The following is a 56,870-nucleotide window of genomic DNA, read 5'->3' on the forward strand; positions in this document are numbered from 1 at the left end:
TCCTATGAGGACGGAGAAAAATTATATACGATAAAATAGGTGATGAGTATGAATGAACGAGTAAAGGGAAAGAAAGTTTTAATTACAGGAGCGTCAAGCGGTATTGGTGAATTTCTTGCTATTCACGTAGCAAGAGAAGGAGGGACACCAATTCTCGTGGCCCGTACCGCCCACAAGCTGGAAATCATCGCAGAAAAAATTGAAGAGGCATTTGGAATTCAAAGTTCATGGTATAAAGCAGATTTGGCTAATGATGCAGAATGGAAAGATACGATCGACCGTATCTGTTATGAACATGGTTCCATAGATGGGTTAATTAACAATGCGGGGATTGCCGTCTTTGCCAATGTGGCGGAATCCAACTGGCAGGATATAGAGCGAATGCTGTCCATTAATGTAAAATCTCTGTTCCGAACCACCCACCAATTGCTTCCGCACCTAGTGAAGCGCGGTGAAGGTCATATTATTAATATCGCCTCCCAGGCAGGGAAGATTGCCACCCCAAAATCAGCGGTATATTCAGCAACGAAGCACGCAGTTATCGGTTTTACGAATGCATTAAGAATGGAAGTGGAGCCTCAGGGGATATTTGTTACATCTGTTAATCTCGGCCCCGTGAGGACGAAGTTCTTCCAGCAAGCTGACCCAACCGGTAATTATGAGAAGACGGTAGATAAAATCATGCTGGACCCAAACCGGGTGGCCCGAACAGTGGTGGCTCATCTATTTACAAAGCAGCGGGAAATAAATATACCTTCATGGATGGATTCTGGAAGCAAAGTTTATTCCCTTGCCCCTGTGGCGATGGAAAAGATCATGCAAAAACAATTCAACAAGAAATAAGCCAAACCTCTTTCCATTTGTTGGGAAGAGGTTTTTTCGTGCTGATTATGGAAAAAAATGTATGAACTGGTCAGTTAATAATTTCCAATCCCTTGAAAGGGTATGAATGTGACATGTGATCCCGGAAATGGATGGGTTCCAATTGTTTGAATATCCGCCTCCGGAGTAAAGTTCCGCTTCTTATCATTAGTGCAAAGCAAGAAGACGAATCCAAGATAAAGGGTCTGGATATAGGTGCTGATGATTACCTAATTAAGCCTTTTAGTCCGCTGGCAGATACCTTTGAGTGACGGAACGCATTCATTCCGAAACCGGTCCCTTTTTCTATTGGCCTTTCTTTGTTGGGAATATTTGTATGACCTGGTCTAACAAAAATTAGCAGTAATTGGTACTTGCGGTTACGAACATATATTCGCATAATGAGGATATACTTATAAAGGAGGTGGAGGCGATATGGAGAATCCGAAGATTGATTACACCCGGTATGTGGACCGGGGTATTCTTTGTGTAGACATGAAAAGCTTTTATGCCAGTTGTGCTGCAATCGATCGTGGACTTGATCCGCTCACCGTCCCTCTTGCAGTCGTTGCGGACACAAACCGTAAAGGAAGTGTCGTACTTGCAGCAACTCCAGTGATGAAAAAGAAATACGGGATCCGTACGGGAAGCCGTTTATTTGAAATTCCTTCTGCACCGGAAATCGTCATCGTCTCCGCACAAATGAAGAAATATTTGGAAGTGTCCACACAAGTAACGAATCTTTTTCATAAATTCGTGCCCAAAGAAAAAATCCACACCTATAGTGTTGATGAAAGTTTTTTAGAGGTTGGCGACAACAAGGGTAAATTCGGTAATCCTGAAGAAACAGCGCAGATGATTATGGATGAAATGAAAGAGACGTTTCATCTGGATGCAGCTATTGGAATCGGTCCCAATATGCTGCTATCGAAACTGTGTCTCGATGTCGAGGCAAAAAAGAGAGGAATCGCCCGCTGGACCTATGAAAATTTCCCTGGGAAATTATGGCCGGTTGCTCCATTGTCCGAAATGTGGGGCATTGGCCCGCGTCTAGAGCATCGGCTGAACCGGATGGGCATCTGGTCGGTAGGTCAACTGGCTAACTTTCCGCTCGATCGTCTTGAGAAAACGTTTGGGGTCATGGGCAATCAGCTTTATTACCATGCCAATGGGATCGACTTGTCTGACCCTGGCGCCCCCATCATCCATGGGCAGGTCAGCTATGGAAAAAGCCAGATTCTCCTTCGTGATTATCAAGACCCGGAAGAAGTGAAGCACGTGATCTTGGAAATGTGTGAAGAGGTTGCCCGCCGAGCACGAAAAAAAGGCCATGCCGGGAGGACTATCTCTCTTGGCATCGGCTACAGTAAAAGTGAAGGTGCCGGAGGCTTCCATCGGTCGTTATCGATTGAGCACCCGACCAGCATCACGATGGATATTTATCACTCCTGTCTTACATTGTTCCAACGTTTTTACAACGGCGGTGTTGTCCGACGAATTTCCATTACTCTTGGCAACATTACAGAAGATGCAAACGTCCAACTCGATTTGTTTGATGAAGGGCGAGATAAAAAAAGGGATCTCGGTTATGTTATGGATGAGATCCGTGAACGTTACGGACAGGATATACTGCTCCGAGCAGTTTCGTGGACAAACGCAGGAACCGCCCGTTACCGGAGCCGCCTTGTAGGGGGACATTATGCAGAATAAAAAACAGAACCGTTGCCTCTGTGGGAAGGATTTTTTACAATAGAAGAAACAGGAGGGAATGGATAATGGAACTACGCATCACCGCTGAAGCGAAACAACAACTGGAACAAATTCAGGATCCTGGGCGCCCGCTTATTCGGCTCTTTTATGACACAGAAGGATGTGGCTGTGGTGTTAACGGATTGCCGACTATTCGTTTGGATAAAGAAGAACTTTCTACTGATCGAAGAGTGGAGAACGACGTTTACCATGTCATTATCGACAGCCAACAAGCCATTTTTTTTAAGAAAGATATGAAGCTTGATTTTGTGAAAGGCACGTTTCGTCTTTCAAGTCCGGACGGGATCCTGAATCCAATTATCCCTATTAAAGATGTGAAAGAAGGGGCGGTTCTATGAGTAGGAAAAAAACACAACCTGGCTCTCTGGGGGATCAACTGAATGCGGATATGCTTTTAAAGCTGAAGTCAAAAAAGACAGAATTGAAACAGCAGGCTGAGAAGCGTGAGGAGCAGGAAAAAAAACATCGGATTGAAGAACGAAAGCGTCGCGAAGCAAACAAAAGCTTTGAAGAACTGCTGAACGAAAGTGATCTTGATTGGAAGTCTTTCAAAAAATAAGCACCGAAGGTGCTTATTTTTTTCTAGATTTTTAGAAAAAATGAAACATTTTACCTGGTCCATCCGTATGTGTGGTAGAGGCACATGAGATATAAAGAGGGTGTAGTTTGAGCTGTCATTGGACTATTTTAGAGAGACAAGAAAATGATAGGGAGGCGACAGAGTGAAGTGTAAGACTTGCGGGCGCAGCTGGACTTTTGCCCAAGCAGTAAGGCGTTCATTAAAAATTACTGGGAAAAAAGAGTGTCCCTACTGCGGGAGTGAACACTATTCGACGAAACAATCCCATTACCGTTTTGGGATTTTAGCTTTTTCTGCTCTTTTTGTCTTTATGCTTTTAGTGGAGCTCTTCCAAATGCGATTAACATCGGCACTCTTCTTCGCTTTTTTTATTCTACTAATGGTAACAATCGTTCATCCGCTAATGATTCATTTAACGGATGCTGACTGAATATAGAAGGAGTGAATGTCAACTCTCAAGCTTGAAGCTGGGAGGCTTTGAATTTTTAACATATTTTACAAGTTTAGGGGGCGAAAAAGGCATTGGAGTTTTTTGATGCCTCCTTTCTCGAGACTTTTCATGGTTATGGTCTTTCTTATTCTTTGGCAGACAATCCTTTTCCCTTCGTTGGTCGAAGAGGGTTTGATATCCGTATGGGATAATGGATGCAACCACCAAAGGTTCTGTACAGTTTTTAGTAAAGTGGAACAATTATGATCCCCAGATTCATCTGAGAGGGGAATGGAAATGATCTTTAAGATACTTTTACTACTCTTATTATTGTTTGCCGTTTACACGCTGGTCAAAAAGGAAAGAAAATGGCTCAAATGGGGGGCTCTCGCTTACTTTATCATCGTTTCGATTGTATTTATAACGGGGAGTTTCTACATAATAACAGAGTATCAGTTGTACAACCGTCCCATTGACGGAGGTTTCAACAAACATATGCGCTGGGTCAGCATGTTCAGCTATCTTTATATCCTGCCCGTACTATTATTGACTTCCTACAAAGTATTCACATGGAAGGACTGGAATTTTCGTGGGATCCTGATTCGTGTTCTATCTTATGGATTCATCGGTTTAGGGCTTGTTTGTGGAGCGTATTTATTCTTTGCTGCATTCATACTCATTTTCTACGGGTTTGCCCCGTAAACGAAGAGAGGAAGTAGAGCATGAGTCAAACGATTAAACATAACAGGAAGGCATGGGACAAGAAGGTAGAAAATGGCGCGCGTTATACTAAAAGTGTGAATCATGAAACGATTGTAGAAGCACGTAAGGGAATGTGGTCTATAGGGGTGACAGCTGACCGTCAAGTGCCCAGAAACTGGTTTCCGAAAAAGTTGAATGGTTTAAAGGTTCTATGTCTTGCCTCAGGTGGAGGGCAGCAAGGTCCGGTTCTTGCTGCCGCAGGTGCCGACGTTACCGTTTTTGATTTGTCAGAGAAACAACTGCAGCAAGACCAGCGGGTGGTAATTAAAGAAAACCTCGACATTAAAGTAGTGAGAGGGGATATGACTGATCTTTCCATGTTTGAAGATGAATCTTTTGATATGATTGTTCACCCTGTAGCCAATGTATTTATCGAAAATATCCGCCCGGTTTGGATGGAATCAGCTCGCGTCTTGAAGCAGAAAGGGACATTGATTTCCGGGTTTATGAATCCGGTGCTTTATCTTTTTGATTCAGAAAAGGAGGAGCAGGGAAGACTGGTAGTGGCACATACGATTCCTTATTCTGCCCTTGCAGAAGAAAATGTTATCGAGGGAGAAACTTTGGAATTTGGTCACACATTGGAAGATCAAATTCAAGGTCAGACCGATGCAGGCTTTGTCATAGCGGATATGTACGAGGATGATTTCGGTGGAGGAAGAACGATTGATAGCCATATTAAAACAATGTTGGCTACACGAGCTGTGAAACTCCGCCTATAAAAATGAATGCAGGATGACGGAACAGAGCAGTGTGATTTTAAATACATGCTCTGTTTTTTTTATCTTTAAATCCCGGAAAGAAGGAAATAGGCTCACCTGATGGAATAGTAATAATGAAAGGAGGAAGTAGGAAAATGAATACATCATTCATACGAGTCGGCACTCTCTATTTGCCAGTTCACCATGTGGAGAGGGCAGCAAATTGGTATGAAGGAAAATTAGACGCTGCGGTTAATTACCTCGATGATAAGAAAGCCATCATAGATCTAGCAGGCCTCAGCCTATTTTTAGTGAAAGGGATGGGAGGGGAAACAGCAAACTTTCAGGATGCAGAAGGAGATGTACGATTCTCTATTACTTTTGAAGTGGACGGAGCAGATGAGCTTGAGTGTCTCCATAAAAAACTGCAGGACAAAGGGGTCCATGTTGGAAGAATAGAAGAACGGGGGCATCCAGGAAAGAACTTTGTCTTTCACGATATGGATGGGAACATGTTCGATGTGTGGAGTGAACTCAGTCCAACATATCGTAAAACGAAAAATTGAGTTGTTTGTATATGGTTCTATGTTTATTTGTCTAGGTATAGAGTGGCCCTCTTCGTTATTCCAAATAAAGGGAGGGCCTCTAACTATACGATTAGAATCTGGTTTTTAGCACTATTCCCTTAGGGGTTGCACTCGATGGTCCCTTATTTGTTGTGAAAGAGTGTGTTTTTTGCTTGTGAAGCTAATTCGATTTCTTCTAATGTGCGACAGTAAATAGGTTCTATATCTCCTCTGAATTCCTTCATACCCGCTTTCATTAAATGAAGAACGTGAACATTACTAAACCAATCCCCTTCTTCTGCGTCTCTGTGGGGCCAGTCTTCCCAAGCGTTTTCAAGTCGAGGGCTATAAATTTTAGGTCCCTTTTGTTGACGACTGCAAGGATTGACAGCCATTTCGTGTATCTGTCCTGGTCGTGTTTCGTTGACATTATTGAATAACTGAGGCCAAAAATCTTTACGTGATCCAGTATGGGCATGGGAGGAACACCAATTTATAATTTGATTAAGCCGGCTTCGTACTCCGTAAAGTAACCCATATAAGGAACGCCCTAGATAGATGCGTTCATCTACAGCGGAGAAGTGGTGGACCGTCCCGCCAACGATTTTTGTTTTCTGTTGAATGGAAGTCACATAGGGAAAGAGGATATGGTTCATTGCTAGTACATCTTGAAGTTTGAACATCACTTTATCCATCATCGTTTCCATATATGCGGGGTTCTTGACAACACGCTCTTCTATATAGTGTTGTTCATTAATAATTAATGCTTTTGTCAATTCTTCACTGTGGCCATTTTTCCAGAATCGTTCCCAGAATGGCCGCATAAACCGGGAGACATTCAGCTCGTCAAGCAGGTGAAAGAGAGAGCGGCCACTTTTAAGGCTGGCATCATACAGGAGTAATTGTGGAAAAGCATCTTGGAAAATAAGCCAATTCCCACGTTCTAGAAATAAAAAGAAATCCTCAGCTTCTTTTTCGGTCAAAAGCTTCGGAAAATATTCACCCTTCAGGTCGGTCATGTTCCAACCTGCATTTCTTGATACGAGATGGGCGAGCAGTGCCCAATGGACCTCAGGGTGTTTTTCAAAATAATTTAAGTATGCCATCGTGCGAGTAATATTGTTTCGATTCTCCTGTTGAGTGAGTCGTCGAATTTCATAGACAAGCATCCGTTCATCGTTTGACAAATCTTCAGTTTCTGCCTTAAGCGATGCTTTTAATTCTTTTTTCAAATATCGCCACTTGGATGAGAACATTTTCTTTTCACCTCCCATTAAATTAAAAATGAATGCAAAAGGATTATTTTAGTATTTGTAGCTCTTCAACCTCTATGTGAAAAAAGGAAGGATTTTCAAGGTGGGTAGCGAATTTTAATAAAGGAGGATCCAGATGAACTTCGCTTCTTGGGAAAAGACTTACGAAACTAGAATCAAATCGAATTATTGTCATATTAATAGAAAATTAGGCAGATTCATGTGGTGAGGGTCGGTAAAGATATCGCCTATCCTGGGAACTTCAAAAGACATGTGACTTTCCTGGCAAATCAAATGTTTTGTGAGTTGTTCAGTAAGCCCTTAGTTAAAACATAGACAGCTTGCTATGAAAGGAGGGTACGAATGCTCACCTTTCGACCGATTGATTTAAATAAAGATAGACAGCAAATCATCAAGTTTCGCATGGATTCATTTAAGATTAGTTTTGGGCATGTGGAAGATTTTAATGAAGAAAATTATTTGACCTATGTGGAAGAACGTATGGAACAGTTTCCAGAAGGATATGTAATGGTAGAGAAAGACGATAGGACTGTCGGCCAACTCGAGCTATCAGTAAGATTGTATGGGGATAAGCGAATAGGGTATGTTCATCTTTTTTATTTAGTTCCTGAGGAACGGGGAACCGGAATAAGCAGAGAGCTTGTGACTTATGCCCACAATTTTTTCAAAATGCATCATATTCAGGAGTACCACCTTCGTGTGGCTTCCTTGAACAACAGAGCAAGAAAGTTTTATGAAAAGAATAACATGGTGGAAGTAGGACCAGAACTAGATGGAAAAGTAATCCGTATGAAAGGATTTATCACTTAGTTCAAATAGGAGGGAAATCGTATGGAGCAACGAGTTATATGGGGGCATGGGGATTCGGCTGGGGCGGAACATTTGACTTTAAAGAAGTTAAGCGGCCATATGGAAGTTAGAGGGACGGTTTTGCTCGTTGAACAGGGTGTCCCGCATCATTTAACCTATGATATGAAGCTGGGGCTGGATTGGAAAACAAAAAAGATCAAAATTTATCAAGAGGGGGTTCCTGAACCATTTATCGTTCAGGCCGAAAAACAGGATAAGTGGTGGGTGAATGGAAGTTATAATGAAAATTTGGATGGAGCGACTAATATCGATTTAACCATCACACCGTTTACGAACACACTGCCCATCAACCGTGTTTCCTGGAAGACTGGAGAGAGTCGAACGTTTAAGATGGTTTATATTGATGTTTTGCGAAGAGAAGTTCTTCCTTTACTACAAGTGTACACATACTTAGGGGACAATGAGGGTCAGAGGATCTTTCAATACCGTTGCAGAGAATTTGAGACGGCTCTTGTGGTCAATGAACAGGGATGGGTAGTTGAATACCCAGGTGTTTTTAATCTCCATGCCTTATATACTACAAAAGGTCATGACCTCAAGGACCATACTTCCTCCTTAAGTGCGCATGCATCAGCAATGGATCGTTCGTACTTTTAAAACATCTAGATACTCACAGAATAAAGCTCCCCATGAGTGCTGAAACACGTGATGAGGATGGTTAGTCCGTCCGCACGTGTTTTTTAGAGAAAACCTTTACTACTTCTACCTGAAAATTTAGCTTATAAGGATCAATCATGGAATTTCAAGGGGGGAAGGGGACAAGGTTTTGCACACAAGTCCGCCTAATTTTCATAGGATAAGGTAATGAATCTTAGAGGAGGTAAGTCATTGTATCGAAATCAATACGGATATACGTATAATCCATATGGTTATGATGGCTTTTTCCGTGTGCAAAGCGACCAATCTTTAATCACCGATATCGAAGAAGCAATTAATGGTGAATACAGTGCTATCACGTGTTACAAGCAATTGGCCGATCTTGCCCCGACCCAGGAGGAGAGACAGCAAATCTATGAAATTCGACAGGATGAAATTAGGCACTATGAAGTTTTTAGTAATATATACAAACAATTGACAGGGAAACAACCGGCACCGCAAATTAAGGATTTATGCGTTAATCCATATAAAAAAGGGGTCGAATCATCCTTTCTTGATGAACAAAAGACCACAGATTTTTACTATGAAATTGAACGAAAAGCTCAAGATTTATCTATTAAAGAGACTTTTCGTCAGGCTGCCGCTGATGAGCAAAATCATGCCATATGGTTTCTTTATTTTTTGCATGCAAGAGGCTGATCATAATTTAAGATTTCCAGACCGAATCTTAAAACCGTTATCACTAGTCATTACCTATCTAACCGTGCAGGAACTGTATGTTACGAAAAAAGCTGTCCTAATATAGCAGGAATGAACGTGAGCAAAAGGGATGTGATCGACATGGTACGTGCTTTGAAGTTCCTGGGTGCTGAGTCTATTCCAATCCATTTTTACATGTCATTGACGTAATGTTCTTGGAAGGTATAGGTGAATTCCCCCCCCTCTTCCTTGCTTGGAAGATCTTGTGTTTGTTCCGCTGTATAAATGAATGAAATTCGAGCATCCGCGGGCTGAAGTAAATTTATCTAGTCTTCATCCAGCAAACTCATATCTTTATTGGGGATTACTTAACGACAGATAGGTAAAAAGGGTCGGATGACTACAAAAAATGATTGAGGACTTGGTTTTGAAATCGATCGGATAAATGAAGATAAGGTAATGTTGTAAGGGCACGCCCATCCTGTTGGCAGACAGGGTGGTTTTTTTGTATTGATATAGAACAGGATAGCTATTAGAATAATATGTAAGCGCTTAATAAGGGGCGAATTTATGTTAAAGGAGAGGTAGCCGTTGCATGTACCACTAATTTTGACAGAGTTTTTAGACAGGGCAGTTCAGCTGTATGGAGATAAACCTGCCGTCATTGATGACCATCACACATTGACTTATGGTGAGTTGAATGAAAGGGTCAATCAGTTATCGAGAGGGTTACGATCTTTAGGAGTCGAGAAAGGTGATAAAGTGGCCTATCTTGCTCCCAATTCCACGGAGATGTTGGAAGGGTTTTATGGTGCTTTTCAGGTTGGTGCCGTAATGACTCCATTAAACACGCGGCTAAAACCAGAGGATTACCGTTTTATATTGGAACATAGTGAAAGTAAAGTCCTATTTGTTGATTATACATTGCTGCCTTTAGTGGAAGAAGTTGTAGACGAAGTCAAAAATATTAATCATGTCATCGTGCACGGGGATGCCTCATCAAATGGCTATGAGGCATGGCTGCGAAAGTTTTCACCTCATGCTTTCGCCCGTGAGTCTCTGGAAGAAACCGATATCGCCTCCTTGTTATATACAAGTGGAACCACTGGAAATCCAAAGGGAGTATTATTAAGTCATCGTTCCAATTATTTACATGCATTATCATCTATGCATCATTTGAAAGTTTCCGACCAGGACACGCTGCTTCACGTCTTGCCTATGTTTCATGTAAATGGCTGGGGCTCTCCATTTTATTATACAGCCAATGGTGCAACACAGGTGATGCTTAGAAAAACAGATCCTTCATTCATCTTGGAAAAAGTGGAGAAACACCAGGTATCTGTGTTACATATGGCCCCAACAGTATTAAATATGGTGATAGAATCCTATGAAGCCAAGAAACCCTCCATCGAACAGGACGTCAGAGTCGTCATCGCAGGATCTGCACCGCCTCCAGCTTTTGTCCGAAAAGTAGAAGAGGGTTTAAATTGGAAATTCATTCAAGTATATGGCATGACAGAAATATCTCCATTGATTACTACATCGGAACTGCGTTCAATGGATAGAGAACGCCCCGCTGAAGAGCAATATAAGTTGAAAGCCAAAGCGGGTTACAGCATGATTGGCAGTCAAGTGAAGGTGGTGGACGATCTGGGGGATGAAGTTCCTCACGATGGCAAAGCGGTGGGGGAAATTGTAACACGATCAAATAATGTAATGGAAGGGTACTTTAAAAATGAAGAAGCGACAAATGAAGCCATTAGAGAGGGCTGGCTTCATACGGGTGACATGGCGATAGTTGATGAAGGGGGAAATATTGAGATTGTCGATCGAAAAAAAGACGTTATCATCAGTGGCGGGGAGAATATTTCGTCTATTGAAGTGGAAGCAGTCTTATATGAACACCCCTCCGTTCTTGAAGCCGCTGTTGTAGCGATCCCTCATGAAAAATGGGGAGAAGTACCCCACGCTGTAGTGGTACTCAGGGAGGAAGAGAGTCTTATGGAAGAAGAGGTCATACGCTTCTGTCGTGAAAAGCTCGCTCATTTTAAAGCTCCGAAAAGTGTTTCGTTCATTGAGGAATTACCGAAAACAGCATCAGGTAAAATACAGAAGGTTGTCCTTCGTAAAGAGTTTTGGAAGGAACATAATCGGATGGTTAATTGAATATTGAACTTTTTCAAAGGCAAAAGAAAGCTTAGATATCTGAGCTTTCTTTTTTGATTTTATATCTATCCATGTTAATATTTTTTCTTAGAGATCTGCTTATTGCAAAGCTTAGTTGTTGGGAAATGTTCGATTAATAAACGATAAATATAATTTTTGTTGTCTCATATAGTTGAGCGGGTACAAAATGTGTGAGGCACGAAAGAAAAGGAGGGTCATCATGTCACTGGCTTTTGTTTTATTAGCGGCGGCAGCTCTATTTTTTGTTCTATATCGTTATGTACCCGTTGCCCGTGTAAAGAAGATGGACACGTCTGAACTTGTGCAAAAAGATCAGGGCATGGTGGTCACCGTAGATACAAGAGATTATCAAACTTCATCACAAGACCAGGTTGGCAATGCTGTCTGCCTTCCGTTAGCATATCTAGGGAGACATCATCAAGATATTCCTGAGCGGTCAATCGTCCTTGTTTGTTCCGACGAAGTGGAAAAGAATTTAGCTGCACGGTCTTTAAGGAGAAAAGGCTATGAAGTAATCGGTTATAACATCCCGACTCAAAGGAAAGATTGTCGGGTGATGCCGTGTATGATAGAAAAATGAAGGCCACACAAAAAGCGACCAGATTTTCTGGTCTTTTTTTGTCTGGTTTCATCATCATATGAACATAAAGAAAGTGATGAAGGAAACCATACATTCACCGTAAGGAAAAAATGCACCTGGGTGGTATTCTGTTGAAAATTCGAATGATTCAGCATAATTTTTCGATGCCTTCCTGCTCTGTGGGTTATTTTACCGTGACGCTTCTAGCATAAGGTCTGAGTTTTTCCTGCAAACTAAGGAAAAAGCGAAAGGGTGCTTCCATTGAAGAACCTTACTGCCTGTGTCCTGTTAATAGTGATCTTTGCACTGCTCCTTACCGTAAGCGCTTACGGTGCTGATCACCCGCGACATTATTATGAAGAACAAGGGACAGCCATTTGGGATGTACCTATACCATCAAAATATATAGCCCTTACCTTTGATGATGGCCCTAGTACAGAGTATACACCTGAAATATTAAATATATTAGAGGAACATGAAGCAAAAGCTACATTCTTCGTGGTCGGCTCGAGGGCTCAAGAGAATCCTTCTATTATTAAATCCATGGTAGACAACGGACATGAACTAGCCAACCATAGTTTTCATCACCCGGATTTTACCGGAATTTCAAAAGAAGAATTAATTCATGAAATGGACAACACTTCAGAAGTGCTTGAAAATTTAACAGGTGCTCCACCGAGATTATTTCGGCCTCCTGGCGGCGTGTACAATGATATTATTGTGAATACGGCTAATGAAGAGGGGTATATGGTCGTGATGTGGTCCTGGCATCAGGATACAAGAGATTGGAAAAGTCCTGGTGTCCAAAATATTGTAAAAACTGTATTAAACAATGCCCGTAATGGAGATATTTTTCTATTCCATGATTTTGGAGGGGATCGGTCTCAGACTGTAAAAGCTCTTCAACAGATTTTGCCTAAGTTAAGAAAAGAAGGATATGAATTCGTCACAGTCTCCGAGCTCCTGCAAAAACACACGAAATATAACCTTTTCCATGGGGGCAACGGCGTGGAATAAACTTCAAGAGAGATAGAGATCGTCGTAGATTGTCTTTCCGAAAGAGATGATATAGAAATGGACAAATCCTGAGGCAATCACCTCAGGATTTTGATGTTTATGAATTAGCTCCAGGCCCTTGTTTTGGCCGGTTTCTGTTTGTCCGGTGGCCGATTTCTTCTTCAATTGGCAAACTTTCTTTCGGTGTTTTGTTATTATTTCTCGCCGCATTCATTTGTGATGTTCGTTTACCCATCATTATCACCCTCCTTTTATGGAGATAGTGTGTTTATAATAGCCGAGAGATAGCCGAGGGAATTTTTACATGTTTTGAGATAGATGTTGAATCAATAAAATATGGAGGTCTTTTTAGGGGGATTGGGTGGGGAAGTTAAATAGGAGTAGTAAAAATTATGTGCCCATTCTAACGCCCCTCCCCGGGAGGTCTCAAGTCGATCCTCTTTATAGTAAAAAGTCACCTTGAGGTTCAACTTGAGTTTTTCAGGGAATTGGGGACTTGTTTATTCTTCATTCATAATTTCAGAAACAATTTCATAAGAGTGCAAACGGGCATTATGATCATAAATTTGTGAGATGACCATCATTTCATCCGCCAATGTCTCCTTTTGGAAGTTCTCAAGTTTGTTTTTTACTGTTTCTTTACTTCCGATGATCGAAGCACCGAGTTGTTGCATCAGGGCTGCTTTTTCTTGAGAGGTCCATACTTCATCCATATTATCAACAGGTGGTTGAAGCAAGTGATTCGTATTACGCACAAGGTTTAGGAACTGTTGTTGCAAAGATGTTGCGAGTCGCTCAGCTTCTTCATCTGTATCTGCAGCAATGACGTTTACTCCGACCATGACATAAGGTTCTTTCAGTGTTTCAGACGGCTGGAAGCTAGACCGGTACAAATTCAATGCCCCATGTGTATGATTCGGAGAAAAATGGCTTGCAAAAGAAAATGGTAGTCCAAGTTGCCCGGCAAGTTGAGCGCTGAAGCCACTGGAGCCAAGCAGCCAGATGGGGATATTCAATCCTTCCCCTGGAATGGCATGAATAGGATGCTCCCCGGCAAAATAGCCGCGTAATTCATCCAGCATATTAGGAAATTCATTCGGATCTGAATCCAGATTCCTTCTAAGAGCTCGGGCTGTCATTCCATCGGTTCCCGGGGCTCGTCCAAGCCCGAGATCGATCCGTCCGGGAAAGAGGGTTTCAAGGGTGCCGAATTGTTCAGCAACGACAAGTGGTGCGTGATTGGGCAGCATGACACCGCCAGAGCCGACACGAATAGATTCCGTATGGTGCAGAACATGACTAATAGCGACAGATGTTGCTGAACTTGCAATGAAAGGCATGTTATGATGTTCAGCCATCCAGTATCTTGTATACCCCCATTGTTCTACTTTTTGAGCCAGATCAACTGTATTGCGGAAGGAGTCCGCAGGTGTACCACCTTCGATGACTGGAGCGAGGTCCAGTACCGAAAATTTTGTGTTTTCTAATCCAGGTGCTGCCATAGTAAAACCTCATTTCTTTTAACATTACAACTATACAGGGGAGAAGGTGGTTCTCAGTTTCCTTTAAAGTAAAGGTACTTCTTGATCCCCTTAAAATATAACTTTATCTTAACAATTTTATTTCGAGCCTCAAAATAATTTGTCTTAAAAATTTTCCCTTTTTGTAACGTAACTTTTGAAAGGGGAAGAAACGGAAATCTGCTGGTGTTCCTTAGTATGTGTCATGATTTTCTGTTTACGACGATATAATAGTTACAGTAATTTTATTAACCGTTACATCTATATACAAGCTCCTCACCTTTTTGAAGGAGGTTTTAGATGGATAATATTAAAGACACGGTGTTGGAAGTCATCCTTTCCATTCTCCCCATCACGATAGTCATCACCATTCTTCAATTTACATTGATTTGGCTTCCTTTGGATATGTTTATTCAATTTCTTATTGGTGTACTCCTTGTCGGATCCGGTCTGATTCTTTTTCTACTTGGAGTGAATATTGGGCTCCTGCCGGTAGGAGAAATGATAGGTTCTTCATTATCTAAGACAAAAAGAGTTTGGGTGATCATTTTTTTTGGATTCCTGCTTGGACTTGTTGTGACAGTTGCAGAACCGGACGTTCGTGTTCTCTCCTCTCAAATTAATCAGGTGTCAGGAGGGCGTATACCAAAGGATATCCTTATTTTGTCTGTAGCTTTAGGGGTGGGAGGGTTCGTGGCTCTGGCTATGTTTCGGATCATTTTCAGTATTAATATCGTATATCTTCTTGCAGGGGGATATGCACTAGTCTTTATTCTTGCTGCTTTCACCCCATCTGTATTCGTGCCGATTTCTTTTGACTCCGGTGGGGTCACAACTGGTCCCCTAACCGTGCCTTTTATTCTGTCCTTAGGCGTAGGGGCAGCTTCGGTAATGCGCGGAAAATCATCATCAAGTGATGGCTTCGGACTTGTGGCTTTAGCATCGATCGGCCCCATATTAGCTGTTCTCCTTCTGGGTGTGATTTACGGGTGAATATTAAAATATTTGAAGGTTTCTGGGGGGTTTTGTTGGATGTGGCTATGGCTCTTATTCCACTTTTTTTCTTATTCCTCATTTTCCAATTTATCTTTCTTAAACTCCCGTGGGCGAAGTTACAAGATATTTTAATCGGTTTTACTCTCACCTATTTTGGACTGGCCCTTTTTTTACAAGGTGTTCATATCGGTTTTTTACCAGCAGGGGCACTGATGGGGGAGGAGCTCGGAAGCCTTCATCATCTTTGGTTGTTGATTCCAATCGGTTTTGTGCTCGGATTTGTAGCTGTATATGCAGAACCCGCGGTGAGTGTTCTTACTCATCAGGTGGAAAGGGTATCTGGTGGTTATATTCCTAATAAAGTCCTGCTCTATACCTTATCTGTAGGGGTCGGACTTTCTATTGCTATTTCTATGATACGAATCCTCCTCGGCATCCCCCTTTGGTACTTTATTGTTCCTGGCTATATCTTCGTTTTAATCATCGTTAGATTTTCAACAAAAACTTTTACATCGATCGCTTTTGATTCAGGTGGTGTGGCCACAGGTCCAATGACGGCCACCTTTATCTTAGCTCTCTTTGTGGGGATCTCATCTGTTATAGAGGGACGGGATCCATTAGTAGATGGTTTTGGTATGGTAGCCCTTGTAGCGTTAGCCCCGATTTTATCCGTACTTACCCTCGGCATTATATATAGAAGAAAGGAGCAGGAGCAATATGATAAAGACCAAACCCGGACAAAAGCTCATCATAACCATCGTTAAAAAAGAAAAAGCAAAAAGAGTCATTCATGCTTCCACATTAGCGGGAGCACAGGGGGGGACAACTTTTTTTGGAAAAGGGTTTCGAATGGATGAAAAAAAACGGTTCCTGGGAATTCCGGTAGAAAGAGAGCGGGAAGTCATATTGACGCTTGTTTCCGATTCCATATATGCACGAGTAATGAATGCAATCACAAAGGCAGTAAAATTGAATAGACCGAGACACGGCATCGGTTTTGTTATTGATACGAAGAATGTAAGCGGCATCAACCATTTGATTGGTTTAGGGTTGGAGTCTATGCAAAATGAGAGTAAGGAAGGGATGCCATTGAAAAAGCAATCACTGTCTTATGATTTAATCGTGACAATTGTGAATAAAGGAGATGCAGAAAAAGTCGTCGATGCCTCTAGAGAGGCTGGTGCAGAAGGAGGGACAATCATAACGGGTCGGGGGACCGGGATACATGAAAAAGCAAAACTCTTTAATATTTTGATCGAACCAGAAAAAGAAGCGGTCTTGACACTAATCGTGAAGAAGAAGTGTAATCAAGTACTAAAGGCGATCGAGCAAGGAGCTAGATTGGATGAGCCGGGCCGGGGGATTGCCTTTGTTTTGAATGTAGAAGAGACGGTTGGCATTAATCATATACTAAATAATCAAATGAAAGATGATATGAAGGAGTAGTCGCCTTCAACAGGTTTACTTTAAGAATAGGAGCCCCTTTTTGATGTTCCAAGGGAAGTTTCTGGAATTGAAGAAGGGGCACCATTACTGGAGTCGTCGCTTTTATACCGCTTTTTCATAAAAGTTATTTATTCAAGCTGAATACTCAAAAGGGATGTTGGGATGGAAATGTAGGAAGCGGAATATCTCCAAAGAGAAAGGGGACTGCAGATGAGACGCTTGTTTATTCTAATTATAAGTGTGTTGGCCATTCTCCCTGGATGTTCTTCGAATAAAGATAAACTGATTAATGAGTTGAAATCAGAAAGAGAAGACAGATACAGTGTCCTTGCATTTAAAAGTGAAGAGGTTTCGGAAGAAAAATTTCAAGCGGAAATCAATCAAACCTTTAACGATCCGGAAATATGGGAGAACAAACTGTACGCTTTTGAAGTCTTTGTTACGATTCCAACAGAACCCTATAATTATAAGAAACTATTGGAAATCGAAGAACTCCCTCAATATATAGTGCTTGATACAGAAGAAATCGTCTTTCGATCTAATGATATAGAAGAATTAGAAAGTTTCTTGCTTGGTGATGAGTATTCAGCTCATGACCATCATTAAAAAAGCGGAAGATATGAACTTCCGCCCTGTTTCAATTCACATGTTAAATATTATGAAAAAGGTCTTCTTCGTGAACATGATTCGAGATTTTGAATAAATCTAAGGGAATAATGGTAGGTTCCCGGAGTTTAAACCGGTAAAATAAAAGGATTCCTGTGCTGATCATTCAAGATAGGAAGCATTAAGAGATTTTAATAGAACTCATCACTTAAAAAGATTTTGTGTGTTTAGGGTCGTGCGATTTTTTTCCTGCTCCTTCAGAACGGTATATTTCTTCGAAAGTCTCTTTACTTTCATTTGCCATATTGACATGGGGCTGGCTTTTTCTTTTCCGATCAAAGTAAATGGAAAGAGCAATTAACCCAGCAGGAATAAGCAGCAATAGCCATAACATGGGAAGTACCTCCTTATGGTTTTGGCTTATATATATCCTATTCCCGTTTTTATTTTATTTATTCCGATAAAAATAAACGGATCAATACAACCGCTAGATTATACTATTATCTAAAGCAGATTCGATGACACGCTCCCTGTTTTACTTTAGTCCAGCTTACGGCTGCCCTAACAAGCCAGAATATTCAACGAAAGGATTCCTTTTTTTAGTATCTGCTGCATAGGATGCTTGTACATAAACTTATAGGTGGAGGTCAGCGGAATGAAAAAAATTTATTCAGTCTTGGTCCTTTTCGCTATCTTTGTTGTTATTGGGTACATGGATTCACCGAATCAAAAACCAGAGGACTCTATTCACTATCCTTTAAGTACGGATGAAAAAGAAAAGGAAACGGTAGCCGTGGAAGGAAATTCTGCATTTACGACAATGGAGTTGGAGCTCGTTCAAGAAGGGACAAAAATGGTGGATGGGGCTAAGGTGGAGGCCTATCGCGAATATGAAATATATAAAAATTCTGATGGGAAAGTGATTAAGAAAGTGCCGACCGATCACTATCAATATTTAAAGTACAAAGACTGAAAAAGGACACTACTGTAATCTGTAGTGTCCTTTTTCGTTATAACGATTTCTGGAAGGCCATAACGGTGATTCCGTCATTGGCAGGTTCAAAGTCGTGCTGCGGGATCCTAACGAACCCGAAGTTTTTATACAGGGCAATCGCTCCCTTCATGAATTCCCCTGTATGAAGGCCGATGGCAGGATAACCTTTTGCTTTAGCCCTATGAATACATTCTTCCATTAATGCTGACGCGACTCCAATCCCCCGTGCTTGAGGTATAACAGAAAGAACGCGGATTTCGGGATAATCAAGCGCCGCAACCAATCCTTCATAAGCATCTGTTTTAGCTGGGAATAGGGCTACGCTGCCTAACATGTCCCCATTTATTTCAGCAATCAGGAGTTCTACACCTGGTTGTTGATCTGCATTAGATGAGATGGTTGTCTTTAAAGCTTGCCAATGTTCTTCTGGGATGGCCCCTCGATGATCCTCATAGGCGGACACCCGCTGCATACGGATTTCAGGTAGTTCTTCTTTTAATGCTTCTCTAACTAAAATCTTCATGATGTTCTCCTTTAATAACAAAGCTTTGCGTGCCAGTAAGGCATTTAAGTGGAATATATTAGTTGAATCCATTTCTACATAGAATCCAATATATTAGGTTACATGAAAATAACTCAAATTTGTACCATTTTACGAGAAAAATGTGGCTTATGGCAATAATTGAAAAAAGACATGAAGTTCTAACAAATAAAGAATAGGGGTAAAATGGGCCCCTAAGTGATGAGTCTAAGGAAATCTAGTTATAGATTAAATCTGTAAGAAAGATAAAGCAGCCTTCAACGCCCTATCATCGATATAGAAAATGGAACGGCTCCGGAAAGGACTGATCAAATTCCACCCTTGAACCGATCTCTTATGGCTATGAATCTACCCTATAATCCTGTACATTGGAGATAGAGGAGATTGGAGAAATGGAGGAGAATTATGAGAATATTGATTAGTGAAGTGATATGGCAAGAAGGAATTGACGTCTTGGAAGAACAAGGGTTTGAAGTCGTATATGATGACAAACTTTGGGAAGACCGTGCACGTTTACGGGAGGAAGTAACGAAGGTGGATGCATGGATTGTCCGCAATCAAACAAAGGTGGATAGCGAATTATTGGAAAGGGGGACAAACCTCAAAGTGATTGGTCGTCTTGGTGTTGGCCTTGATAATATTGATATAAAAGCGTGTGAAGAGAAAGAGATCAAAGTGGTATACGCAAAGAATGCGAACGCGACATCGGTAGCAGAATACGTGATGAGCGCTGTTCTCTCTTCTAACCGGTCATTATTTGAAGCAAATAAAGATGTAGAAAAAGGAACCTGGGACCGTAAAGTACATACAGGCTTTGAAATTTCAAGGAGAACCATTGGACTCGTTGGACTTGGAGAAATTGCTCATCGAGTGGCTAAGAGGGCGCAAGCGTTTGGTATGAAAGTTATTGGATACGATCCTTTTATTACAGAATATGACAATATTGTCTCGGAAACAGGAGTAGTGGTGAAAAATTCCATAGAGGAACTTCTAGCTGCCTGTGATTTTGTTTCTATCCATGTACCCTTGAACGCATCCACAGAAAATCTCATCAACTCAAACACACTACGGCTTATGAAACCGAATGCTTACCTAATTAATACTTCAAGAGGTGGAATCGTTGACGAGAGGGCACTCGCTAAAGCATTGAGAGAACATCACTTGGCTGGTGCCTACTTGGATGTATTAGCAAAAGAACCAGTGGATCCGAATCATCCATTACTTCCTTTACCCAACGCTTTTATTACGCCTCACATCGCTGGGCTGACGGAAGAGTCACAGGTGAGAACGTCCGTGTTAGTGGCGAAAGAAGTAACGAAAATTCTCAAAGGAGATCCTTCACTCTGCATTGTATAATCTTATGAAACATTTTGAGTACAGAAAAGAATCTTACTATGAAGAGGTGAAAGGTATGGATCCACTGAAAGAACGATTGCATTTTAGAAAGGAAGAAAAAACTGGGACGACCTCTGGATTATGTGAAAAATATATTCAAACCAATCTCGTGACACTGCCAAAGACATATGCTTTTGATTTTCTCTTGTTTTGCATAAGGAATCCTAAGCCATGTCCATTAATAGAAGTAATGGAACCAGGGCAAACGATTCCCAAGGCGGCAGATGCGGATATTCGGACAGACTTACCACGTTACCGAATTTATCGTGAGGGGCAACTCTCTGAGGAAGTATTGAATATAGAGGGTGTTTGGCAGGATGATTTCGTAACTTTTCTCATAGGGTGCAGCTTTACATTTGAAAAAGCTTTACTTGATGGTGGTATCCCGTTGTTTCATCAGCAACAGAAAAAAGTGGTGCCCATGTATGATACAACCATCCCGCTGGAGGAATCAGGAATTTTTAAGGGGAGGATGGTTGTTAGTATGAGGGCTGTTCCCAACCATTTCGTAGACCGGGCTCTCGAAATCTCCCATCGATTTGAAGATTCTCATGGAAGTCCTGTTCATATTGGAACTCCTGAAGAAATTGGAATTAAAGATCTTTCAAATCCAGATTATGGAGAGGCAGTGGATTTTGACCCTGCTACATCCACACCTTTATTTTGGGCGTGTGGAGTGACGCCGCAAAACGCAGCTTTGCAAGCAAAACCATCCATCATGATTACACATGCTCCAGGACATATGTTTATAACCGATCAATTGGATCAGAATTATTCATGGGCTTTAGATAATAAATAACCGTTTTCTATGACCTCAATATACCGACATATCCAATTTATGGGCAGATAGGGATGTCGGTAACACCTCTATACCTAGAAAAGGGTGAAAAACTTGCATTGCTGGTTTGCAAATGATAAGTTTTTCTTTGATAACTTCTTTTTAATACAGGAGAGATACATATGGACACGCAATCAGAAATGAAGCTCTTTACGTTGAATTCCAACGAACCTCTGGCCCAGGAAATTTCTGAAATTCTGGAGGTACCTTTAGGAAAAAGTTCGGTCGTCCGATTTAGTGATGGTGAAATGCAAGTCAATATTGAAGAAAGTGTTCGAGGAGACGATATTTATCTCGTTCAATCGACATCCCAACCCGTGAATGAACACGTGATGGAATTATTGATTATGGTAGACGCTTTGAAGCGCGCATCGGCTAAAACCATTAATGTCGTCATTCCTTATTACGGATATGCCAGGCAGGACCGCAAAGCACGGCCCCGGGAACCAATCACAGCGAAATTATTGGCAAATTTATTAGAGAAAGCTGGAGTATCAAGGGTGATCACCTTGGACCTGCATGCTCCTCAAATCCAAGGGTTCTTTAATATCCCTGTTGACCAACTTCTTGGTATCCCAATTTTAGGGGAACATTTCAAATCCAAGGAGATTGATGACCTTGTTGTCGTTGCTCCAAATACGAATGGTCTCAACCGTGTTAGGAAAATGGCCAATATCCTGGATGCGCCCCTTGCGTTTATCGATAAGCGTCAGCCTGAGCCAAATATGCCAGAAGTAAGAAATGTCGTCGGAGCAGTAGAAGGGAAAAACGTTATTATTGTTGATGATATGATGGACACTGCTGATACCGTTACCGTAGCTGCTGAGATTCTTTACGAAAATGGAGTTCATGACATTTATGCATGTGGGACGCATGCGGTTTTCTCTGATCCAGCCGTTATTAAAGTGGAACAGTCGCCAATTAAGGAGTTAGTGATTACTAACTCAATCTTCCAGCCCGAAGAAAAACGATTGGAAAAGATTACGACTCTTTCTGTTGCACCATTGTTAGCGGATGCGTTATTACGAGTTCAACATGAGCATTCTGTGAGTGTGTTGTTTGATTAAAATAGAGAAAAGCATTTACTAAGCACCTCATTTAGAAGGGGTGCTTTTTTTATGGTGAATTTCATATCGAACCATGGTGTATATCATATACTATGGGTTTTGACCTTAGCTAGAAACGTAACATGGTTTATCGCTATCCATGACTACGGTTTTGGATCCTTAGTGATGGTCAATTCTTTCATATTAAGTTCATTACCTATATATTAGACCTATTCAAGCTTAATTGGGAACCCGTATCCTTTTGGGGTACCATTAGGACTTTTAAAAAAATTACGATATCGAGTATCAGTGATGGCTTTATAAAAAACAAACGAGGTCTATCTAATTTAAGCACGAATATTGAATTCGATCTGTTGCATGAATAGTAACTATGTCTCTGAAACAGCTCATGTCCTAACATGAGCTGTTTTGTCATATTCACATAATAAGAAATAGCAAAAGTATTGATGAATGGCTGGGATGTTATAGAATTATAACTCACAGTTAATGAGACTGCTTTAATCATCATTTGCTTCAACATCCTATGAATCCTTGTCAAACTTTGACTTTGACGTGTTGTACGAACATCTATATAATTAATCACTATGTGTAAAAAGTCGCAGAACAAGAGGGGTCTTCATTTTCTGAACGTTTAAAGAACAAAACAATTTTATATTCGTCATAGATTTACAAATAATCTTAACTATCACAGGTTAAAAAACCTAGGAGGAAAATAATGATCAAAAAAACGAATAGGAGAACGAGAATTGACTGGATCACATTCAGCATCAGTGGAGGCTTTCTCGTATTATTTTTAGTGATGTCTCTATTGAATAAAGAACTGATGGGAGAATGGATCTCAAGCTCGTTCGACTTTTCTGTTACATTCTTTGGAGCCTTTTGGCAAGTGCTACTGCTCGCTACATTCGTAGTCGGAGTCTGGTTAGCATTATCGACATATGGAAAAGTGAAATTAGGGAAAATGGATCGACCAGAAAATGGCTGGTTCCGCTGGGTCTCGATGATTCTTTGTACATTGCTGGCAAGTGGCGGTGTTTTCTGGGCTGCCGGGGAACCTATTTATCATTTCTTAACAACGCCTCCACTTTTTGATGAGGAGATGACAAGTGCCCAGGCAGTCGTACCTGGTTTAGCCCAAAGTTTTTTCCATTGGGGATTTACCGCGTGGGCTTGTTTAGGTACGGTAGCTACCATTGTACTTATGTATGCTCACTACCATAAAGGGTATCCTCTAAAACCACGGGCGATTTTGTATCCGATGGTAGGGAAGAAGATTTTCAATAAGAAAAGTTTCATCGGAGCTACGGCCGATATTGTTTCTGTAATTGCAGTAGCGGCAGGTACCATTGGACCCATCGGCTTTCTAGGCTTACAAGTCGGTTATGCTCTTAATTATTTATTCAATATCCCCGATACTATTTTCACCCAGTCACTGGTGATTATTTTTCTTATAACGATTGCTGCCATTTCTGCGGCTTCAGGAGTGGATAAAGGTATTCAACTTCTCAGTCGTCTAAACGTCGGATTTGCAGTAGCACTTATGATCGGGATGCTGATCCTAGGACCAACCTTGTTCATCATTGATTCATTTATCGGTGCGGAAGCCTTTCAAATTCAGAACTTCCTTCGTATGAGTCTTTATCGCCAAGATAGTAGCTGGCTTGGTTATTGGACCGTGTTCTTCTGGGGATGGTTCCTTGGTTTCGGACCGGCTATGGCGATGTTCATTAGTCGTATCTCTAGAGGACGTACAATTCGGGAGTTGATTCTAGCAGTAGCGATCATTGCTCCGATTGTTAGTAATTTCTGGTTTGCGGTTGTAGGAGGATCTGGTTTGTTTTATGAACTTGAATCACCTGGAGCTGTCTCAACTGCCTTGAATGAAACAGGAATGCCCGCCGCCGTCATGGCGATTATGGAACAAGTGCCGTTCGGCATGGTAATGGCAGCAGGTTTTTTAATTGTTACGGTCATTTTCGTCGCCACCACAGCCGACTCGATGTCGTATTCTGTTGCTGTCATGATTACAGGCGATACTCATCCGCCTCGTGTCCTTCGTGTGTTTTGGGCACTGCTGTTTGGAGGAATCGCTGCAACCCTTCTCGGTATTGGTGAAAGCAGTATTCAAACTCTCCAAAACTTCATCGTTGTTACTGCCGTTCCGGTTTCGTTGTTATTATTACCACCAGTATGGTTAGCACCGAAAGTCGCTAAACGGATGGCGAGGGAACAAGGACTTATTACTGAGAAAAGCGTTCCAGTATCAGATAAAGAAAAGGAATATAAAATATCATAAATGATGGAAAGCCGCTTTCTTTAGAATAGAAAAGCGGCTTTTTAGGGTAACACCTTAAGTTAAACGGTATCTATCGCGCCGAACACTTGGCACACAAATTTGAATGTGAGACCAGCCAGTATGAAAAAGGAAGTTATATTTGGTAGGCTTAAATTTCAGGTCATTAAAAATGGCTGTTAGTTGGAGATCATCTCTATTTTTATATAAAACTTCTCATAGATTCATGTTTCTATCATCTCCTATAAGGGAAGGTGTTTTCATATCACCGGTTACTTAGGAGGAAGCATGATGACTAACGAATCTATAGAAACATTTCACATCGCAGACTTCAACGATTTTACCCGTGTCTGCGTGGAAAACGATGGTCTGGCTTTTCCGGAGCTTAAAAAGATAATGGAGGATTATATCTTAAGTCAGGATACCATGGAGTTTAAAGAGTGTTGGATCAGGGATGAGCAGGTGGAACAAGGAGAGGTAAGAACTGTTCTGGTCAATTTCTTGGATACGAATCCAAATTATTTCATACGCCTGCGGGGTTCTAAAAATAAAGATAATGATCAAGTGTTGACTATGAAAGTGGATGCCGTTGACTTGAATACAGAAGAAGTCGTTTATGAACGGCAATTAGCGTAAAGAAAGAAGGCACCAGCTTGTGAGCTGGTGCCTTCTTTCTTTATATTTATGAATTTACGGTTGTCCCTTTTACCTGCTTGATGAACTCTTTCATAATCGATGGCAGGTCCGGCCAGGCGTGACCAGAAACAAGATTGTTATCCACATAATTCATCTCATCTATATATTCCGCACCGATACTCTCTACTTCTGGGCGGCAAGCGTGGTAGGCAGTCAATTTACGGCCTTTTACAATGTCTGCAATCGTAGTTAAAACAAGGCTTCCGTGACACATGACTGCTATCGGCTTCTCTGCAATGAAGAAATGGCTGATGAGTCCGGGAAGGTCACCGTGCATGCGAATGTGCTCGGGAGCACGGCCGCCTGGGATGATCAGAGCGTCGTAATCATTCGGATCGACATCTTCAAATCTTTTGTCGGCCTCGATCATGTAGCCTCTTTTCTCGGTGTACGTCTCCCAATCTTCGAAATCATGAATAACCGTATTCAGCTTTTTCTGGTGAGGAGCAGCGATATCGACTTCAAATCCTTCCTCCAAACAACGAAAATAGGGGTAATACACTTCCAAAGCTTCGACAGCATCTCCAGTTACAATCAATACTTTTTTTACAGACATCTTATTCCCTCCTAAGTAGAATCACATCTACTATATTTCCCTAATAGGATCCAATATTAACCTCTTTATAAAATCTATGATAAAAATGGAGGTTGATCAATTACAAATTAATTCTCCCTATAAGGCCGTTTTCTGGAAGACTTGATTCCGATATATTAATAAGAGTTGGGGCTACGGGAAACGGCTCGCCTTCCGTAAGGCTAACTAGAGGAGGCAATCCATTAAGTTTTACACGTTCCGAAATGATAAAAAGGATTTTGGACTACAGGGACGAATTTAATAAAATATGATCGTTATATTGGGATAAGGTGGGGTGTTTTTTGGAAGAGATGAAAGTTGGGATATCACAAGGTTGGCTAAGATTGCCTACCATTAAGATTAATAGGTGCCCTTCTCAGGTTACGGTCCTTTGCCTAAACGGAAGAGGGGATCGGGTTATTTACAAATCAGAATGAAAGTTCTCGATATCGGCTACGATTTTAAAGGAGGTTAAACAATGAAAAGTCCCATTCAAAGGAAGGCGGGAGCCATCTTCATTCCAGTTAAGAACATTGAAAAAGCAAGGGATTGGTATTGTGATCTTTTGGGGATATCACCAAACCTTGACATTCAATTCGGGCACTTATACATCCTGCCGGTGGAAAATGTGGGGGTTATTTTGGATAGCAAAATATACGAAGAAGGAAAAACGTTTGCGACACCCGCGTTTCATTTCAATACAAAGGACATCCATGCTTCCTATGAATATATGAACTCTAAAGGTGTGGAGGTTGTTACCCCCATTCAACATGACCACTTTTTTACTTTTAAGGATCCTGATGGAAACCTATTGATGGTCTGTGAGTGTTAATACCTTATATTTAGGTTTATGGCTACGAGGGACCATTCCTCGTATACTTGTGGTTTTAAAGCCAACACAGTCTTCCTACCATCATGAACCTCTCATTCCCTCGAAGCTAAGGAGTCAGAGAATAAGGGAGCTTACATAAAGCTTAACCGATTCTTATAATTGTAAAAGTAAAGGTGGGAGAGATCTTTCATGTACCGAATAGCCGTAATAACAGACATCCATGGAAATATTTATGCGCTGAGATCGGCACTGGAGGATATTCGAAGAAAGAAAGTGGATGCCATCTACTGCCTGGGGGATATGATCGGAATGGGCCCCTTTTCAAATCAGGTTTGTGAAACCCTCTTCTCCCACGAAAACGTACAGTTGGTCACCGGAAATCATGATGAAGCAGTAATGGCCCTTATTAAAGGATCTGTATATCCTAAGAGCAGAGAAAAGGTGAAGGCCCATCATCAGTGGATTGCTGATCGCTTGACATCTGAATATAAAAAAGCCATCTCTAGACTTTCGCGTTTTCTTACGACAAATGTGGCTGGATGGATATTTTATTTCGCTCTAACTTAGATGGATATATGCCGAGTTCTGTGGTCTGCTTTGGTCATGACCATGATGTGCACCATTTTTCAATAAATGACAGGACTTTTTTTGATCCAGGATCCCTCGGGTGTTACCCCAAACCATATGCCCGATATGGAATAATCGATGTATACACAGAAGGGTACAAGATCTATAAACAGCAGTGTCCCTATCCCTTACATACATATTTACAGGAAATGGACCGGTTTACGTTTCCAAGAAAAGAAGTAATGATGAAGATATTTAAAAAGAGCAGGAGGGAAAATGATGAACCCGCCGAAACACATCCTTTCAGCAGCCACTATTATTTTGAATGAAGAAAATAAAATTCTCTTAATCAAAGGACCGAAACGGGGATGGGAAATGCCCGGAGGACAAGTAGAGGAAAATGAATCATTGAAAGAAGCGGCTATTAGGGAAACAAAAGAAGAGTGTGGATTAGAAATCGAGATTGTTAGGTTTTGTGGTATTTTTCAAAATGTCGAGCGATCCATTTGTAATACGTTATTTTTAGGGAAAGTAACAGGAGGAACATTGGAAACAACGGAAGAAGCCTTGGAAGTGGGATTTTTCCCTTTAAAAGAGGCCTGTGAAATGGTGACATGGGGAAATTTTTGGAAGAGAATTGAACATTGTCTAGATGAAAGGAAGCAGCCATTTTTTGTCGATTTCTAGGTTGTCTATTTTAAACAGAAAGTGGGGGACTTCCAAAAGAAGTCCCCTCGCCTATTCTTTAGACCCATTTCACAACATCATTAAAGGGACGTCGAGATTTCTCTGATTGCTCATTTGCTCGATATCCGAAGGCACACATGACAGATATGCTGAAACTTCCGTCCTCTAGAAGTCCCTCTTCCTCAAGAAGCTGATTCATTTTTTCCATATTGAATCCTTCGATAGGACAGGAATCAATGCCGATTTCCGCTGCTGCTGTCATCATGTTTGCAAGCGCAATGTAAGATTGTTTGCCTGCCCAGTCCATTAATGGGCGTTCACCGTCAAGGAGTTTAAAGTCTTCTTTTTGGAACTCTTCGATACGACTTAAATATTTCTCTAAAAATTCATCAGGCAGTTGCATGGTGTTTTTAAAATGGTCTTGCAAGTATTGGGAATCGTATTGAGTGTCTTTTCTTGTCCGTGCAAGATAGATGACGAAATGACTGGCATCTGGGAGTTTTCCGTATGCTCCCCATGCTGTATCTTTAATTTTTTTCCGGAGCTCCGGGCTTTGAATGACAAGGAAACGCCAAGGTTCAAAACCGAACGAACTTGGGGATAAACGACCGACTTCTAATATAAAGCGGAAGTCGTCTTCCGGAATCGTTTTGTTTGGATCAAATTGTTTAGTGGCGTGTCTGAACTTGGCTGCTTCTAAAATTTTCTGCTTTTTGGCTTCTTTATTCATTATGGGTTTCCTCCTCATAGCAATATACAAGGGTAATATACCATAGAGGAGGAAGGTTATTCATGGACTTTGCCTGAATTACAGAGCTTCCTGGTAAGCCTCTTCTCCTGAAGGGTGTAAACGATAATAAATCGGATAGGCTCGTGTGTAAATGAATTGGATTACAGGTCCTAAAAAAATCATAGGAGCGATTGTTCCAAGGCCTACAGGCCCGCCAATGATAAGCGCGAGACTAGTCATAATTATCGCAACCACTGTTTGACCTGTCTGCAAACTTAATCGGAATCTTGAACTTACAGCGAGAAAAAGTTGGTCAACCGGTGCTCTAGGGAATTGGGGAAGAATATAAATCGCAACACCCATCCCAATAAAGGCCACTCCTGCGAGCAGTGTAGTGATTTGTAACATAAATGGAGCTGTTGATAAATCCACGTTTACAAATACAAATTCAAGCCAAAAGTCTAATATTAAGCTTTCAAAAACGACAGGAATGACAGCCTTCGTTTCAGGCAATGCCTTCATTAATTTTGCATTAATAAAAATGATGATTAATTGAAAGGCCGCGTACCAGAAACCGACTGTATAACCAAGGTGATCCGTCACACCTATAAAAAAAGATGTCCAGAATCCTGCGCCTAACGTAGCATTAATAAGAAGGGCGACACCAAAAAAATTGATGAACATCCCAATCAGATAAACCGTGGCACGATAGAACATGACAAGGCCTCCTTTCCATAAAAAATAAAATCAAGATGTGCTTTAAATGGTGATCATATTTTATTAGCGATTGTTCTATGGGTCAAACAAAAAAATTTGGAAAGAAAAAAGACCCCGCTTGGCGGGGATCTTATAAATCAAAAAACTTTAGTTGTCCAATCTTCACAGTTCCACACATCTGTAACCACGTCTTTATAAAAGTCAGGTTCGTGGGAGATGAGGAGAACACTTCCCTTATATTCTTTTAAGGCACGCTTCAGTTCAGCTTTTGCATCGACATCCAAATGGTTTGTCGGTTCATCAAGTACGAGTAAGTTGGTTTCCTTATTGATCAATTTACAAAGTCGGACTTTGGCTTTTTCGCCACCACTCAAAACTTGAACCTTACTTTCAATATGTTTCCGTGTCAATCCACATTTGGCTAAAGCAGCACGGACTTCGTATTGCGTAAAGTGACGAAATTCTTCCCATATTTCTTCAATACACGTATGGTCACTGATCTCCTTTAATTCTTGTTCGAAATAACCGATATGCAAATGTTCACCAAGCTGGACAGACCCTGATACAGGAGGGATTTCCCCCAGTATACTTTTTAATAAGGTCGTTTTACCAATTCCATTTGCGCCTGACAGGGCAATTTTTTGCCCTCGCTCCATTGATAGATTGAGCGGGCGTGAGAGCGGATCGTCATAGCCGATGGTCAGGTCCTTGGTCTCAAATAGATATTTCCCGGGAGTACGGGCCCGTTTAAAGTTGAATTGAGGTTTTGGCTTTTCACTATCCAATTCAATGATGTCCATTTTGTCAAGTTTTTTCTGACGGCTCATCGCCATTTTACTGGTAGCTGCATTTGCTTTATTTCTTGCGACGAAGTCTTTCAGGTTTGCAATTTCTTTTTGCTGCTTTTTATACGCGGCTTCTAATTGCTGTTTCTTCATATCATAAACACGAAGAAATTCGTCATAATCCCCTGGATAACGGCTTAATTCTTGATTTTCCATGTGATAAATTAAGTTGACTACACTGTTTAGGAATGGGATGTCATGCGAAATGAGAATGAACGCGTTCTCGTATTCCTGAAGGTATGTGCGCAGCCATTCTATGTGCTCTACATCGAGGTAGTTGGTGGGTTCATCGAGAAGCAAAATGTCCGGTTTCTCTAATAATAGCTTCGCAAGCAGAACCTTCGTTCGTTGTCCCCCGCTCAATTCGTAGACTTCACGGCTGAGGCCGATTTCATTAAGACCAAGACCATTTGCTACTTCTTCGATTTTAGCGTCAATCGTGTAGAAGTCATTATTCGTAAGCATATCCTGAAGAACTCCTGTTTCCTCTAATAATTCTTGAAGTTCGTCAGGGTCTACTTCTCCCATTTTGCCAAAAAGATCATTCATTTCCTGCTCCATTTCAAATAAATACTGAAAAGCAGTCCTTAGGACATCACGTATAGTCATGCCCTGTTTCAAGTCTGCATGCTGGTCCAGATACCCAATTCTAATCCGTTTGGACCAGGTGATGTTACCGGCATCCGGCTCCAGTTTGCCTGTAATAATATTCATAAACGTCGACTTGCCTTCACCATTAGCACCGATCAAGCCGATGTGTTCACCTTTTAATAAACGAAAAGACACGTCATCAAAGATAGCTCGATCTCCAAACCCGTGGCTTAGTTTTTTTACTGTGAGTAAGCTCATTATAGTTAACACCTTTTCTGTCAGTATATTTATCCTACTATATTATATAGGGGAATGAAGGGAAACGATAGGGGAAAAGTAAGAAGAACAAATGAGAGGAGTGGGGAGATGGCATATGATTGTATCATTATAGGTGGAGGAATTGCAGGACTACAGGCAGGGATTATGCTTGGAAGATATAAGAGGAGTGTCCTGATCATTGACAGCGGTCATGGCCGCTCTTCGCTTTGTAAAAGGTATAACAATATTATTGGATTTCCAGAAGGCGTGAGTGGAGATGAATTACGTCTTAAAGGATGGAAGCAGGCCAAAACATTTGGTGCAGAGTTCTTACAATCTGAAGTCATCGACATACATAATCGGTTCCATGTTAAAACAAAGTGTGGAAGAACTTTCAAAGCCAGCACACTTCTTTTTGCTACGGGTCTTGAAGAAAGATTTCCTAATATTGCAGGAATCAAAGAATGCCTGGGGCTTTCTGTTTATGTTTGTCCAGATTGTGATGGCTATGAAATAGTGGACAAAAAAACTGTAGTCGTGGGGAGCGGGGATACGGGGGCCCATATGTCGCTAACCCTTAAATACTGGAATGATGAAATAACCTTCCTTAATCACGGTGGCAAAGAATTGTCGTTGGAGATGCAGGGGAGGCTTCGTAAAGAAAAAATAACCGTGCAGCAGGTAATTGCGGAACGGTTCGTACATTCAGAAGGCTGCCTCCAGAAGATTATAACCAGAAGCGGTCTGGAAATAGAAGCGGATCATAGTTTTCTTGCATTTGGAGGGAATCGGGTGCAATCTGATCTTGCTGTACAACTTGGTGCCCATCATAATGAAAAAGGACATTTACTTGTTGACCCACGTACAAGGATGACAAATGTCGATGGGGTATGGGCGTCTGGGGACATCGTCGATCATTCTCAGTTTGTAACAACTGCTATGGGAGATGGGGCCCAGGCAGCGGTTTGGATTCACAAATGGTTGAAAGGGGAAGGCTGATTTTTTGATTTCAACAGCCATGTGTAGGATAATATAAGATATATCATTTGTACGTTCCTTGCTATATGTCCTGCTTAATCCACACTTATATGAGTTTGACTCATCCACTCTTCACTCAATCGCATAAAGACCAGGTCATACTTCATAAATTAGATTTAGTTCATAAGGAGAATCGAAACATTCATGTTTTTTGACGCTTTTGGTACGGATTCGTTTTTATTATTAACGGCTTTACTATTATTCAGCGGGGTGCTTGTAGCTAAATTCTCGAGCCGTTGGGGGATCCCTGCTTTGATTTTGTTTATTATGGTCGGCATGGCCTTTGGCAGTGAAGGACTGGGGATTGTTTATTTCAGCGACGCCAGAACTGCTCAAATTGTTGGTGTTTTTTCCCTTGTTATCATCTTGTTTGAGGGTGGTTTACATACAAAGTGGGCAACGGTACGGGCGGTTGCTGTTCCCTCTTTGTCGCTAGCCACTTTAGGCGTCTTACTAACATCCTTGATTGTTGGACTTGCCGCATTTGTTTTATTTGAATTAAGCTGGCTGGAATCGTTTCTATTTGGCGCTATTGTAGGCTCGACAGATGCGGCTGCCGTTTTTGCCGCGTTGAAAGAACGAAACATTAAGGCAAAGATGGGCGCCACTCTTGAAGCAGAGTCAGGAACTAACGATCCAATGGCCGTCTTTTTAACATTATCGCTTATCGAGTTGATCACTTCTGAACAATCATCATTCTGGATACTGATTCCGACTTTTTTTGTTCAAATGGGGCTTGGTTTGGTTATTGGTCTTGGATTGGGGAAAGTGGCTTCCATATCCATCAATCGCATTAAATTGGACTCTAGTGCTTTATATCCTCTTTTTTCCGTAGCCTTTGCGTTAGCGACTTATAGTATAACCGCATTTAGCGGGGGAAGTGGATTTCTTGGGGTTTATGTCGCTGCCCTCGTTATTGGAAATAGTGAACTGACCTATAGGTATTCCATCTTCCAATTTAATGAAGGATTTGCCTGGATGGCTCAAATTCTCATGTTCGTGATCTTAGGTTTATATGTATTTCCTAGTGAATTGTTTACAGCGTCGATTATGCTCAATGGAATCATTCTATCGATTGTGCTTATCTTGATTGCAAGACCGATGGCTGTCTTCCTATCAATGATTAAAATGAACTATTCCACAAAAGAAAAACTATTCATATCATGGGCTGGGTTGCGTGGAGCCGTCCCGATTGTCCTTGCGACTTTCCCAATCGTTGAAGGCCTTCAGAACAGTCAAAATCTATTTAATCTTGTGTTCTTTGTTGTACTGACATCAGCGCTTGTCCAGGGTTCTACTATTTCTCTGGTAGCAAAAAGAATGAACCTTGTTGGACCGAAGAAAGATATTCCGCATCATAGTATTGAATTAATTTCAATGGGGAATGCAAAGGCGGAGATGATTCAATATCAAACAAACGCTGAGTCAGCAGTCGTCGGTAAGAAACTCCATGAGGTCAGTTTCCCTAATCGTGCCAATATTAGCGCGATCATCCGGAATAATGAGGTGATCACGCCTTATGGAGAAACAGAAATCAAGGCTGGGGACTTCTTGTATATCCTAGTCGAGAATAAGTACAAGGAACAGTTAAAGAAGACATTAGAACAACGCGTGCAACGAAGTAAGAAAATACAAAAAGAGAAAGACGCTTTTTCATAAGGCGTCTTTTTCTATATTTTTTATATATCGTCCCCACCTGTAGAAAAGAATAAGAGGGAAAGGACATATGTCCTTTCCGGAAACTTCAACTTCGTTTTTAATGTAATTCAGAACAGGGGGATGATCTATGAAAGGGGCTATATTTTCATTACTTGGTGGTCTGTGTATCACGATGCAAGGCATTTTTAATGCGAGGATGAGTGATTCGATTGGAGGTTGGCATACCACATCAATGGTCCATTTAGTTGCCTTCACCATATCGATTCTTATTTATTTTTATGTGAGAGACGGGAAAGGGAAAAGTTTTAAACAAGTCCCGATCCTTTATTTAATCGGTGGGACATTCGGTGTTATCGTGGTTTTTGCTGAGTTGTCAGCCATCAAAATGATCGGCCCGGCTAGTGCTATTGCCATATTGCTTGTGTCTCAGATCGGCACAGCTTTTGTTATTGAATCAAAGGGCTGGTTTGGACAAAACAAAATACCTGTGACGCTTAAGCAGGGAATTGGTATTGGGATGATGCTTGCAGGTGTTATATTTTTTCAATTGTAAAAAGGAGTCCGTTTTATGAAAGAAAACAAAGGCATAGATTCCTTCCAGTATATGAAGGATTACGAACTTGAGCGAATTTTCCCTGTGGAGTTCAGAAAAAAGATGAGAGTTTATTCTTTTCATAAAGGAGATCTTCTTTTCACTACAGGGCAAATGCTTAATGAACTATATTTTCTAGTGGAAGGTAAAATTAAGATCTATACCCTCACGCCTGAAGGGAAATCACTCATTAACCGATTCAAACGGCCGCTTGGGGTGATTGGGGATGTGGAGTATGTGAAAGGAAGCCCTGTCATTAATTCGGTGGAAGCTGTGTCAGACGGGGTGATGCTAGCTGCTACCTTTACAGATCTAAAGGTTCTTGAAGCTAATCACCCACCATTTACTCGTTTTTTGTTGGAAACTGTCGCACACAAATTTTATACGGAGTCCCAGGCAACGAGCCTGCACATGCTTTACCCTGTTGAAGTCCGCCTGGCGAGCTACTTATTATCCATTTCTTCGGATGGTGAAGGGACACTTTTTCATCAGGAGATGCGCACAGAGAATTTAACAGAGCTTGCCGAATGGGTCGGGACGAGTTACCGTCATTTGAACCGTGTCCTTAAAAGAATGAATGCTGGGGATATAATTGAACGTTTGAATGGTTCTATTAAAATTAAGGATCTTGAGAAACTTCGTCATTTGGCGAACGGAAACATCTATGAGTAGGGGGAGATAACTATGGTTGGAGTTCTATTTTCAGTCGTTGCGGGTGTTTTAATTAGTCTGCAAAATGTTTTTAATGCCAGGGTCAGTGAGAAAACGGGAGCCTGGGCTACCACCTCACTCGTACTTGGGCTTGGATTGGTTTGTTCATTGCCTGTGTTTTATCTCATAGAACAAAAAAGTCTCTTTACCTTTGGGGATGTAAATAAAATATTCCTTTTTAGTGGGGTGTTTGGTGTTGGAATCGTATTTTTTCTTATGAGGGGAGTTACTTTAATCGGTCCTGCTTATGCGATTTCGATTGCGCTCATTTCACAAATCGTCATCGCCTTTATCATCAATACAAGGGGATGGTTTGGATTTGCCGCATCTCCTCTATCTATTTCCAAATTGCTGGGGATCGCCTTATTGGTTGGTGGCGTCTTAGTATACAAATTAGAAACGTTCCCTATGAAAGAAAAGGGGGTGGAAGATATGGGGGCGTGATCTGAATGCAGATCATGCTCTTTGTTGTTTGGGAAAGATATGTAGGGAGACTTAAAAATTTGGGAACCGCGTGGTTCTAATATCCCTATACATAAAAAAAGTAAAAGCGAACCCTTCATGGGCCCGCTTCCGTATGATTATTTGACGTATGCGACTCCTACGATGATAAGGAGGATGAAAAGCACAACAATCAGTGCAAAACCTCCGCCACGTTGTCCGTAGCCACCGCCGTAGCCACCGAATCCGCCGTATCCATAGCCCATGAATAAACAACTCCTTTACAGAGAAATTGAGGTGATTCCTCATTACTCTCATTCTATGAAAGATTGGGTGGGGTCGCTTGTGTGCCTGTCTAGTAATATGGGAAGAATCTTACCCTCCAATTTGTTATGATAATGTTAGGGGGTATTGGTTCGATTTGGACTTGAACTCGGTGGGAGGGATGATGACCTGACATAATTTCAAAAAAAGTGGTGGGAAGCTTTTTGGAAGTCTCTGGATGGTATAAAGGGAAAGGTGGAATAAAGTTACCTAAGGCGGTAACTTTTTCGCTTGTGACATGTGCGGTTCTGCTCATGATAATGCCGTGGATGGTTTCAGCATTCATAGGTTAAGGAGGGTACATAATGGGGGAAAGAACGATTGTTGAACTGAATACAAAACAGGAAATCAGATCTGCTTTTCCAGTAATGAGTCAATTGCGTACAAAAGTAAAAGAAGAAGAGTACGTAGACTTGGTATGGGAAGCGCGTGAAGTTGACCGTTACCATTTATTTGCTTTGTACAATAGCGGAGAAATAGTCGCTGTCATTGGCTTTAAAGAAATGACAACACTATATTATGGGCGGTTTATCTGGGTTTGTGATTTAGTAACGACTTTATCTCAACGCTCAAAAGGATATGGAGAAGAATTGTTAACGTTTACAGAAAACTGGGCTTTAAAGCAAGGATATAGCAGTATAGCCCTTTCATCAGGAATAAGTCGTGAACGGGCTCATAAATTTTATGAAGAAAACATGGATTACAAACGTGTAAGTTATGTTTTTAAGAAAAGCTTTCAAGATTAATGTGCCTGTATCAGCATAATAGAAGTAAATTACATAGGTAAGGTTTTCAAGAGCACTCCACGCTCTTGAGGCTTTCTTAGAAACAGGCAGGGAGGATGACGTATGATTCAATGGGAAAACGAACGGATCATTCATGCATCGATTGAAGAAGTATGGGAGCTCTTCAGGGATTATAATATCAAAAGGATTATGCCCAAAGTAGAAGAGCATGAATTAATTGAAAAATCGGAAACAACCGTTGGTGCTAAACATCGGCAGACGTATCGAGAAGGGAAACGTCTCGAAACATACACGGTAGAAACATTGGATTATGAGGATTCACCAGAAAGGAAGTATAAAGAAATCGCTTTCGTAATTGGACGAGCCTTCGAAGTGACTGCCTCTTTCAAATTAGTAAAAATCGATGATAACCGGACGCGATTTGTATATGCCGGGCAGAACAAGGGTGTAAACTTCATTGGAAAAGCGATGATGAAACTTGCGAATAAAAAAGGAAATGAGCGTGTTGTTGAGGAATTCCTTGATCGTGTTGAAAATGAAGCAACCCGGCCAAACGTTTAAACTCGTCTTAGGGTGAGTTTTCTTTTGCCTATGTGGTAGTGGGAGCGTATGAATGGGAAGATTCATGCATAGGATGTTTATAGCTTGGAAAGGGGATGAGCTGTATGCATAACTCTCCACAAGGGGTTTCCTATCCGGATTCTACTTTAAATAGAAATGCTTTAGAAATGAATGATATTTTTTTGGATGCTGTCAAAAAGAAAGCGAAAGCCGTGCGTTTATTCAATGCATTGGGCGAAGCGGCTCCCGATAAAAAGCATGAACACGAAATACTAAAAGCATTGGAAAACGAAAAGAGGCATCTGAACCATTTCACACATTTATATACTTCTTTTACAGGGACGGAACCAGAGTATGAAAGAGAAGAGCCACAATTTCAAACGTATGAAGAAGGATTAAGAGAAGGATATGATGCAGGATTAGAAGAGTTCGAAAAATATAGAAACGTTTATTCTAAGAATGGCCATAACCAATGGGGAGATGTCTTTTACAGAGCATGCCATGATAAAGCAGTGACTACAAACCGTTTGGTTGCTTTATCACGAGGTGAAAGACAAATAAATACGAAGGATTATGGAAAACAGCCTTTTGTCGTCGATATGGAAGAAGCAGCAAAGAAGAATGGCCATTTTCGTACAGCTTTATGGACGGGTAATCATTTGCAGATAACGTTGATGAGTATCCCAGTCGGAGATGATATTGGTTTAGAAGTTCACCCGGATGTGGATCAATTTTTACGAATTGAAGAAGGTCAGGGGCTTGTCCAAATGGGGGATGAAAAATACCAATTGAATTTTCAACAAAGAGTATCAGATGATTCTGCTATCATGGTACCGGCAGGAACATGGCATAACCTTATCAATACAGGGCCGCAACCTTTAAAGCTTTATTCGATTTATGCCCCTCCTGAACATTCTTTTGGTACTGTCCATCATACAAAAGCGGATACAGTATTGGGGCATAAGGATCACAATGAAGGGAGAAAGGGCATTCGGGAATAGATTTAGAAGTCAGGCAGTTTTCCGAAAAATTTATAATGAAAAGAAAGGGATGGAGCCCAGGTAATTAAATACAAACGATCAATGTGTTATTTCTTTCGTTTAACTGCAGATGGTTCATTCCTTCGCAAACCTATGTATACGATCGTTCTGAATAAAAGGATCTCTCTAAATCACTAGAACAAGGAATCTGTGTCCTTTATAATCATGACATTTACCTTAGAGGGGAGAAGGGTAGAAAAATAATAGATATTAAAATGAAACGCCGGGGGAATACCCGGCGTTTTTCACGTGTTAGCATCTAGCAATGACCAATAGAATCGAAGATGTTTCTATTGGGATCTTGTATTTTAGCCATCGAACGTAAGTTACTTACAGGCGAAGCTCCATTTAATAGACTTTATCCCCGTTGAAAATAGAGTTTTTTACAATGACATAATCGACGTGACGTATGCTTTCAAGCTCCATTCCTCCGGCATAACTAATGGCAGATTGTAGATCCTGCTCCATTTCAGTCAATGTGTCCTTTAATGCACCCTTATGTTCCACATACATTCTTTTTCCTTCTACGTTCTTTTTTTCCCCTTTTTGAAACTCAGAAGCAGAACCGAAATATTCTTTAAAAAGCTTTCCTTCTTTTTCGACGGTCACACCAGGGGATTCCTCGTGGCCTGCAAAAAGGGAGCCGATCATAACCATGGTCGCGCCGAAGCGAATGGATTTGGCAATATCTCCATGTGTTCGGATACCTCCATCTGCAATAACGGGCTTGCTTGCTGCCTTGGCACACCAACGAAGAGCTGCTAGCTGCCAGCCTCCCGTACCGAAACCAGTTTTAACCTTCGTGATGCATACTTTTCCAGGTCCGATACCGACTTTTGTCGCATCGGCCCCTGCATTTTCCAACTCACGAACAGCTTCCGGTGTACCAACATTTCCGGCGATGACAAATGTCTCAGGTAACCGTTGTTTGATGTGTTGAATCATTTCAATCACAGCTGTGGAGTGACCATGCGCAATATCAATTGTTATGAACTCCGGTGTTAAATCTTTGTCTGCCAATGTTTGAACGAATTCATATTCTTCAGGTTTAACCCCGACACTAATCGAAGCGATTAATCCTTTGGATTGCATGTCTTCAACAAAGTGAAGTCGAGTTTCAGGCTCAAAACGATGCATGACATAAAAATATCCTTCGTGTGCAAGTTTTGCAGCAATGGACTCATCCACTATTGTCTGCATGTTTGCAGGTACAACAGGTAATTTGAATTTATGGTTTCCCAGTTTGACTGAGGGATCACATTCTGAACGGCTATTTACTACACATTTTGCGGGAATTAGTTGTACATCTTCATAATCAAATACATTTTCCACAGAAATCACTCCTAAAACCGAATATTATTAATTGTTTAATTTGTAAATGTTCGTACCTTTGTAATTTACCTTATCTTGAGTTAATTGTCAAAGATTCATGGTAAAATGTTGATGAAGGGGGAAGAGTCATGTTTTTTCATAAAGTTGATAATGAGATTTCACTTAAATTGGCAGAATTGGAAGATGCAGAAGAGTTATTTCAGCTAACCGATGGATCAAGAGATCATCTGCGAAAATGGCTGCCTTGGCTTGATTTCACGAAAACCGTTGAAGATACAAGAGCATTTATTCAATCATCTAGAAATAATTTTTCTCGGAATAAGAGTTTAACAACAATCATCCTTTACCGTGGGGATATTGTGGGTACCGCTGGTTTTAATGAAATGGATCTTACAAATCATTCTGTTAAAATTGGTTATTGGCTAGGTGAGGATTTTCAGGGGAAAGGAATTATGACACGAGTGGTTGAAGCTTTAACCAATTATGCATGGAAAGAATTGAACATGAACCGAGTGGAAATAAGGGTCGCGCATGGGAATAAGAAGAGCGCATCGATTCCGAAACGTCTTGGGTTTAAAGAAGAAGGGCGGATTCGCTCTGCAGAATGGTTGTATGACCACTACGTGGACCATATTATTTTTGGATTGCTGGCCCATGAATAGGTGAATGGTCAGGTGAATAGGTGAATGGTTTAATACGAAAGTAGAGATAAATAAAAACAGAAACCAATGTCGGAGGATTAAAAATGGAAAAGAATTACAACAGAAAGATCATACTCGTCACATTTATGATCGGGGCGTTTTTTGCGGTTCTGAATGAGACGTTACTTAATATTGCGCTTACAGAGTTAATGGAAGTATTTAATTTGGAGGCGCCTACTGTCCAATGGATGGCTACCGGTTTTATGCTCGTTATGGGAGTTTTAATGCCGATTTCCGCCTTACTTATTCAATGGTTTACCACAAGGCAGATGTTTATCGGCGTCATGACTGTTTTTTTAACTGGAACGGTTATTGCAGCCTCTGCACTTAACTTTCCAATGCTGCTCACAGGGCGGATGATTCAGGCGGTCGGAACAGGCTTATTAATCCCAGTAATCATGAATGCTCTGTTGCTTCTTTACGAGCCAGAAGTTCGGGGCAGAATAATGGGTACATTTGGTCTTGTCATTATGTTTGCCCCAGCTATAGGCCCTACATTATCCGGGGTCATTGTTGATTTATTAGGGTGGAGATGGTTGTTTATTACAGTCATTCCGTTTGCTTTATTTTCCATCCTTTTTGCATACAAATATTTAGAGGATGTGGGTGAAGTGACCCGTCCAAAAGCGGATCTCTTATCTATTGTCTTATCTACGATAGGTATTGGTGGAATTGTTTATGGGTTCAGCAGTGCTGGTGAAAGTGAAGGAGGCTTCTCTTCTGCCAACATCCTGATCATTATCGGGATTGCCTTTTTAAGCATCGTACTTTTCGTTATAAGGCAGCTGAAATTAGAAGAACCCTTATTAGATGTGCGGGTGTTTACTTATAAAAGTTACGCTCGAGGGATCATCATTTTTGTAGTCGTGATCATGGCAATGTTCGCTTCAGAAATTGTCATGCCTATGTATTTACAAGGGCCATTAGGGTTTTCCGCGAAAATGGCAGGGTTGCTGCTTTTACCTGGGGCTTTGTTGAATGGTTTGATGTCCCCTGTGATGGGTACACTCTTTGATAAATTTGGACCTAGGAAATTGATTATCCCTGGTACTCTGGTGTTAGTAGGTGTGATGTTATTCTTTAGTAATATAGGACCTGCTATTCCTGTTTGGTCCTTTATCCTTGCCTACATTCTGCTGATGTTGTCAATTTCGGCCATTCTTATGCCATCTCAAACCAACGCTTTGAATGAGCTGCCCAAACACTTGTATCCACACGGAACGGCCATTGCTAATACTTTACAGCCGATCGGCGGAGCCTTAGGCGTCTCTATTTTTGTCAGCATTATGAGCCAGGGGGAGAGGAGTTATTTGAATCAACAATCTGGAGAACTGACAAAAAAAGTATTACATCAAGCTATGACGGCCGGAGTGCATCATGCATACTGGTTCGCATTAGGACTTGCAATTCTCACGTTCGTTATCGCTTTATTTATCAGGAAAGCTGTTGCACCGGATTATGAACCAGAAAACGGCTAAAGAAGAGAAATGGGAGATCACATAAGAGCGTACATTTAATAGACAATAGCGAGTGATCATGATCCCAGGTTATATCATGATTTATATGCGGTTCGTGAAAATAGAAAAGGGTCCATCCTTTATAGAGATGGACCTCAGCTTGTAGAGAAACCCCGTGTTTTTCTACAAGCTTTTTTTCTTGCCTCCAGGAGCACAGACCATTCCCTTTCCGCGGACGAACGCCCGAGCCTTTTCGTGAAACCCACACTGCGGGGTCTCGGATCGCCCGTTTTTCCGCAGGAGTGTCATGGTCTGTGCTCCTTCGCTCTAGCTTATAGCCAAAAAAGACTCTCCTCCACCTAACTTACCCTAGCTAAATGGGGGGCAATATTTTTCATGTTTTGACAGGGGGCCGTCATCTGCGCCTGTTCCTTCACTTTCTCTTTTCCGCGCAAGCGACAATAACGCAGCCCGTGCAGTTCTTCTGAATCTGGAGAAGCTATTCTCAACTGTCTCTTTTCTCATGCGATAAATCCGCTTCCCTCATTAGAAAGTCGGTTCAAACGAACCTGCTCTTTATCTTCCTCCCATACATGGCGTGTAATAGTTTTCTGGTGATTTTGATTTTGCGTGCACTGCGTAAGAAGAGGATATGTCTCACACTGCTGCGGATCTGATTTATAATGGCGATATCCGTCACGGTCTGTTGTGCCATACCTTAGCTCTTCTCCTTGCAGACAGACATAGACATCACGTTCCACTTCATACTTATATTTCCATTTAGCTAGAAACCCTTTCCTTGTCTGGTAACGACGGTGGGCATTCACACCAAAGATGTTTCTTTGGGCAAGTCCATGGCAGATAGGGGGTGACGTAAATTGAGACCAAAACAAAAAGGTCCATCCTTTATAGGGATGGACCTTTTTGTCCATTTTTCATACGTTTAACGAATGACACTAAATGTTGACGGGATTGGATATTTTCATTGCATTTTTTACTATCATGACAAATATAATTGCCGCGACTGACAGTTTCCTCATTTGCCTGCCCTCTGACAGTTGAAGTGAACATCCCCACTTTTTCATGTTCATGACAAATCGAACAGATACTTTTTTGCTGCAAGGGTTTGTAATGGCCATATAATCCTATAAGTTTACCATCAATAGTTGTAATCATATACTTTCTGCTAGCCCCAGGGTCGTTCCATCCTAGATAGGAAAGTTCTGTCCATTCGTCTTTCGGAATAGAAGGGATCTTCAGTTTTTTCACTTTCGGAAACAGTCTTTGAATATCACTCTCCGTTACTTTTGGAAAGGGGATAACATATTGTTTCAAGCGAGAGAAATAAAGAATGGCATCTGTTTCATCTTTAATGTCGCTGGCTTGTGCAATGATCTGCTCTTGCTGTGGTGAAAGGTCAGAGAATAGGTGAAGTACTCTTTCATTTGTTAACGACTTGAGTGCCTGGGTAACAGCCGCATCGTTGGTAGTCATATGTCCATTTAACAGGTTTCGAGCCTGATTCTTAATATAATGGTATTGATCGGAGCGAATAAAACGTTCCATAAAAAACCTCCGTTCATCTAGTTTCCCCTTATTATTCCAGAGCATCTTTATTCAATCAAATTTTTTGCCCTCGCTCTTAATCTAAAGGATCCGGTGAATCGAGGAAATTCTCTAATTTTGAAACGTTTTGATTAGAATGGTCGTATTAAGCTTGGGAGGGAATGGCTGATGACATGGAAAAAAAGGATGGTTCATAGTGACCGTGGGAACTTCGAAATTTTTGAAAAGGGGGAAGGGTTTCCACTTGCTGTCACCCATATATATTCAGAGTTTAACGAAACGGGTGATTATTTCGCAGAGGTTTTTGTGAAAACACACCATGTCTATATCATCAATTTAAAAGACTGTGGAAACTCTGATAAAGCAAAAGCTCCTCATGAGTTCTCTATGCTTGAAACAATTCTTGATTTGGAATCTATTCGACGAGCATTAGGGTTTACCAAATGGAAGTTTGCTGGTCACTCGACAGGTGGAATGTTAGGTGTCTTGTATGGGATATATTTCTCTGATTCGCTAGAAAAACTACTTCTTGTGAGTGCGGCTGCCCGTGAGTATATGACTTTTTCACCAGACTGTATTTATAACGAATCACACCCAAATTTTAATAAGATGCAAGAGTTGATTGAACGGTTAAAGAATAATGAACTCTCTGCACAAAAAAGGAGTGAACTATCAAAAGAACGTACGAAACTCTCCCTTTTAAAACCAGAGGATTATGACCAATATTTCAACCGATTCACCAAAAAGAAGATGTCTGTGGTTCGAATGAATTTCTTTGCGAGAGAATTACATACATTTGATGTAACCAAAAAACTGCCACGGATTAAAACCCCGACTTTAATTATTGGTGGGACCCATGATATCCAGTGCCCACCTTTGTATTCTAGAGAAATGGCAGAATGGATCCCTGATTCCATATTATTTTTGTTTAATGAAAGCAACCATTATCCACATTTAGAAGAACCAACTGAATTTAACAAGGTGATCGTGGACTATTTTGACTAGCATAAACTGGAAGTGGTAAAGTAACTGATGATAGCGTTTTAAATATGGAAGGAGATCAACCATGCATCAGGAAGAACAAACACGACAAAATGACTTCGCTAAATTTAAAGAACTTTGGTTTCTTTTGTTTATGCTTTTCTTCACACTTTTTCATAACGTGTTCGTAGAGGTAATCGGGGAAGGGTGGAGTTTTATCGGTTACAGTTTATTGTTTCTTTTTATGTATGGTTTGTTCCGCTGGTTGCGGAAATTGGTGGCCTTTTTACGGAAGCCACTATCCTGGGGTTCGTTAATAGTTTTCTACATCGCGGGTGTTTTTGTACTGAGTACATTCATGATTCCTTGAATAAAAGTTTTATGGAAATCTCGCCTAATCAAGTTTCCCTTGTAGATGAATGGTTCGTCGTATATAAAATGGGGATTTGGAGGGAGATTTCAAGGTCAACTTAAAATAGGACGTTCACTTTTTTCACCGTCAAACATTCTAAGGTACACGGAATGAAGAATACAGAAATGACTTACAACCTAAGGCACAAAATAAGGAGAGGTGAAAAGTTTGCTTGAACTATCTATGATCGTGATTACAGGCTTACTAGTTGCTTTTTATACCTATTTTTTATATAAAAAACGGAAGGGAATGGAAAATAGGCATGGATGGAAAAGTATGGTCACACCAGCAGTCTTTATCATTGCTCCTATCGCTGCATTAGTGTCGTATTTATTTCATTTAGGTGGTATGTTTACTTGGCTCTTCCTTGGAATTTGTTTTATCACCGGGGCTTTTTATACGAAGTACTTGCCACAAACGAAGGAGAATCATTGATTGATGAAGCAACCGATTGGGGTTGCTTTTTTTATAGTTTATGGAAGTTTGATCGATTACAGTTGAACTCCTCTCCATGGTAGGGGTCATCTAGTCCCAGCGCCGCTCTCCCTGGACGTCTTAAGTCATTCCGCTTTGGGCAAAAAACATTCACATATTTGCTATTTATAAAGGGATACTAAAAAAGCGTATTGAGGAGGGTATCTATGGAGGATTGGATGGAATTTACAGGAAGAGGGATAACCGTCTTCTTTATTCTTTATATCTTAGCCCGTATATTAAGTAAAAAATTAATATCTCAAATGACGCTTTTTGATTTTATTGCAGGGATTACACTTGGATCCATGACAGCAACCACATTTCTTTCTAAAGAAACAACGCTTTCTAAAGGTGCCTTCGGACTTCTGTTATTTGCCATCCTGGTCCTTGTTATTGACTATTTTACTATGAAAAGTCTTATCATACGAAAACTTGTGAATAGTGAACCGACCCTGTTGATGGATAATGGAAGAATTCTTATTAAAAATATGAAAAAGGTGCGCTTTACTATAGATGAGTTAATTGCAGAATTAAGAAAGAATGGTGTGTTTCGTTTCGATAATGTACAAACGGCGATACTCGAAACAGATGGATCTGTTAGTGTATTACAGAAAGCAGATTACTCCCCTGTAACGCCAAAAGGCTTGAGAATGGAAACGACTCCTGTTTCTTTTCCTCGAGTAGTAGTTGTACAAGGGAAGATTTTAAGAAAAAACCTGAATGCAAGCGGTTATGATGAGACTTGGTTGAAAGAACAATTGAATCATCATGGGGTAACCGAATGGAAAGATGTACTTGTCGTTCAAATTAACCCGGATGGCACCATCTACCTTGAAACGGTAAATGGTGGGATGAAGTCGGATAGAAAGCAGTGAAGAGAAAGCTGGATGCACCTAGGACGGAAGGTGAATGGAACGCGGGTTCTTCTACATACCTTATTAAATGATGCAAACGCTGGATGAAAAGGCAGAGGAGCTTAAAGTATGACGTTATACCGACTTGGTTATGTGGCTATGAGTGTGAATCTACAAAATGCTTCCCCCTCGCAAACCATGACCTATAAAAGGTTTTCGCAATTGCGTGATGAAGAAGCAGCGAGAAATAAGTTGGAACGAATTGCAAAATCCAATATTGAAAATTGTCTTCGGTTATTGAAACATAATAAAGCTCATGATATTCATTTCTTTCGTTTAAGCTCACGGTTGGTTCCTCTGGCTACGCATGAGAAATTAAAAGGATGGGACTATTTAGGACCAATAAAAGCGGAATTGAATGAACTTGGGAGCTTCGCTAAAGAAAATCAGATGCGGATTGATTTTCATCCTGATCATTTTGTTGTGATAAATTCACCGGATAAAGAGATTTTCAAAACTTCGGTGGCTGTACTCAAATACCATTATCTTCTTCTCCAACAAATGGGAATTGATCCGACTCATCGTTGTGTTTTCCACCTTGGCGGCCGGTATCAAGATAAAGAGAAGTCATTAGAACGGTTCATTGAAAATTGGGCTCTTGTTCCAAGGGGTATTCAAAAAATGGGAATGATTGAGAATGATGATACGTCTTATACGTTAACAGATGGGTTATATGTATGTGAAAAATTAAATATCCCCCTTGTATTTGATATGCATCATCACTACGCAAATCATGATGGCGAAAAATGGGAGGACCATTGGGGGCGTGTGATAGGGACATGGCTAAAATCCCCGCTTCCTGTGAAAATGCATATATCGAGTCCAAAGAGTCAAAAAGAATTTAAAAACCATGCGGATTTCGTAAATCCCAATATGATCCTGGATTTTGTTGAGAAAACGAACGGATCAGTGGATCAGATCGATTGTATGATTGAAGCCAAACAGAAGGACGACGCTCTTTTCAGGTTAGTGGATCACTTTAAACAACACCCCCAAGTGGAAATGCAGGATGGAAGTTCGTTTATTTGGAAAGGTTGATCTTTATTTCATTACAACGGTTGAACGTTCTTTTCTTCCCTTAAAATCAGCCAAAGAAAAAAGCGTGTGTCAATCGACATACGCTTTTTTGACAAGCAAATTTTATAACTTCTTTAGAGACATCCTGTTTGCAACGCTTTCCTTATTGAATATTGAAAAGTTTTAGTACTAGGATATAAGGTTGTAAAAAGCTTTCCTGAACACATCCCCATTCCATTATTCTCTCCAAGCGGGGAGCATTTGGCTTAGCGGTTTGTCTTTACGATAACCTAAGACATATTCGGCCTGCATAATGGTATGGATTTCCCTTGTTCCTTCATAGATAACAGGAGCTTTTGAATTCCTTAAATATCGCTCAACTGGATACTCGTTGGAATATCCATAGGCACCGTGGATCTGGACGGCGTCATCGGCCGCCTGGTTGGCGAAATCACAGGCTTGCCATTTTGCGAGTGACGTTTCACGTGTGTTCCGCACACCTTTATTTTTTAACTCGCCTGCCCGATAGACGAGAAGTCGACTCATTTGCAACCCTGCTTCCATTTTGGCGATCATCTGTTGGACGAGTTGATGCTTCCCAATTTCCTTCCCAAAGGTTTCTCGTTCATGGCAATAGTCGACGCTGGCTTCCAGACAGGCCATGATTTGACCGCATGCACCGGCAGCAACGGTAAAACGGCCATTGTCAAGTGCGGACATGGCGATCTTAAACCCATCCCCTTCATTTCCGAGCAGGTTACTTTGGGGAACTTTCATCTGATCGAAAAACAGTTCGCCTGTATTTCCTGCACGGATTCCAAGTTTTCCTTTGGTAGCTTTGGATGAGAACCCTTCATACGTCCGCTCTACGATAAATGCAGAAATCCCATGATGCTTCTTATTTTTATCTGTATAAGCGAAAACAAGGAAATGATCAGCCGTGTCACACAAGGAAATCCATGTCTTCTGACCATTTAACACATAATGATCGCCATTTCGTGTGGCGGTGGTTTGAAGGGAAGCCACATCGGACCCCGCCGCAGGCTCTGTTAACCCAAAAGCACCTATTTTCTTGCCTTTCGCTTGCGGAAGTAAATATTTCTGCTTCTGTTCTTCCGTGCCCCATTGCAGTAACGTCATACTATTCAGTCCTGTATGGACAGAAACAGCTGTACGAAAAGCTGTATCTCCCCGCTCGAGTTCTTCACAAACAATAGCAAGGGCATTGTAGTCCATTCCGCTTCCGCCGTAATGATCGGGGATGCAGACTCCCATTAAACCCAGATCAGCCAGCTTAGATAAAGTTTTGGAATCAAAGTGTCCTTTGGCATCCCACTCGCCAATATAGGGCATCACTTCCTGGTCGACGAAATTTCTGACTGTTTTTCTTAACATCACTTGCTCGTCACTAAAATCGAAATTCATTGTTTCCCTCCTTAAATCTTCTTTTGCAATCGCCATTGGTGAATGGTTTTTTCATCATATCCAAGGTCACGGAGGATTCCTTCTGTATGTTCCCCGGCCTCAGGGGGGTGGTGTTGTAAAGCTACCGGGGTGCGGGATAAATTCAAAGGACTACCAATCATTTCCACTTGCCCTTCCTTAGGGTGGGGGCAGGAGATAAACATACGACGGGCGTGAAGCTGGGGATCTTTACGGACTTCTTCAAGTGACTGAATCGGACCGAAAGGAATCTGCTTCTGCCGACACTGTTCTTTCCAATAAGCGGTTTCCTTGGTTAAGAAAAGCTTCTGCAAGATTTTTGTCAGTTCATCCCGGTTTTCTACTCTCTGTGCATTCGTTGAAAAACGCCCATCCCTTGCAAGAGAAGGTTGTCCAAGAATGTGGCAAAGATGAGTGAATTGACGATCATTCCCAACAGCGATGACCATTTCTCCATCTTTTGATTGAAAGGTTTGATAAGGGACGATATTTGCATGGCTATTCCCAAGTCTCGCAGGTGCGTTCCCAGTCACTAAAAAATTACTCCCAATGTTTACAAGGGCACTGACAGCTGAATCGTATAGGGACAAATCAATTTTTTGTCCTTCCCCAGATAATGAGCGTTCCAAAAGGGCTGCTTGTATCCCGATGCAAGCATATAACCCTGTCAAAATGTCTGTGATGGCGACCCCAAGTTTCTGAGGGCCGGATTGTTCATCGCCAGTGATACTCATCAGTCCGCTCATCGCCTGGATAATAAAATCGTAGCCGGGTAGGTGACGATAAGGACCTGATTCGCCGAAGCCTGTAATAGAACAATAGATGAGATCAGGGTTCAGTTCTTTTAAGTGATCATACCCAAGTCCGAGACGTTCCATCGTCCCTGTTTTAAAGTTGTTCAAAATAACATCGCTTTTTTGAACGAGTTTTTCAATTATTTCTTTCCCTTCGTTGGTTTTCAAATTTACTGTGAGACTTTTTTTATTGCGGTTCGCACATAAATAGTAAGCACTGACATTCCCTTTGAATGGAGGTCCCCATGTACGGGTTTCATCACTTCCACCGGGGGCTTCAACCTTGATGATTTCCGCACCAAGATCACCTAAAATCATCGAGCAGTAAGGTCCAGCGAGCACCCGGGTCAAATCGAGGATACGGATGCCTTCTAATGCGGTGCTCAACACCAATCACACCCTTTCAGATAGAAAAAGCCAGAAGAACCCATACGAGGTATGAATCCAACTGGCTTGGGAAACACGGATCAATTCAAATAGGGGAGTTGTCCTTGACGGGCTTTACCAAACTATATGCAGGCGATTCGGTAGTATGACAGAAAATTTGGTTCATAGAATGATTTTTCCAGTAATAGGATAGAACGATGGGACAACCAGAGAGTTCCCCAAGCATGGATGGAGGGGGTCTGTTATGATCCAGAGTTCAAAGCAGGTGCAAAGTCTGCCAGCCTATCTTTTTTCGATTTTTCATAAAAAGAAAGCAGCCCTTAAAGCAAAAGGGATAGATGTCATCGACATGGGTATCGGGGCACCGGATTTACCGACACCCCCTTTTATTATCGACCGTTTGACAGAAGAAGTACGCAAGCCGAAGAATCATAAATACTCCCCATATGGCGGTTGTCAGGAATTTAAAAAAGCGGTCGCTGAATTTTATCACCGTCATTATGGTGTCGTTTTGGACCCTGATAGTGAGGTTCTTACGCTAATAGGTTCAAAAGAAGGGATTGCTCATTTGATCAGTTCCGTCCTGGATCCTGGAGACGGTGTGCTTGTTCCTGATCCTGGATATCCGGTCTATCAATCTGCCATTCATCTAGCCCATGGACACACGGTTCGCTTTCCATTGGATGAAGCAAATGGGTATGCCCCGATGTTTCATCAAATCTCCTCCAGAGATCTGGAACGTTCGAAAATGATGCTGCTTAATTATCCGAACAACCCTACAGGCGGGACAGTGGAAATAAATATATTCGAAGAAGCGGTACGCTTTTCGAAAGAACATCAACTCTCACTGATCCATGATGCAGCCTATGATCTTGTCACATTTGGAGACTACCAAGCCCCTAGTCTTCTTCAAGTGACTGGTGCTAAGGAAACGAGTGTGGAGTTTGGATCCCTTTCAAAGAGCTTCAATATGTCCGGATGGCGTCTTGGGTATGTTGTTGGTAACAAAGACCTTATTCAGACACTCAGCATCTACAAAAGCAACATGGACACAAGCCAGTTCATCCCTGTTCAATTAGCAGGGGCGACAGCTCTACGTAGTGATTTTTCTTCTGTACGAGCGAATAATCGTACATATAAACAGCGATTAGATATGATGATGAATGCCCTTTCAGGAATGAATATTCATGCAGAAAAGCCGCGGGGAACCTTTTTTATATGGGCGAAGGTTCCAGAGGGATACACATCCCAGGGATTTTCAAAAAAAATGATTGATGAAGCGGGAATCATTATCACCCCGGGTACAGCATTCGGCCAAAAGGGAGAGGGCTATTTTCGTATAAGCCTTTCTGTACCTATTGAGCGCTTACATGAAGCTTCCATTCGAATGAAAAAGGTGATGAAGGGAGGAGGATGACGGCATGGGTGGAGTTAAAATGACCAGTGCTGAGGCTATTGTTTCTTGCTTACGGCGCGAACGCATTCCGAAAGTGTTCTGCGTGCCAGGAGAGAGTTATCTTCCTGTAATGGATGCCATTTTCAATACTCCTGAGATTGAACTTATCTCGGCAAGGCATGAAGGCGGAGCTGCCTTTATGGCAGAAGGATATGCAAAAGCGAGTGGGAAACCGGGAGTGGTGATGGCGACGAGAGGGGTCGGAGCTGGAAATCTTGCCATTGGTGTTCATACGGCTTATCAGGACTCCACTCCACTTGTCGTCCTGTTAGGTCAGGTGCATACAAGCTTCAGTGGCCGTGAAGGTTTTCAGGAAGTGGATCTTGAAGCTTTTTTCCGGCCAATCGCCAAGTGGGTGGCTGAAATTCGTGAACCCCCACGGGTGCCAGAGCTTGTTCAGCGGGCATTGAGAATTGCCGTGACTGGCCGACCGGGTCCTGTCGTACTTTCCCTTCCTGAAAATATTTTAAAGAAAGAAGCGCTCATGAGGTTTGGACCTGCTGTGGGAAGGCCGGCTCCAAGACCGGCTGAAAAGGAAATCCTGAAAGTGATTGATATCCTGAATCAATCCGAACAGCCTGTTGTCATTGCTGGAGGGGGAGTGAAACTCGCAGGTGCAGAAGAAGCGCTTCGCAGGTTTACTCATAAGTTGGGAATTCCTGTGATCAGTGCTTTCCGGAGGCATGACGTTTATCCCAATGATGATCGCCTTTATTGCGGACACCTTGGCCTTGGAACACATCCTGAAATCTTAAAAACAGTGAAACAAGCAGATACCATCGTTGCGATCGGTACGCGGCTTTCCGAAGTGACCACACAAGATTACACTCTTCTGGACAAACAAAAATTGATCCATATTGATGTTGATCCCCATACACTAGGGCAAGTATTCCCTCCCCATGCAGGTGTAATCGCAGATGCAAAGGAGGCGTTAAATGATCTTGTAAAGGGAGCTTACGAAAAGGATTATTTTTCGTGGGCTTATGAACGTCGCGAAGCCTATGAAGCAACCGTACACACAAAGGGAAGCGAGATGTTGAACGGGAGAATTATTGAGCTTCTTCAAAAGCAGTTACCAGAAGACGCCATTTTAACAAACGACGCTGGGAATTTTGCAGGGTGGCTTCATACGTATTTTCAATTTAAGAAACACCGTTATATAGGACCCACATCAGGGGCGATGGGGTATGGAATGCCCTCTGCTCTTGGTGCTAAGATGGCTTATCCGGACAAAAAGGTCGTATCACTGTCAGGTGATGGTGGATTCATGATGACTATGCAGGAGTTGGAGACAGCAGTTCGGTACAATATTCCTGTCATCAGTATCGTTTTTAACAATCGGATGTACGGAACCATCCGAATGCATCAGGAAATTCATTATCCTAGCCGCGTGATCGGAACAAACCTGGGAGAGGTTGCGTTTTCAAAAATAGCCGAAAACTTAGGGGCAGCAGGTTTTTATGTGGAAACGCCTGAAGAATTCAAGCAAGCCTTGGATAAAGCCATGACTTTGGACAAGCCTGTGGTCATCGAAGTCGAAAGTGATCCCGAACAGATTTCACTTTCCAAAACCATTAACCAATTAAGGAAAAAAGGGGGAGAATCAAAGTGAATTTGATTCAAGAGCAACAATTAAAGAACTTTATTAATGGCAACTGGGTGGAGCCATCGACGGGAAAGTCAACGTCTGTAATAAATCCAGCTACATCGGACTCCCTTGTTCAAGTACCGCTTTCAGCTTCTGAAGACGTCAAAGCAGCCACTAAGGCAGCCAAAAGTGCGCAAAAGAAATGGGCATTGGTCCCGGCACCGCAGCGAGCAGAAGTATTATACCGTGTAGGTCTTATAATGAAGGAAAGAAAAGAAAGGCTGTCTCAACTTCTTACAATGGAGAACGGAAAAGTCATTGAAGAAGCCCGTGGGGAAGTACAAGAAGGGATTGATATGGCCTTTTACATGGCTGGAGAGGGGCGTCGATTATTCGGACAGACGACACCTTCTGAATTAAAGGACAAATTTGCGATGAGCGTTCGCGCACCAGTCGGGGTTGTTGGTATTATTACGCCGTGGAACTTCCCGATTGCTATTGCAACGTGGAAATCTTTCCCTGCTATAGTGGCTGGGAACGCTGTTGTATGGAAACCGGCTACGGAAACACCGATCATGGCTAATGAATTGGCAAAGATTTTCGAAGAAGCTGGATTACCGGAAGGGGTTATGAACGTAGTCTTCGGTTCAGGCTCAACTGTCGGAGACGCGATGGTTGAACAGAAAGATATTCGTGTGATTTCTTTTACTGGTTCCAATGAGGTGGGACGAGGAATTGCCAGTAAATGTGGTCAGCACCTGAAGAAAGTATCTCTTGAAATGGGAGGAAAGAATGGTGTCATCGTTATGGATGATGCTGACTTGTCCTTAGCTGTAGAAGGGATTCTTTGGAGTGCATATGGTACAAGCGGCCAGCGTTGTACGGCTTGTAGTCGTGTCATGGTACATGAAAGTGTTAAAGACGAGTTGGAAGAACGTTTACAGAAGGAAATAGCTAAGCTATCGATCGGAAATGGTCTTGATGAATCGATTAAAGTAGGTCCGATTATTAATCGTTCGGGTCTTGAGAAGGTTAAAAGCTATATCAGTATCGGGAAAGAGGAAGGTGCGAAGCTGCTCACAGGTGGTTACATCCTGGAAAATGGCGACCATAAAAAAGGGAATTATTTTGCGCCTACATTATTTACTGATGTGAAACCAGAGATGCGGATTGCTCAGGAGGAAATTTTTGGACCCGTCGTGTCCTTAATTCCGGTGAAAAGTTTCGATGAAGCGGTTGAAATCAACAATAGTGTGGAGTTTGGACTATCCAGTTCTATCTTCACGCAGGATGTCAATCAAGTTTTTGCCGCTCAACGTGATTTAGATACAGGAATTGTTTATGTGAATGCGGGCACCACTGGCGCTGAAATTCATTTGCCCTTCGGTGGCACGAAAGGAACAGGCAATGGCCACAGAGATTCAGGAATCGCTGCCCTTGATGTTTTCACAGAATGGAAAGCCATCTACGTTGATTACAGCGGAAAACTCCAGCGTGCCCAAATCGATGTCGAGTAATTTTATAGAGAAAAGGGAGTGCAAACTATGAAAGTAGCTGTTCTAGGATCTGGGTTGATGGGGAAAGAAGCGGCGCGCGATCTTGTCCATAGTTCAGGTGTGGAGCAAGTGGGTCTGGCAGATATCGATTTGGACAGGGCCAATCGTGTTTGTCAGTCTCTGAATGCACGAAAAATTAAAGGGTACAAAGTGGATGCAGGCAACCCGTCGGAATTGGCAGATTTCATTAAACAATACGATGTCGTCATTAATGCTCTCTTTTATTCGTTTAATGAAGTAGTGGCTAAAACCGCCATTGATGTAGGTGTTCATTCAGTTGACCTTGGGGGACATATTGGACATATTACGGACAAAGTTCTTGAACTGGACAAACAGGCAAAAGATGCAGGGGTCACGGTTATTCCAGACCTTGGAGTAGCACCAGGGATGATCAATATTCTCTCAGGTTACGGAACAGGAAAGTTGGATCAAGTCGAATCCATACGTCTGTTTGTCGGAGGGATTCCTGTGCGGCCGGATCCCCCCCTTGAATACAATCATGTCTTTTCAATGGAAGGACTGCTCGATCACTATTCCGATCCATCTACAATCATAAGGGACGGGAAACTTCGTGAAGTCGAGTCATTGACGGAAGTAGAACAAATCTACTTTGACCGTTTTGGTCCACTTGAAGCTTTCCATACGTCAGGAGGGACATCCACCCTGTTGAAATCTTATCCGGACATCGACACCCTTGAATATAAAACCATTAGGTATCCAGGTCATGCCAAAAAAATGAAGCTGCTTGTCGATCTTAATTTGACGGGTGCAGATAAGGTCGTTGAAATGGGCGGCGTGAAAATTAAGACACGCGATGTTTTACTTAAGAGTATCGATCCTCTCCTGGAATTAAAGGATAAGGATGATGCGGTCCTTTTACGCGTCATCGTGGGTGGAAAAAAAGCCGGAGCGCCTAAAACGTACGAATATGAAATGGCTACCTATAAAGACAGGGCCACGAATGTGACAGCCATGGCTCGGGCAACAGCCAATACCATATCGGTAGTGGCCCAGATGATTGGCGCAGGTAAAATTACAAAACGTGGAGTCTGCCCACCTGAAACCATAGTCCCGGGAGACCTCTACATTGATGAGATGATGAGTAGAGGAGTCGTCATCAAAGAACAGTCCTAATTCCATTTTTAAATGAAATGGATGAATGTTAATATACGGTGTTCGTTATCTTAAACATATGGGGCAAGGTACGTACCTTTCTTTCTATCTGCTGCCATCAAAAAGTGTTTGATGGCAGGTTTTCTGTTCAGTACCTCCTATGTCTTCATTCTAAGGAGCTTAGACGGAATAAAGGTCTAAGCTCTTTCTATTATTTATAGGAGGTAGTTCTTCATGAGAGAATACAACGAAGAAGCATTTGTTAAGACTTCGTGAAGGATTATAAATGAAGCTGCCTTGAGGTTTAATGGAGCATTAGAATAGGTATGTATATTCAATAAAGGAGTGTGTGTAACGATGCATATCAGAGGGATCAGCCATTTAAAATTTCACAGCCAGTTAAGTTTGAAACAGGTCGAAGATCGTCTTATCATTACCGCGGATTTTCCCTATGAAGTTTTGAGGGAACTTGGGATGAAGGAGCCTTTTTTATATGTGACTTTATACGCCAGGGGCGGAACGCGTATTAAAATCATTGATGAAGACAATGCCGCTTTATATGTCCCAACTAAAAAAGAATTTGAGCAGAAGACCTACAACGAAATCATTCACTTTGCAAAGAGACATTCCAGGCAGTTTTCACCATAAGATCTTATTGCAAATGCAACACGAAGCAGGACCAAGTGCCTTTTTACGATTACTCCATTTAAGGACCTTTGGTTATACATACTACAGGGATCTAGATGTAGCCGAGAAAAAATTAGGGGGACAAGGAAAGGTTTCCATAAAATTATCGAAGTAAAAAACATTCCTGCGAGGCTGATCTGGGAACCCTGCTTTTGTTCTTGATCTAATTGGGGATAATAGGAAGACCAGTGAAAAAAGGATGGGACATTTATGACAGCCACTTGGACAGAAAACGAAGTCACATTACTCTTTATTCAATGTTTAAAAGAAAGGGACAAAACAACCTTTCTTTCTATTGTCGACGAACTCCAACCTTATGACTTAGCCAAACAATATCAATTTTTACCGAAAAAATACCAAAATAAATTTTTGCTTTTCCTTCCTATTAAGGATTTAACGAGAGTTATTCAGGAACTGGAACAAGAGAATCAATTGGAAGTCTTAAAAAAACTAGGAATTGAAAAGTCTTCTAAAGTATTAGATCTTATGGAAAATGATGAACTTGCTTCCTTGCTAACTGATCTGGAACCTGGACAAGTTGAGGAACTGATATCGGAAATGAACATGGAAGAAGCGGATATGGTTAAGAACATTATCCATTATCCATCTGAAACCGCTGGACGGATAATGAACAACCGATTCGTGTGGGTACCGCGTCAATGTACAGTCAGGGAGGCGGTCGATAAATTAAAAAAGTTTGCTGAACTGGCGGAGTATTTAAATTACTTTTATGTTATTGATGAAGGAAAAAAGCTTATTGGTGTTGTATCTTATAAAGATTTAATACTAGCCG

General features: G+C 41.5%; 63 protein-coding genes and 2 pseudogenes (2 of these 65 running past the window's edge). 50 read left to right on the forward strand and 15 right to left on the reverse strand.

The window, feature by feature from the left end; translation table 11 throughout:
- The 10 genes and pseudogenes from BLW54_RS06730 to BLW54_RS06775 all read left to right on the forward strand — a co-directional run.
- A protein-coding gene (locus BLW54_RS06730; protein WP_083391483.1) for an MBL fold metallo-hydrolase crosses the window boundary here: on the forward strand, positions 1-39 show its 3' portion. Its footprint begins 924 nt before the window's first position; 39 of the gene's 963 nt are visible here — the last part of the coding sequence; its start codon lies off the left edge, out of view; it ends in the stop codon at positions 37-39.
- 9 nt (positions 40-48) lie between these two features.
- The gene (locus BLW54_RS06735; RefSeq protein WP_074733554.1) at positions 49-843 is read left to right on the forward strand and encodes an SDR family NAD(P)-dependent oxidoreductase; all 795 of its coding nucleotides are present in this window, start codon (positions 49-51) and stop codon (positions 841-843) included.
- Positions 844-958: 115 nt separating this feature from the next.
- Positions 959-1,109, forward strand: a pseudogene (locus BLW54_RS20950) (response regulator); the annotation flags it as partial.
- 187 nt (positions 1,110-1,296) lie between these two features.
- Positions 1,297-2,571 (forward strand): Y-family DNA polymerase, encoded by a 1,275-nt coding sequence (locus tag BLW54_RS06745; RefSeq protein ID WP_035508966.1) that lies wholly within the window; start codon positions 1,297-1,299, stop codon positions 2,569-2,571.
- A gap of 65 nt (positions 2,572-2,636) precedes the next feature.
- A complete protein-coding gene (locus BLW54_RS06750; protein ID WP_035508964.1) occupies positions 2,637-2,969 on the forward strand; it encodes an iron-sulfur cluster biosynthesis family protein in 333 nt (110 codons plus the stop codon).
- The gene (locus BLW54_RS06755) at positions 2,966-3,190 is read left to right on the forward strand and encodes a YqkE family protein (protein ID WP_035508963.1); all 225 of its coding nucleotides are present in this window, start codon (positions 2,966-2,968) and stop codon (positions 3,188-3,190) included. The genes BLW54_RS06750 and BLW54_RS06755 overlap by 4 nt, the downstream gene beginning before the upstream one ends.
- Before the next feature lie 163 nt (positions 3,191-3,353).
- Positions 3,354-3,641: a TIGR04104 family putative zinc finger protein gene (locus BLW54_RS06760; RefSeq protein WP_074733556.1), complete on the forward strand. Its 288-nt coding sequence runs from the start codon at positions 3,354-3,356 to the stop codon at positions 3,639-3,641.
- Between the two features lie 297 nt (positions 3,642-3,938).
- Positions 3,939-4,343 carry a hypothetical protein gene (locus BLW54_RS06765; protein WP_035508959.1) on the forward strand — a complete coding sequence of 135 codons (405 nt, stop codon included), beginning with the start codon at positions 3,939-3,941 and terminating at the stop codon, positions 4,341-4,343.
- Between the two features lie 20 nt (positions 4,344-4,363).
- On the forward strand, positions 4,364-5,125 hold the full coding sequence (locus tag BLW54_RS06770; protein ID WP_074733558.1) for a class I SAM-dependent methyltransferase: 762 nt from the start codon (positions 4,364-4,366) through the stop codon (positions 5,123-5,125).
- Between the two features lie 134 nt (positions 5,126-5,259).
- The gene (locus BLW54_RS06775) at positions 5,260-5,670 is read left to right on the forward strand and encodes a VOC family protein (RefSeq protein ID WP_035508958.1); all 411 of its coding nucleotides are present in this window, start codon (positions 5,260-5,262) and stop codon (positions 5,668-5,670) included.
- Positions 5,671-5,813: 143 nt separating this feature from the next.
- Here BLW54_RS06775 and BLW54_RS06780 read toward each other — a convergent pair whose 3' ends face one another.
- Positions 5,814-6,926, reverse strand: a complete 1,113-nt coding sequence (locus BLW54_RS06780) for a DUF2515 family protein (protein ID WP_074733560.1) — start codon at positions 6,924-6,926, stop codon at positions 5,814-5,816.
- A 360-nt stretch (positions 6,927-7,286) separates the two neighbouring features.
- Between BLW54_RS06780 and BLW54_RS06785 the strand changes: the two genes are divergently transcribed.
- From BLW54_RS06785 to BLW54_RS06810, 6 genes are all read left to right on the forward strand, one after another.
- Positions 7,287-7,754: a GNAT family N-acetyltransferase gene (locus BLW54_RS06785; RefSeq protein ID WP_035518775.1), complete on the forward strand. Its 468-nt coding sequence runs from the start codon at positions 7,287-7,289 to the stop codon at positions 7,752-7,754.
- A gap of 21 nt (positions 7,755-7,775) precedes the next feature.
- Positions 7,776-8,411, forward strand: a complete 636-nt coding sequence (locus BLW54_RS06790) for a putative glycolipid-binding domain-containing protein (RefSeq protein ID WP_035508954.1) — start codon at positions 7,776-7,778, stop codon at positions 8,409-8,411.
- 231 nt (positions 8,412-8,642) lie between these two features.
- Positions 8,643-9,110 carry a ferritin-like domain-containing protein gene (locus tag BLW54_RS06795; RefSeq protein WP_074733562.1) on the forward strand — a complete coding sequence of 156 codons (468 nt, stop codon included), beginning with the start codon at positions 8,643-8,645 and terminating at the stop codon, positions 9,108-9,110.
- 591 nt (positions 9,111-9,701) lie between these two features.
- Positions 9,702-11,276 (forward strand): long-chain-fatty-acid--CoA ligase, encoded by a 1,575-nt coding sequence (locus BLW54_RS06800; RefSeq protein WP_074733564.1) that lies wholly within the window; start codon positions 9,702-9,704, stop codon positions 11,274-11,276.
- Positions 11,277-11,496: 220 nt separating this feature from the next.
- The gene (locus tag BLW54_RS06805) at positions 11,497-11,877 is read left to right on the forward strand and encodes a rhodanese-like domain-containing protein (protein ID WP_051744284.1); all 381 of its coding nucleotides are present in this window, start codon (positions 11,497-11,499) and stop codon (positions 11,875-11,877) included.
- A gap of 261 nt (positions 11,878-12,138) precedes the next feature.
- Positions 12,139-12,894 (forward strand): polysaccharide deacetylase family protein, encoded by a 756-nt coding sequence (locus BLW54_RS06810; protein WP_074733683.1) that lies wholly within the window; start codon positions 12,139-12,141, stop codon positions 12,892-12,894.
- A gap of 97 nt (positions 12,895-12,991) precedes the next feature.
- Here the strand turns inward: BLW54_RS06810 and BLW54_RS20645 are convergent, their stop codons facing one another.
- Together BLW54_RS20645 and BLW54_RS06815 are read right to left on the reverse strand one after the other, a co-directional pair.
- On the reverse strand, positions 12,992-13,132 hold the full coding sequence (locus BLW54_RS20645; protein WP_167358790.1) for a hypothetical protein: 141 nt from the start codon (positions 13,130-13,132) through the stop codon (positions 12,992-12,994).
- A gap of 262 nt (positions 13,133-13,394) precedes the next feature.
- Positions 13,395-14,396 carry an LLM class flavin-dependent oxidoreductase gene (locus tag BLW54_RS06815; protein ID WP_035508949.1) on the reverse strand — a complete coding sequence of 334 codons (1,002 nt, stop codon included), beginning with the start codon at positions 14,394-14,396 and terminating at the stop codon, positions 13,395-13,397.
- 318 nt (positions 14,397-14,714) lie between these two features.
- Between BLW54_RS06815 and BLW54_RS06820 the strand changes: the two genes are divergently transcribed.
- The 4 genes from BLW54_RS06820 to BLW54_RS06835 all read left to right on the forward strand — a co-directional run bounded on the left by BLW54_RS06820 (position 14,715) and on the right by BLW54_RS06835 (position 17,462).
- Positions 14,715-15,407, forward strand: a complete 693-nt coding sequence (locus tag BLW54_RS06820) for a DUF1538 domain-containing protein (protein ID WP_074733567.1) — start codon at positions 14,715-14,717, stop codon at positions 15,405-15,407.
- Complete coding sequence (locus BLW54_RS06825) at positions 15,404-16,174, forward strand: DUF1538 domain-containing protein (RefSeq protein WP_035508946.1); 771 nt, start codon at positions 15,404-15,406, stop codon at positions 16,172-16,174. Before BLW54_RS06820 ends, BLW54_RS06825 begins: the two co-directional genes overlap by 4 nt.
- The gene (locus BLW54_RS06830; RefSeq protein WP_074733569.1) at positions 16,128-16,856 is read left to right on the forward strand and encodes a P-II family nitrogen regulator; all 729 of its coding nucleotides are present in this window, start codon (positions 16,128-16,130) and stop codon (positions 16,854-16,856) included. The genes BLW54_RS06825 and BLW54_RS06830 overlap by 47 nt, the downstream gene beginning before the upstream one ends.
- A gap of 210 nt (positions 16,857-17,066) precedes the next feature.
- A complete protein-coding gene (locus BLW54_RS06835) occupies positions 17,067-17,462 on the forward strand; it encodes a hypothetical protein (protein WP_035508944.1) in 396 nt (131 codons plus the stop codon).
- A gap of 208 nt (positions 17,463-17,670) precedes the next feature.
- Here BLW54_RS06835 and BLW54_RS06840 read toward each other — a convergent pair whose 3' ends face one another.
- Positions 17,671-17,856 (reverse strand): hypothetical protein, encoded by a 186-nt coding sequence (locus BLW54_RS06840; protein WP_035508943.1) that lies wholly within the window; start codon positions 17,854-17,856, stop codon positions 17,671-17,673.
- Positions 17,857-18,117: 261 nt separating this feature from the next.
- On the opposite strand from BLW54_RS06840, the gene BLW54_RS06845 reads away from it, so the two are divergent.
- Positions 18,118-18,435, forward strand: a complete 318-nt coding sequence (locus BLW54_RS06845) for a hypothetical protein (protein WP_074733572.1) — start codon at positions 18,118-18,120, stop codon at positions 18,433-18,435.
- 37 nt (positions 18,436-18,472) lie between these two features.
- Here the strand turns inward: BLW54_RS06845 and BLW54_RS06850 are convergent, their stop codons facing one another.
- Positions 18,473-18,979, reverse strand: coding sequence for a GNAT family N-acetyltransferase (locus BLW54_RS06850; protein WP_074733575.1), 507 nt, complete (start codon positions 18,977-18,979; stop codon positions 18,473-18,475).
- A 423-nt stretch (positions 18,980-19,402) separates the two neighbouring features.
- Between BLW54_RS06850 and BLW54_RS06855 the strand changes: the two genes are divergently transcribed.
- From BLW54_RS06855 to BLW54_RS06880, 5 genes are all read left to right on the forward strand, one after another.
- The gene (locus tag BLW54_RS06855) at positions 19,403-20,353 is read left to right on the forward strand and encodes a hydroxyacid dehydrogenase (RefSeq protein ID WP_074733578.1); all 951 of its coding nucleotides are present in this window, start codon (positions 19,403-19,405) and stop codon (positions 20,351-20,353) included.
- Between the two features lie 4 nt (positions 20,354-20,357).
- Positions 20,358-21,191 (forward strand): putative hydro-lyase, encoded by an 834-nt coding sequence (locus BLW54_RS06860; protein WP_262365309.1) that lies wholly within the window; start codon positions 20,358-20,360, stop codon positions 21,189-21,191.
- Positions 21,192-21,352: 161 nt separating this feature from the next.
- On the forward strand, positions 21,353-22,297 hold the full coding sequence (locus BLW54_RS06865) for a ribose-phosphate diphosphokinase (RefSeq protein WP_035508938.1): 945 nt from the start codon (positions 21,353-21,355) through the stop codon (positions 22,295-22,297).
- 715 nt (positions 22,298-23,012) lie between these two features.
- Entirely contained in the window at positions 23,013-24,593 is a 1,581-nt protein-coding gene (locus BLW54_RS06875; RefSeq protein ID WP_035508935.1) for a BCCT family transporter, read from the forward strand.
- Between the two features lie 285 nt (positions 24,594-24,878).
- Positions 24,879-25,226 (forward strand): hypothetical protein, encoded by a 348-nt coding sequence (locus BLW54_RS06880; protein ID WP_244153487.1) that lies wholly within the window; start codon positions 24,879-24,881, stop codon positions 25,224-25,226.
- A 46-nt stretch (positions 25,227-25,272) separates the two neighbouring features.
- Here the strand turns inward: BLW54_RS06880 and BLW54_RS06885 are convergent, their stop codons facing one another.
- The gene (locus BLW54_RS06885) at positions 25,273-25,842 is read right to left on the reverse strand and encodes a DJ-1/PfpI family protein (protein WP_035508930.1); all 570 of its coding nucleotides are present in this window, start codon (positions 25,840-25,842) and stop codon (positions 25,273-25,275) included.
- Between the two features lie 496 nt (positions 25,843-26,338).
- Here BLW54_RS06885 and BLW54_RS06890 point away from each other — a divergent pair, with 496 nt between their 5' ends.
- The 3 genes from BLW54_RS06890 to BLW54_RS06900 all read left to right on the forward strand — a co-directional run bounded on the left by BLW54_RS06890 (position 26,339) and on the right by BLW54_RS06900 (position 27,946).
- Positions 26,339-26,692, forward strand: a complete 354-nt coding sequence (locus BLW54_RS06890) for a VOC family protein (RefSeq protein ID WP_074733581.1) — start codon at positions 26,339-26,341, stop codon at positions 26,690-26,692.
- Positions 26,693-26,881: 189 nt separating this feature from the next.
- On the forward strand, positions 26,882-27,259 hold the full coding sequence (locus BLW54_RS06895) for a metallophosphoesterase family protein (protein ID WP_051744286.1): 378 nt from the start codon (positions 26,882-26,884) through the stop codon (positions 27,257-27,259).
- Between the two features lie 279 nt (positions 27,260-27,538).
- A complete protein-coding gene (locus tag BLW54_RS06900) occupies positions 27,539-27,946 on the forward strand; it encodes an NUDIX hydrolase (protein ID WP_035508926.1) in 408 nt (135 codons plus the stop codon).
- A gap of 58 nt (positions 27,947-28,004) precedes the next feature.
- Here BLW54_RS06900 and BLW54_RS06905 read toward each other — a convergent pair whose 3' ends face one another.
- From BLW54_RS06905 to BLW54_RS06915, 3 genes are all read right to left on the reverse strand, one after another.
- Complete coding sequence (locus BLW54_RS06905) at positions 28,005-28,676, reverse strand: NAD(P)H-dependent oxidoreductase (protein ID WP_074733584.1); 672 nt, start codon at positions 28,674-28,676, stop codon at positions 28,005-28,007.
- Between the two features lie 78 nt (positions 28,677-28,754).
- A complete protein-coding gene (locus BLW54_RS06910) occupies positions 28,755-29,393 on the reverse strand; it encodes a YczE/YyaS/YitT family protein (RefSeq protein WP_035508922.1) in 639 nt (212 codons plus the stop codon).
- Positions 29,394-29,530: 137 nt separating this feature from the next.
- Positions 29,531-31,087, reverse strand: coding sequence for an ABC-F family ATP-binding cassette domain-containing protein (locus tag BLW54_RS06915; RefSeq protein WP_074733586.1), 1,557 nt, complete (start codon positions 31,085-31,087; stop codon positions 29,531-29,533).
- A gap of 108 nt (positions 31,088-31,195) precedes the next feature.
- Between BLW54_RS06915 and BLW54_RS06920 the strand changes: the two genes are divergently transcribed.
- The 5 genes from BLW54_RS06920 to BLW54_RS06940 all read left to right on the forward strand — a co-directional run bounded on the left by BLW54_RS06920 (position 31,196) and on the right by BLW54_RS06940 (position 35,531).
- A complete protein-coding gene (locus BLW54_RS06920) occupies positions 31,196-32,086 on the forward strand; it encodes an NAD(P)/FAD-dependent oxidoreductase (RefSeq protein ID WP_074733589.1) in 891 nt (296 codons plus the stop codon).
- Positions 32,087-32,269: 183 nt separating this feature from the next.
- The gene (locus tag BLW54_RS06925) at positions 32,270-33,784 is read left to right on the forward strand and encodes a potassium/proton antiporter (RefSeq protein WP_035508916.1); all 1,515 of its coding nucleotides are present in this window, start codon (positions 32,270-32,272) and stop codon (positions 33,782-33,784) included.
- Positions 33,785-33,911: 127 nt separating this feature from the next.
- Positions 33,912-34,337 carry a DMT family transporter gene (locus BLW54_RS06930; protein ID WP_035508913.1) on the forward strand — a complete coding sequence of 142 codons (426 nt, stop codon included), beginning with the start codon at positions 33,912-33,914 and terminating at the stop codon, positions 34,335-34,337.
- Positions 34,338-34,352: 15 nt separating this feature from the next.
- On the forward strand, positions 34,353-35,048 hold the full coding sequence (locus BLW54_RS06935) for a Crp/Fnr family transcriptional regulator (protein WP_035508911.1): 696 nt from the start codon (positions 34,353-34,355) through the stop codon (positions 35,046-35,048).
- 12 nt (positions 35,049-35,060) lie between these two features.
- On the forward strand, positions 35,061-35,531 hold the full coding sequence (locus tag BLW54_RS06940; RefSeq protein ID WP_035508909.1) for a DMT family transporter: 471 nt from the start codon (positions 35,061-35,063) through the stop codon (positions 35,529-35,531).
- Between the two features lie 137 nt (positions 35,532-35,668).
- Here BLW54_RS06940 and BLW54_RS06945 read toward each other — a convergent pair whose 3' ends face one another.
- Positions 35,669-35,794 carry a YjcZ family sporulation protein gene (locus BLW54_RS06945; RefSeq protein ID WP_074733592.1) on the reverse strand — a complete coding sequence of 42 codons (126 nt, stop codon included), beginning with the start codon at positions 35,792-35,794 and terminating at the stop codon, positions 35,669-35,671.
- Between the two features lie 363 nt (positions 35,795-36,157).
- Here BLW54_RS06945 and BLW54_RS06950 point away from each other — a divergent pair, with 363 nt between their 5' ends.
- From BLW54_RS06950 to BLW54_RS06960, 3 genes are all read left to right on the forward strand, one after another.
- Positions 36,158-36,598, forward strand: coding sequence for a GNAT family N-acetyltransferase (locus BLW54_RS06950; protein WP_035508908.1), 441 nt, complete (start codon positions 36,158-36,160; stop codon positions 36,596-36,598).
- A gap of 102 nt (positions 36,599-36,700) precedes the next feature.
- Complete coding sequence (locus BLW54_RS06955; protein ID WP_035508906.1) at positions 36,701-37,159, forward strand: SRPBCC family protein; 459 nt, start codon at positions 36,701-36,703, stop codon at positions 37,157-37,159.
- 104 nt (positions 37,160-37,263) lie between these two features.
- Positions 37,264-38,160 carry a cupin domain-containing protein gene (locus tag BLW54_RS06960; RefSeq protein ID WP_074733595.1) on the forward strand — a complete coding sequence of 299 codons (897 nt, stop codon included), beginning with the start codon at positions 37,264-37,266 and terminating at the stop codon, positions 38,158-38,160.
- A 387-nt stretch (positions 38,161-38,547) separates the two neighbouring features.
- Here BLW54_RS06960 and guaC read toward each other — a convergent pair whose 3' ends face one another.
- Complete coding sequence (gene guaC / locus BLW54_RS06965) at positions 38,548-39,531, reverse strand: GMP reductase (protein ID WP_074733598.1); 984 nt, start codon at positions 39,529-39,531, stop codon at positions 38,548-38,550.
- A 128-nt stretch (positions 39,532-39,659) separates the two neighbouring features.
- On the opposite strand from guaC, the gene BLW54_RS06970 reads away from it, so the two are divergent.
- Together BLW54_RS06970 and BLW54_RS06975 are read left to right on the forward strand one after the other, a co-directional pair.
- Positions 39,660-40,193 carry a GNAT family N-acetyltransferase gene (locus BLW54_RS06970; RefSeq protein WP_074733600.1) on the forward strand — a complete coding sequence of 178 codons (534 nt, stop codon included), beginning with the start codon at positions 39,660-39,662 and terminating at the stop codon, positions 40,191-40,193.
- 83 nt (positions 40,194-40,276) lie between these two features.
- Complete coding sequence (locus BLW54_RS06975; protein WP_074733603.1) at positions 40,277-41,710, forward strand: MDR family MFS transporter; 1,434 nt, start codon at positions 40,277-40,279, stop codon at positions 41,708-41,710.
- Positions 41,711-42,048: 338 nt separating this feature from the next.
- Here BLW54_RS06975 and BLW54_RS20405 read toward each other — a convergent pair.
- A pseudogene (locus BLW54_RS20405) lies at positions 42,049-42,573 on the reverse strand (transposase); the annotation flags it as partial.
- Between the two features lie 22 nt (positions 42,574-42,595).
- A complete protein-coding gene (locus BLW54_RS06985; RefSeq protein WP_074733608.1) occupies positions 42,596-43,255 on the reverse strand; it encodes a FusB/FusC family EF-G-binding protein in 660 nt (219 codons plus the stop codon).
- A 168-nt stretch (positions 43,256-43,423) separates the two neighbouring features.
- On the opposite strand from BLW54_RS06985, the gene BLW54_RS06990 reads away from it, so the two are divergent.
- The 5 genes from BLW54_RS06990 to uvsE all read left to right on the forward strand — a co-directional run bounded on the left by BLW54_RS06990 (position 43,424) and on the right by uvsE (position 47,074).
- Positions 43,424-44,260 carry an alpha/beta fold hydrolase gene (locus BLW54_RS06990; protein ID WP_074733611.1) on the forward strand — a complete coding sequence of 279 codons (837 nt, stop codon included), beginning with the start codon at positions 43,424-43,426 and terminating at the stop codon, positions 44,258-44,260.
- Positions 44,261-44,321: 61 nt separating this feature from the next.
- Positions 44,322-44,606 carry a hypothetical protein gene (locus BLW54_RS06995; RefSeq protein WP_074733614.1) on the forward strand — a complete coding sequence of 95 codons (285 nt, stop codon included), beginning with the start codon at positions 44,322-44,324 and terminating at the stop codon, positions 44,604-44,606.
- Positions 44,607-44,816: 210 nt separating this feature from the next.
- On the forward strand, positions 44,817-45,083 hold the full coding sequence (locus BLW54_RS07000; protein ID WP_051744291.1) for a hypothetical protein: 267 nt from the start codon (positions 44,817-44,819) through the stop codon (positions 45,081-45,083).
- Positions 45,084-45,289: 206 nt separating this feature from the next.
- A complete protein-coding gene (locus tag BLW54_RS07005; protein ID WP_074733617.1) occupies positions 45,290-45,997 on the forward strand; it encodes a DUF421 domain-containing protein in 708 nt (235 codons plus the stop codon).
- Between the two features lie 108 nt (positions 45,998-46,105).
- On the forward strand, positions 46,106-47,074 hold the full coding sequence (gene uvsE / locus BLW54_RS07010) for a UV DNA damage repair endonuclease UvsE (protein ID WP_035508891.1): 969 nt from the start codon (positions 46,106-46,108) through the stop codon (positions 47,072-47,074).
- A gap of 216 nt (positions 47,075-47,290) precedes the next feature.
- Here uvsE and BLW54_RS07020 read toward each other — a convergent pair whose 3' ends face one another.
- Both BLW54_RS07020 and BLW54_RS07025 read right to left on the reverse strand, forming a co-directional pair.
- Positions 47,291-48,478: an acyl-CoA dehydrogenase family protein gene (locus BLW54_RS07020; RefSeq protein WP_035508888.1), complete on the reverse strand. Its 1,188-nt coding sequence runs from the start codon at positions 48,476-48,478 to the stop codon at positions 47,291-47,293.
- Positions 48,479-48,489: 11 nt separating this feature from the next.
- Positions 48,490-49,677, reverse strand: a complete 1,188-nt coding sequence (locus BLW54_RS07025; protein ID WP_074733686.1) for a CaiB/BaiF CoA transferase family protein — start codon at positions 49,675-49,677, stop codon at positions 48,490-48,492.
- Positions 49,678-49,921: 244 nt separating this feature from the next.
- Here BLW54_RS07025 and BLW54_RS07030 point away from each other — a divergent pair, with 244 nt between their 5' ends.
- The 6 genes from BLW54_RS07030 to mgtE all read left to right on the forward strand — a co-directional run.
- The gene (locus BLW54_RS07030; RefSeq protein ID WP_074733622.1) at positions 49,922-51,094 is read left to right on the forward strand and encodes an aminotransferase class I/II-fold pyridoxal phosphate-dependent enzyme; all 1,173 of its coding nucleotides are present in this window, start codon (positions 49,922-49,924) and stop codon (positions 51,092-51,094) included.
- 4 nt (positions 51,095-51,098) lie between these two features.
- A complete protein-coding gene (locus BLW54_RS07035) occupies positions 51,099-52,745 on the forward strand; it encodes a thiamine pyrophosphate-dependent enzyme (RefSeq protein WP_074733625.1) in 1,647 nt (548 codons plus the stop codon).
- Positions 52,742-54,238, forward strand: a complete 1,497-nt coding sequence (locus BLW54_RS07040) for an aldehyde dehydrogenase family protein (RefSeq protein WP_074733627.1) — start codon at positions 52,742-52,744, stop codon at positions 54,236-54,238. Before BLW54_RS07035 ends, BLW54_RS07040 begins: the two co-directional genes overlap by 4 nt.
- Positions 54,239-54,256: 18 nt before the next feature.
- Positions 54,257-55,411: a saccharopine dehydrogenase family protein gene (locus tag BLW54_RS07045; protein ID WP_331280826.1), complete on the forward strand. Its 1,155-nt coding sequence runs from the start codon at positions 54,257-54,259 to the stop codon at positions 55,409-55,411.
- A 336-nt stretch (positions 55,412-55,747) separates the two neighbouring features.
- Positions 55,748-56,038, forward strand: coding sequence for a hypothetical protein (locus BLW54_RS07050; RefSeq protein WP_035508881.1), 291 nt, complete (start codon positions 55,748-55,750; stop codon positions 56,036-56,038).
- Positions 56,039-56,287: 249 nt separating this feature from the next.
- Positions 56,288-56,870 carry the start of a magnesium transporter gene (gene mgtE, locus BLW54_RS07055; protein ID WP_074733630.1) on the forward strand. Its footprint extends 773 nt past the window's final position, so only the first 583 of its 1,356 coding nucleotides appear in the window; it begins with the start codon at positions 56,288-56,290; its stop codon lies off the right edge, out of view.

It is taken from the genome of Halobacillus karajensis (assembly GCF_900108515.1).
GTDB lineage: Bacteria > Bacillota > Bacilli > Bacillales > Halobacillaceae > Halobacillus > Halobacillus karajensis.

Coding starts and splice junctions, on each gene's coding strand:
- BLW54_RS06755 (WP_035508963.1), top strand. CDS start 2,966: ATGAGTAGGAAAAAAACACAACCTGGCTCTCTGGGGGATCAACTGAAT.
- BLW54_RS06880 (WP_244153487.1), top strand. CDS start 24,879: ATGATGACTAACGAATCTATAGAAACATTTCACATCGCAGACTTCAAC.
- BLW54_RS06770 (WP_074733558.1), top strand. CDS start 4,364: ATGAGTCAAACGATTAAACATAACAGGAAGGCATGGGACAAGAAGGTA.
- BLW54_RS06750 (WP_035508964.1), top strand. CDS start 2,637: ATGGAACTACGCATCACCGCTGAAGCGAAACAACAACTGGAACAAATT.
- uvsE (WP_035508891.1), top strand. CDS start 46,106: ATGACGTTATACCGACTTGGTTATGTGGCTATGAGTGTGAATCTACAA.
- BLW54_RS06820 (WP_074733567.1), top strand. CDS start 14,715: ATGGATAATATTAAAGACACGGTGTTGGAAGTCATCCTTTCCATTCTC.
- BLW54_RS06940 (WP_035508909.1), top strand. CDS start 35,061: ATGGTTGGAGTTCTATTTTCAGTCGTTGCGGGTGTTTTAATTAGTCTG.
- BLW54_RS07050 (WP_035508881.1), top strand. CDS start 55,748: ATGCATATCAGAGGGATCAGCCATTTAAAATTTCACAGCCAGTTAAGT.
- BLW54_RS06895 (WP_051744286.1), top strand. CDS start 26,882: ATGTACCGAATAGCCGTAATAACAGACATCCATGGAAATATTTATGCG.
- BLW54_RS06815 (WP_035508949.1), bottom strand. CDS start 14,396: ATGGCAGCACCTGGATTAGAAAACACAAAATTTTCGGTACTGGACCTC.
- BLW54_RS20645 (WP_167358790.1), bottom strand. CDS start 13,132: ATGATGGGTAAACGAACATCACAAATGAATGCGGCGAGAAATAATAAC.
- BLW54_RS06890 (WP_074733581.1), top strand. CDS start 26,339: ATGAAAAGTCCCATTCAAAGGAAGGCGGGAGCCATCTTCATTCCAGTT.
- BLW54_RS06745 (WP_035508966.1), top strand. CDS start 1,297: ATGGAGAATCCGAAGATTGATTACACCCGGTATGTGGACCGGGGTATT.
- BLW54_RS07035 (WP_074733625.1), top strand. CDS start 51,099: ATGGGTGGAGTTAAAATGACCAGTGCTGAGGCTATTGTTTCTTGCTTA.
- BLW54_RS06865 (WP_035508938.1), top strand. CDS start 21,353: ATGGACACGCAATCAGAAATGAAGCTCTTTACGTTGAATTCCAACGAA.
- BLW54_RS06830 (WP_074733569.1), top strand. CDS start 16,128: ATGATAAAGACCAAACCCGGACAAAAGCTCATCATAACCATCGTTAAA.
- BLW54_RS06900 (WP_035508926.1), top strand. CDS start 27,539: ATGAACCCGCCGAAACACATCCTTTCAGCAGCCACTATTATTTTGAAT.
- BLW54_RS06915 (WP_074733586.1), bottom strand. CDS start 31,087: ATGAGCTTACTCACAGTAAAAAAACTAAGCCACGGGTTTGGAGATCGA.
- BLW54_RS06960 (WP_074733595.1), top strand. CDS start 37,264: ATGCATAACTCTCCACAAGGGGTTTCCTATCCGGATTCTACTTTAAAT.
- BLW54_RS06785 (WP_035518775.1), top strand. CDS start 7,287: ATGCTCACCTTTCGACCGATTGATTTAAATAAAGATAGACAGCAAATC.
- BLW54_RS06855 (WP_074733578.1), top strand. CDS start 19,403: ATGAGAATATTGATTAGTGAAGTGATATGGCAAGAAGGAATTGACGTC.
- BLW54_RS06735 (WP_074733554.1), top strand. CDS start 49: ATGAATGAACGAGTAAAGGGAAAGAAAGTTTTAATTACAGGAGCGTCA.
- BLW54_RS06860 (WP_262365309.1), top strand. CDS start 20,358: ATGAAACATTTTGAGTACAGAAAAGAATCTTACTATGAAGAGGTGAAA.
- BLW54_RS06885 (WP_035508930.1), bottom strand. CDS start 25,842: ATGTCTGTAAAAAAAGTATTGATTGTAACTGGAGATGCTGTCGAAGCT.
- BLW54_RS06910 (WP_035508922.1), bottom strand. CDS start 29,393: ATGTTCTATCGTGCCACGGTTTATCTGATTGGGATGTTCATCAATTTT.
- BLW54_RS06805 (WP_051744284.1), top strand. CDS start 11,497: ATGTCACTGGCTTTTGTTTTATTAGCGGCGGCAGCTCTATTTTTTGTT.
- BLW54_RS07005 (WP_074733617.1), top strand. CDS start 45,290: ATGGAGGATTGGATGGAATTTACAGGAAGAGGGATAACCGTCTTCTTT.
- BLW54_RS06780 (WP_074733560.1), bottom strand. CDS start 6,926: ATGTTCTCATCCAAGTGGCGATATTTGAAAAAAGAATTAAAAGCATCG.
- BLW54_RS06790 (WP_035508954.1), top strand. CDS start 7,776: ATGGAGCAACGAGTTATATGGGGGCATGGGGATTCGGCTGGGGCGGAA.
- BLW54_RS06990 (WP_074733611.1), top strand. CDS start 43,424: ATGACATGGAAAAAAAGGATGGTTCATAGTGACCGTGGGAACTTCGAA.
- BLW54_RS06765 (WP_035508959.1), top strand. CDS start 3,939: ATGATCTTTAAGATACTTTTACTACTCTTATTATTGTTTGCCGTTTAC.
- BLW54_RS06875 (WP_035508935.1), top strand. CDS start 23,013: ATGATCAAAAAAACGAATAGGAGAACGAGAATTGACTGGATCACATTC.
- BLW54_RS06975 (WP_074733603.1), top strand. CDS start 40,277: ATGGAAAAGAATTACAACAGAAAGATCATACTCGTCACATTTATGATC.
- BLW54_RS06850 (WP_074733575.1), bottom strand. CDS start 18,979: ATGAAGATTTTAGTTAGAGAAGCATTAAAAGAAGAACTACCTGAAATC.
- BLW54_RS06920 (WP_074733589.1), top strand. CDS start 31,196: ATGGCATATGATTGTATCATTATAGGTGGAGGAATTGCAGGACTACAG.
- BLW54_RS06845 (WP_074733572.1), top strand. CDS start 18,118: ATGAAAAAAATTTATTCAGTCTTGGTCCTTTTCGCTATCTTTGTTGTT.
- BLW54_RS06775 (WP_035508958.1), top strand. CDS start 5,260: ATGAATACATCATTCATACGAGTCGGCACTCTCTATTTGCCAGTTCAC.
- BLW54_RS06945 (WP_074733592.1), bottom strand. CDS start 35,794: ATGGGCTATGGATACGGCGGATTCGGTGGCTACGGCGGTGGCTACGGA.
- BLW54_RS07020 (WP_035508888.1), bottom strand. CDS start 48,478: ATGAATTTCGATTTTAGTGACGAGCAAGTGATGTTAAGAAAAACAGTC.
- BLW54_RS07030 (WP_074733622.1), top strand. CDS start 49,922: ATGATCCAGAGTTCAAAGCAGGTGCAAAGTCTGCCAGCCTATCTTTTT.
- BLW54_RS06935 (WP_035508911.1), top strand. CDS start 34,353: ATGAAAGAAAACAAAGGCATAGATTCCTTCCAGTATATGAAGGATTAC.
- BLW54_RS06905 (WP_074733584.1), bottom strand. CDS start 28,676: ATGAATAAAGAAGCCAAAAAGCAGAAAATTTTAGAAGCAGCCAAGTTC.
- BLW54_RS06955 (WP_035508906.1), top strand. CDS start 36,701: ATGATTCAATGGGAAAACGAACGGATCATTCATGCATCGATTGAAGAA.
- BLW54_RS06950 (WP_035508908.1), top strand. CDS start 36,158: ATGGGGGAAAGAACGATTGTTGAACTGAATACAAAACAGGAAATCAGA.
- BLW54_RS06995 (WP_074733614.1), top strand. CDS start 44,322: ATGCATCAGGAAGAACAAACACGACAAAATGACTTCGCTAAATTTAAA.
- BLW54_RS06970 (WP_074733600.1), top strand. CDS start 39,660: ATGTTTTTTCATAAAGTTGATAATGAGATTTCACTTAAATTGGCAGAA.
- BLW54_RS06930 (WP_035508913.1), top strand. CDS start 33,912: ATGAAAGGGGCTATATTTTCATTACTTGGTGGTCTGTGTATCACGATG.
- BLW54_RS06925 (WP_035508916.1), top strand. CDS start 32,270: ATGTTTTTTGACGCTTTTGGTACGGATTCGTTTTTATTATTAACGGCT.
- BLW54_RS06840 (WP_035508943.1), bottom strand. CDS start 17,856: ATGTTATGGCTATTGCTGCTTATTCCTGCTGGGTTAATTGCTCTTTCC.
- BLW54_RS06985 (WP_074733608.1), bottom strand. CDS start 43,255: ATGGAACGTTTTATTCGCTCCGATCAATACCATTATATTAAGAATCAG.
- BLW54_RS06835 (WP_035508944.1), top strand. CDS start 17,067: ATGAGACGCTTGTTTATTCTAATTATAAGTGTGTTGGCCATTCTCCCT.